General features: G+C 66.2%; 48 protein-coding genes, 2 tRNA genes and 1 pseudogene (1 of these 51 only partly in view). 27 read left to right on the plus strand and 24 right to left on the minus strand.

Features of this window, described 5'->3' with window-relative positions; all coding sequences use genetic code 11:
* A protein-coding gene (locus ACIA49_RS01070) for an AAA family ATPase (protein ID WP_396375030.1) crosses the window boundary here: on the plus strand, window positions 1-48 show its final stretch. The gene continues 528 nt to the left of window position 1, outside the view; 48 of the gene's 576 nt are visible here — the last part of the coding sequence; its start codon lies off the left edge, out of view; its stop codon occupies window positions 46-48.
* Here ACIA49_RS01070 and ACIA49_RS01075 read toward each other — a convergent pair.
* Entirely contained in the window at window positions 35-676 is a 642-nt protein-coding gene (locus ACIA49_RS01075) for a TetR/AcrR family transcriptional regulator C-terminal domain-containing protein (RefSeq protein ID WP_396375031.1), read from the minus strand. The genes ACIA49_RS01070 and ACIA49_RS01075 overlap by 14 nt on opposite strands.
* 61 nt (window positions 677-737) lie before the next feature.
* Between ACIA49_RS01075 and ACIA49_RS01080 the strand changes: the two genes are divergently transcribed.
* The gene (locus tag ACIA49_RS01080) at window positions 738-1,709 is read left to right on the plus strand and encodes an NAD(P)-dependent alcohol dehydrogenase (protein ID WP_396375033.1); all 972 of its coding nucleotides are present in this window, start codon (window positions 738-740) and stop codon (window positions 1,707-1,709) included.
* Between the two features lie 88 nt (window positions 1,710-1,797).
* Window positions 1,798-2,931 (plus strand): DNA polymerase III subunit beta, encoded by a 1,134-nt coding sequence (dnaN, locus tag ACIA49_RS01085; protein ID WP_396375034.1) that lies wholly within the window; start codon window positions 1,798-1,800, stop codon window positions 2,929-2,931.
* 27 nt (window positions 2,932-2,958) lie between these two features.
* Here the strand turns inward: dnaN and ACIA49_RS01090 are convergent, their stop codons facing one another.
* Window positions 2,959-3,720: an alpha/beta fold hydrolase gene (locus tag ACIA49_RS01090; protein ID WP_396375035.1), complete on the minus strand. Its 762-nt coding sequence runs from the start codon at window positions 3,718-3,720 to the stop codon at window positions 2,959-2,961.
* Window positions 3,721-3,906: 186 nt separating this feature from the next.
* Here ACIA49_RS01090 and ACIA49_RS01095 point away from each other — a divergent pair, with 186 nt between their 5' ends.
* From ACIA49_RS01095 to ACIA49_RS01110, 4 genes are all read left to right on the plus strand, one after another.
* Entirely contained in the window at window positions 3,907-4,878 is a 972-nt protein-coding gene (locus ACIA49_RS01095; protein ID WP_396375036.1) for a LysR family transcriptional regulator, read from the plus strand.
* Between the two features lie 45 nt (window positions 4,879-4,923).
* Window positions 4,924-6,084: an NAD-dependent formate dehydrogenase gene (locus ACIA49_RS01100; protein ID WP_396375037.1), complete on the plus strand. Its 1,161-nt coding sequence runs from the start codon at window positions 4,924-4,926 to the stop codon at window positions 6,082-6,084.
* Between the two features lie 105 nt (window positions 6,085-6,189).
* A complete protein-coding gene (locus ACIA49_RS01105; RefSeq protein ID WP_396375038.1) occupies window positions 6,190-6,351 on the plus strand; it encodes a hypothetical protein in 162 nt (53 codons plus the stop codon).
* A 103-nt stretch (window positions 6,352-6,454) separates the two neighbouring features.
* On the plus strand, window positions 6,455-7,195 hold the full coding sequence (locus ACIA49_RS01110; protein WP_396375039.1) for a GntR family transcriptional regulator: 741 nt from the start codon (window positions 6,455-6,457) through the stop codon (window positions 7,193-7,195).
* Here the strand turns inward: ACIA49_RS01110 and ACIA49_RS01115 are convergent.
* The 7 genes from ACIA49_RS01115 to ACIA49_RS01145 form a co-directional block, all read right to left on the minus strand.
* Window positions 7,192-7,776 carry an acyltransferase gene (locus tag ACIA49_RS01115; RefSeq protein ID WP_396375040.1) on the minus strand — a complete coding sequence of 195 codons (585 nt, stop codon included), beginning with the start codon at window positions 7,774-7,776 and terminating at the stop codon, window positions 7,192-7,194. The genes ACIA49_RS01110 and ACIA49_RS01115 overlap by 4 nt on opposite strands.
* A gap of 69 nt (window positions 7,777-7,845) precedes the next feature.
* Window positions 7,846-8,103, minus strand: coding sequence for a hypothetical protein (locus tag ACIA49_RS01120; protein WP_396375041.1), 258 nt, complete (start codon window positions 8,101-8,103; stop codon window positions 7,846-7,848).
* A gap of 72 nt (window positions 8,104-8,175) precedes the next feature.
* A complete protein-coding gene (locus ACIA49_RS01125) occupies window positions 8,176-8,715 on the minus strand; it encodes a hypothetical protein (RefSeq protein WP_396375042.1) in 540 nt (179 codons plus the stop codon).
* Window position 8,716: 1 nt separating this feature from the next.
* Window positions 8,717-10,216, minus strand: a complete 1,500-nt coding sequence (locus ACIA49_RS01130) for an Nramp family divalent metal transporter (protein ID WP_396375043.1) — start codon at window positions 10,214-10,216, stop codon at window positions 8,717-8,719.
* Between the two features lie 69 nt (window positions 10,217-10,285).
* Entirely contained in the window at window positions 10,286-12,430 is a 2,145-nt protein-coding gene (locus ACIA49_RS01135; RefSeq protein ID WP_396375044.1) for an acetate--CoA ligase family protein, read from the minus strand.
* Between the two features lie 74 nt (window positions 12,431-12,504).
* The gene (gene frc / locus ACIA49_RS01140) at window positions 12,505-13,731 is read right to left on the minus strand and encodes a formyl-CoA transferase (RefSeq protein ID WP_396375045.1); all 1,227 of its coding nucleotides are present in this window, start codon (window positions 13,729-13,731) and stop codon (window positions 12,505-12,507) included.
* Between the two features lie 12 nt (window positions 13,732-13,743).
* Window positions 13,744-15,453, minus strand: coding sequence for a thiamine pyrophosphate-binding protein (locus ACIA49_RS01145; protein WP_396375046.1), 1,710 nt, complete (start codon window positions 15,451-15,453; stop codon window positions 13,744-13,746).
* A 111-nt stretch (window positions 15,454-15,564) separates the two neighbouring features.
* Between ACIA49_RS01145 and ACIA49_RS01150 the strand changes: the two genes are divergently transcribed.
* Window positions 15,565-15,849 carry a hypothetical protein gene (locus ACIA49_RS01150; protein WP_396375047.1) on the plus strand — a complete coding sequence of 95 codons (285 nt, stop codon included), beginning with the start codon at window positions 15,565-15,567 and terminating at the stop codon, window positions 15,847-15,849.
* Window positions 15,850-16,333: 484 nt separating this feature from the next.
* Here the strand turns inward: ACIA49_RS01150 and ACIA49_RS01155 are convergent, their stop codons facing one another.
* Window positions 16,334-17,686: an OFA family MFS transporter gene (locus ACIA49_RS01155; protein ID WP_396375048.1), complete on the minus strand. Its 1,353-nt coding sequence runs from the start codon at window positions 17,684-17,686 to the stop codon at window positions 16,334-16,336.
* A 151-nt stretch (window positions 17,687-17,837) separates the two neighbouring features.
* Here ACIA49_RS01155 and sucC point away from each other — a divergent pair, with 151 nt between their 5' ends.
* Both sucC and sucD read left to right on the plus strand, forming a co-directional pair.
* Window positions 17,838-18,992, plus strand: a complete 1,155-nt coding sequence (sucC, locus tag ACIA49_RS01160; protein ID WP_396375049.1) for an ADP-forming succinate--CoA ligase subunit beta — start codon at window positions 17,838-17,840, stop codon at window positions 18,990-18,992.
* Between the two features lie 2 nt (window positions 18,993-18,994).
* Window positions 18,995-19,876, plus strand: a complete 882-nt coding sequence (gene sucD / locus ACIA49_RS01165) for a succinate--CoA ligase subunit alpha (protein ID WP_396375050.1) — start codon at window positions 18,995-18,997, stop codon at window positions 19,874-19,876.
* Here sucD and ACIA49_RS01170 read toward each other — a convergent pair.
* Both ACIA49_RS01170 and ACIA49_RS01175 read right to left on the minus strand, forming a co-directional pair.
* Window positions 19,862-20,866 carry a LacI family DNA-binding transcriptional regulator gene (locus ACIA49_RS01170; RefSeq protein ID WP_396375051.1) on the minus strand — a complete coding sequence of 335 codons (1,005 nt, stop codon included), beginning with the start codon at window positions 20,864-20,866 and terminating at the stop codon, window positions 19,862-19,864. The two genes, sucD and ACIA49_RS01170, sit on opposite strands and share 15 nt — an antisense overlap.
* Window positions 20,867-21,065: 199 nt before the next feature.
* Entirely contained in the window at window positions 21,066-22,061 is a 996-nt protein-coding gene (locus tag ACIA49_RS01175) for a 2-dehydropantoate 2-reductase (RefSeq protein ID WP_396375052.1), read from the minus strand.
* A 176-nt stretch (window positions 22,062-22,237) separates the two neighbouring features.
* Between ACIA49_RS01175 and ACIA49_RS01180 the strand changes: the two genes are divergently transcribed.
* Window positions 22,238-22,807 carry a dihydrofolate reductase family protein gene (locus ACIA49_RS01180; protein ID WP_396375053.1) on the plus strand — a complete coding sequence of 190 codons (570 nt, stop codon included), beginning with the start codon at window positions 22,238-22,240 and terminating at the stop codon, window positions 22,805-22,807.
* Here the strand turns inward: ACIA49_RS01180 and ACIA49_RS01185 are convergent.
* Complete coding sequence (locus tag ACIA49_RS01185; protein WP_396375054.1) at window positions 22,790-23,716, minus strand: sigma-70 family RNA polymerase sigma factor; 927 nt, start codon at window positions 23,714-23,716, stop codon at window positions 22,790-22,792. The genes ACIA49_RS01180 and ACIA49_RS01185 overlap by 18 nt on opposite strands.
* 200 nt (window positions 23,717-23,916) lie before the next feature.
* Here ACIA49_RS01185 and ACIA49_RS01190 point away from each other — a divergent pair, with 200 nt between their 5' ends.
* On the plus strand, window positions 23,917-24,120 hold the full coding sequence (locus tag ACIA49_RS01190; protein WP_132164162.1) for a cold-shock protein: 204 nt from the start codon (window positions 23,917-23,919) through the stop codon (window positions 24,118-24,120).
* Window positions 24,121-24,168: 48 nt separating this feature from the next.
* Here the strand turns inward: ACIA49_RS01190 and ACIA49_RS01195 are convergent, their stop codons facing one another.
* Genes ACIA49_RS01195 through ACIA49_RS01205 form a run of 3 tightly spaced genes read right to left on the minus strand, consistent with a single transcriptional unit; the run spans window position 24,169 to window position 28,289 of the window.
* On the minus strand, window positions 24,169-24,642 hold the full coding sequence (locus ACIA49_RS01195; RefSeq protein WP_396375055.1) for a GNAT family N-acetyltransferase: 474 nt from the start codon (window positions 24,640-24,642) through the stop codon (window positions 24,169-24,171).
* Entirely contained in the window at window positions 24,639-25,052 is a 414-nt protein-coding gene (locus tag ACIA49_RS01200; protein ID WP_396375056.1) for a peptidoglycan DD-metalloendopeptidase family protein, read from the minus strand. Before ACIA49_RS01200 ends, ACIA49_RS01195 begins: the two co-directional genes overlap by 4 nt.
* Before the next feature lie 33 nt (window positions 25,053-25,085).
* Window positions 25,086-28,289, minus strand: coding sequence for a tetratricopeptide repeat protein (locus ACIA49_RS01205; RefSeq protein WP_396375057.1), 3,204 nt, complete (start codon window positions 28,287-28,289; stop codon window positions 25,086-25,088).
* Between the two features lie 220 nt (window positions 28,290-28,509).
* On the opposite strand from ACIA49_RS01205, the gene orn reads away from it, so the two are divergent.
* From orn to ACIA49_RS01220, 3 genes are all read left to right on the plus strand, one after another.
* Window positions 28,510-29,106 carry an oligoribonuclease gene (gene orn / locus ACIA49_RS01210; RefSeq protein WP_396375058.1) on the plus strand — a complete coding sequence of 199 codons (597 nt, stop codon included), beginning with the start codon at window positions 28,510-28,512 and terminating at the stop codon, window positions 29,104-29,106.
* 68 nt (window positions 29,107-29,174) lie between these two features.
* Window positions 29,175-29,247: transfer RNA gene (locus ACIA49_RS01215), tRNA-His, on the plus strand.
* A 346-nt stretch (window positions 29,248-29,593) separates the two neighbouring features.
* Complete coding sequence (locus ACIA49_RS01220; RefSeq protein WP_396375059.1) at window positions 29,594-35,407, plus strand: RHS repeat-associated core domain-containing protein; 5,814 nt, start codon at window positions 29,594-29,596, stop codon at window positions 35,405-35,407.
* A gap of 53 nt (window positions 35,408-35,460) precedes the next feature.
* Here the strand turns inward: ACIA49_RS01220 and ACIA49_RS01225 are convergent, their stop codons facing one another.
* A complete protein-coding gene (locus tag ACIA49_RS01225) occupies window positions 35,461-36,567 on the minus strand; it encodes a DUF4185 domain-containing protein (RefSeq protein ID WP_396375060.1) in 1,107 nt (368 codons plus the stop codon).
* Window positions 36,568-36,874: 307 nt separating this feature from the next.
* On the opposite strand from ACIA49_RS01225, the gene ACIA49_RS01230 reads away from it, so the two are divergent.
* Both ACIA49_RS01230 and ACIA49_RS01235 read left to right on the plus strand, forming a co-directional pair.
* Entirely contained in the window at window positions 36,875-37,363 is a 489-nt protein-coding gene (locus tag ACIA49_RS01230; protein ID WP_396375061.1) for a SigE family RNA polymerase sigma factor, read from the plus strand.
* An 8-nt stretch (window positions 37,364-37,371) separates the two neighbouring features.
* Window positions 37,372-38,127, plus strand: coding sequence for a hypothetical protein (locus ACIA49_RS01235; RefSeq protein ID WP_396375062.1), 756 nt, complete (start codon window positions 37,372-37,374; stop codon window positions 38,125-38,127).
* Window positions 38,128-38,130: 3 nt separating this feature from the next.
* Here ACIA49_RS01235 and ACIA49_RS01240 read toward each other — a convergent pair whose 3' ends face one another.
* Window positions 38,131-39,846 (minus strand): aminotransferase class V-fold PLP-dependent enzyme, encoded by a 1,716-nt coding sequence (locus ACIA49_RS01240; protein WP_396375064.1) that lies wholly within the window; start codon window positions 39,844-39,846, stop codon window positions 38,131-38,133.
* Between the two features lie 91 nt (window positions 39,847-39,937).
* On the opposite strand from ACIA49_RS01240, the gene ACIA49_RS01245 reads away from it, so the two are divergent.
* The 9 genes and pseudogenes from ACIA49_RS01245 to ACIA49_RS01285 all read left to right on the plus strand — a co-directional run bounded on the left by ACIA49_RS01245 (window position 39,938) and on the right by ACIA49_RS01285 (window position 45,061).
* Window positions 39,938-40,264 carry a PadR family transcriptional regulator gene (locus ACIA49_RS01245; RefSeq protein ID WP_396375065.1) on the plus strand — a complete coding sequence of 109 codons (327 nt, stop codon included), beginning with the start codon at window positions 39,938-39,940 and terminating at the stop codon, window positions 40,262-40,264.
* Entirely contained in the window at window positions 40,261-40,617 is a 357-nt protein-coding gene (locus tag ACIA49_RS01250) for a DUF1048 domain-containing protein (protein ID WP_396375066.1), read from the plus strand. The genes ACIA49_RS01245 and ACIA49_RS01250 overlap by 4 nt, the downstream gene beginning before the upstream one ends.
* Window position 40,618: 1 nt before the next feature.
* On the plus strand, window positions 40,619-40,939 hold the full coding sequence (locus ACIA49_RS01255) for a DUF1048 domain-containing protein (protein ID WP_396375067.1): 321 nt from the start codon (window positions 40,619-40,621) through the stop codon (window positions 40,937-40,939).
* Between the two features lie 10 nt (window positions 40,940-40,949).
* Window positions 40,950-41,609 carry a thiaminase II gene (tenA, locus tag ACIA49_RS01260; RefSeq protein WP_396375068.1) on the plus strand — a complete coding sequence of 220 codons (660 nt, stop codon included), beginning with the start codon at window positions 40,950-40,952 and terminating at the stop codon, window positions 41,607-41,609.
* Between the two features lie 3 nt (window positions 41,610-41,612).
* A complete protein-coding gene (locus ACIA49_RS01265; protein ID WP_396375069.1) occupies window positions 41,613-43,157 on the plus strand; it encodes a phytoene desaturase family protein in 1,545 nt (514 codons plus the stop codon).
* A 70-nt stretch (window positions 43,158-43,227) separates the two neighbouring features.
* Window positions 43,228-43,300, plus strand: a tRNA-Lys gene (locus ACIA49_RS01270).
* Between the two features lie 220 nt (window positions 43,301-43,520).
* On the plus strand, window positions 43,521-43,907 hold the full coding sequence (locus ACIA49_RS01275; protein WP_396375070.1) for a hypothetical protein: 387 nt from the start codon (window positions 43,521-43,523) through the stop codon (window positions 43,905-43,907).
* A pseudogene (locus ACIA49_RS01280) lies at window positions 43,885-43,998 on the plus strand (hypothetical protein); the annotation flags it as partial. The gene ACIA49_RS01275 and the pseudogene ACIA49_RS01280, both read left to right, overlap by 23 nt.
* 190 nt (window positions 43,999-44,188) lie before the next feature.
* On the plus strand, window positions 44,189-45,061 hold the full coding sequence (locus tag ACIA49_RS01285) for a helix-turn-helix domain-containing protein (protein WP_396375071.1): 873 nt from the start codon (window positions 44,189-44,191) through the stop codon (window positions 45,059-45,061).
* 94 nt (window positions 45,062-45,155) lie between these two features.
* Here ACIA49_RS01285 and ACIA49_RS01290 read toward each other — a convergent pair whose 3' ends face one another.
* The 3 genes from ACIA49_RS01290 to ACIA49_RS01300 all read right to left on the minus strand — a co-directional run bounded on the left by ACIA49_RS01290 (window position 45,156) and on the right by ACIA49_RS01300 (window position 47,862).
* On the minus strand, window positions 45,156-45,788 hold the full coding sequence (locus ACIA49_RS01290) for a hypothetical protein (RefSeq protein WP_396375072.1): 633 nt from the start codon (window positions 45,786-45,788) through the stop codon (window positions 45,156-45,158).
* A gap of 181 nt (window positions 45,789-45,969) precedes the next feature.
* A complete protein-coding gene (locus tag ACIA49_RS01295; protein WP_396375073.1) occupies window positions 45,970-46,497 on the minus strand; it encodes a hypothetical protein in 528 nt (175 codons plus the stop codon).
* 9 nt (window positions 46,498-46,506) lie between these two features.
* Entirely contained in the window at window positions 46,507-47,862 is a 1,356-nt protein-coding gene (locus ACIA49_RS01300; protein ID WP_396375074.1) for a NucA/NucB deoxyribonuclease domain-containing protein, read from the minus strand.
* A 938-nt stretch (window positions 47,863-48,800) separates the two neighbouring features.
* Here ACIA49_RS01300 and ACIA49_RS01305 point away from each other — a divergent pair.
* A complete protein-coding gene (locus ACIA49_RS01305; protein ID WP_396375075.1) occupies window positions 48,801-51,830 on the plus strand; it encodes a DEAD/DEAH box helicase in 3,030 nt (1,009 codons plus the stop codon).
* Between the two features lie 540 nt (window positions 51,831-52,370).
* Here the strand turns inward: ACIA49_RS01305 and ACIA49_RS01310 are convergent.
* The 3 genes from ACIA49_RS01310 to ACIA49_RS01320 all read right to left on the minus strand — a co-directional run bounded on the left by ACIA49_RS01310 (window position 52,371) and on the right by ACIA49_RS01320 (window position 57,652).
* The gene (locus ACIA49_RS01310) at window positions 52,371-53,843 is read right to left on the minus strand and encodes a hypothetical protein (protein WP_396375076.1); all 1,473 of its coding nucleotides are present in this window, start codon (window positions 53,841-53,843) and stop codon (window positions 52,371-52,373) included.
* Between the two features lie 243 nt (window positions 53,844-54,086).
* Window positions 54,087-55,994: a hypothetical protein gene (locus ACIA49_RS01315; RefSeq protein ID WP_396375077.1), complete on the minus strand. Its 1,908-nt coding sequence runs from the start codon at window positions 55,992-55,994 to the stop codon at window positions 54,087-54,089.
* 902 nt (window positions 55,995-56,896) lie between these two features.
* Window positions 56,897-57,652: a class I SAM-dependent methyltransferase gene (locus tag ACIA49_RS01320; RefSeq protein ID WP_396375078.1), complete on the minus strand. Its 756-nt coding sequence runs from the start codon at window positions 57,650-57,652 to the stop codon at window positions 56,897-56,899.
* Window positions 57,653-57,671 lie beyond the last annotated feature (19 nt).

Genomic DNA, 57,671 nt, shown 5'->3' on the forward strand with positions numbered 1-57,671 from the left:
CTGAGCCGGCGGCAAGCGGGCCGGCTGCAGGCGATCACCTTCCGTTGAGCTTGGCCTCCAGGCCGTCCAGCACGAGGTCGAGGCCGAACTCGAAGTCCTCGACCCGGCCGGACTGCATCACGTGCGTGATGATCCGCACGACGTGCGGGAACTGCTCGGGGTCCAGGCCGCCGACGACCTGAGCCGACACGTCGGGCGCGGCCTCGATCGAGAACGGCAGATTCAGCTCCTGCAAGGTGAAGCCGTACAGATGACTGTCCAGCGTGTGCCACGCATCCAGCGCACCCTCGACCGCGAAGCCGCCCTCGAGCAGCCGCCCGAGCGTCGAGTCCAGGTACTTCGTCATGCCCGGACCGATCGAGAACCGGGACATGATCTGCAGCGCCGCCCACGGATGCGCCACCAGCACCGAATGGGCGGAGATCGACCGGCGCCGCATCGCGTCCTTCCACGGCGTCCCGCTCGGCGGCACGTCGATGTCGGTCAGCACCAGGTCGACGATCGCGTCGAGCAGATCGTTCTTGTTCTTCACGTGGTTGTAGAGCGACATCGCCTCGATGCCGAGCTCGTTCCCGAGCTTGCGCATGCTCAGCGCGTCCAGCCCGTCCCGGTCGGCCAGCGCGATCGCGGCCCGGAGCACGCGCTCCCGGTTCAGTGGATCGCCCCGCGGTGTCATGGACATACTCTAACTTACGTCGTAAGCTTACGCCGTAAGTTAGAGCTTGGGGGGACACGAAATGCTCGCCATCACACAGGATCGGTACGGCGACAGCGGGGTGCTCGCGCTGCGCGACATCGACGTACCGATCCCGGCCGGGGACGAGGTCCTCGTCGAGGTCCGCGCGGCCGGGGTCGACCGGGGGGTCTGGCACCTCATGACCGGACTGCCCTATCCCGTCCGGTTCGCCGGGTACGGCGTTCGCGCGCCGAAGAACCCGGTGCTCGGGATGGACCTGGCCGGCGTGGTCAGCTCGGTCGGAGCCGGGGTCAGCCGGTTCCGACCGGGCGACGAGGTGTACGGCATCGGGATCGGCGCCTTCGCCGAATACGCGCGGGTGCTGGAGAAGAAGCTCGCACCGAAGCCGAAGAACCTCACCTTCGAACAGGCCGCCGCCGTACCGATCTCGTCGTTGACCGCTCTGCAGGCGGTTCGCGACCAGGCCGAGGTGAAGGTGGCAGACCGGGTCTTGATCCTCGGTGCGTCGGGAGGTGTGGGTAGTTATGCGGTGCAGGTGGCGGAGACGTACGGCGCCGAGGTGACCGGGGCCTGCAGCGCGGACAAGGCCGAGCTCGTCCAATGGCTCGGTGCCCATCACGTGCTCGACTACCGCACCGACGACTTCACGCAGTACGGGCCCTTCGACGTGATCATCGACGTCAACGGGAACGCGTCGCTGAGCCGACTACGCAAGGCACTCACCCCGAAGGGGACGCTTGTCATCGTCGGAGGTGAGAACGGTGGTCGCTGGCTGGGGGGCAACGACCGCCAACTGCGGGCAATGTTGCTGTCGAGATTCGTCGGGCAGCGGTTGCGTTCCTTCATCAACTCCGAGAACCACGTCGACCTGCAGACGATGACGGAACTGATCGAGACCGGCCAGGTGGTGCCGGCCCTCGACCGGGTGTTCCCGCTCGCCGAAACGGTGGCGGCGATCCAGTACCTGATGGACGGTCACGCGCGCGGGAAAGTGGTGATCAGCGTGGCCTGACAAGGGTTTCCGTGCCGCCGGGGGCGAGCGCACGGAAACTGTCGGTGGCGCCTGATTGAGTTGAACCTCGCGATCGGGAGGGGTGACCGTGAAGGTTCGAGTGGGGCGTGAGGTGCTGGCCGAGGCGGTCGGTTGGGTGGCCAGAGGGCTGCCGAGCCGGCCGAGTGTGCCGATTCTTGCCGGGATGGCCGTCGAGGTGGCCGACGGGATGCTGACGGTGTCGGGGTTCGATTACGAGAGCTCGGCACAGGTCGGCATCCCGGCCGAGGTGGGGGAAGACGGCCGGGTCCTGGTGTCGGGGCGACTACTGGCCGGCATCTGCCGGAGCATGCCGCGGGACACGGTCGATCTGAGCTCGGAGGGGGCTCGGGTCATCGTGTCCAGCGGTCATGCCCGGTTCGCGCTCCAGACGCTGCCGCTGGAGGAATACCCGCCGTTGCCGGAGCTTCCGGCGGCCGGCGGGGTGGTGAGCGGTGAGGTGTTCGCGCGAGCGGTCACTCAGGTGGTGAGCGCCACGGGGCGGGACGACACCTTGCCGGTCTTCACGGGGGTGCGGGTGGAGATTCGTGGGCCGGTGATCACGTTGCTGGCCACGGATCGCTACCGGCTGGCGGTCCGCAGCTTCGCCTGGGAGCCGGAGGATCCGGAGATCGAGGCGGACGCACTCGTCCCGGCCAAGGTGCTGGCCGACCTGGCCAAGACGCTGGCCGGCCACGAGGTCACCCTCGCACTCGGTTCAACTCGCACAGGGGACGGGTTGATCGGGTTCGAGGGGGCCGGCCGGCGAGCCACCAGCCGGTTGATCGACGCTGAGTTCCCCAAGGTGCGCAAGCTGATCCCGTCGCCGGACGCAGTCACCCGGACCGTCACAGTGCAGACCGCGAGCCTGATCGAAGCGGTCAAACGCGTCTCACTGGTGTCGGAGCGGACCTCACCGGTGCGGATCACGTTCGCCGACGGCACGGCGGCGCTCAGCGCCGGCAGTGGCGAAGAGGCCGAGGCCTCAGAACCGGTCGAGTGCACCCTCACGGGCGAGCCCCTGGTGATCGGGTTCAACACCGCCTACCTGCTGGACGCACTCGGCTCACTGGGCACCCCAGTGGCGCACTTCTCCTTCACCCAACCAACCAAACCGGTCAACGTGGTCGGCCTCCAATCCGCCGACGAAACCCCAAGCGGCGACTCGGCCTACATCGTCGTCCCCATGCGCGTGGCAGGGTGAGGCGTGCCTGAAACCAGCATCGCCCACTTAGACCAGGTAGCCGACCAGGACCTGGGTGAGGGTTTCTGGGGAGAGGGTGTGGAAGGTGCCGTCGTGGCCTTCCACCGTGCCGTGCGGGAGCGCTGCCGCGGCCTCACGGGCTGACATCTTGAACCAGTCCGGACTGGCGTTGCTGAACAGCGCCAGCGTCGGAGTCTCGATCGACTTCAGCAGCTCGGTCGGTACGGCGTTGTCGCCCAACTGCAGGGCGTCGTAGACCAGCGTCGGCGCCATCGCCTCCAGACTCGCCCACATCGGGGTGTCGCGGATCTGGTCAACCGCCTCCTTCGGCTGGCCGACGGCCTCGCAGATGAACAGCTCGACCGCTCCCCCGGGGTTCCCGCTGCCGATGAACTCCTGCAACCGCTCGAGGTATCGCTCCGGCACCGGCGGTGCGCCCTCGGTCCGGAACGGCGGCTCCATCAGTGCCTGGCGCTCGAACGACAGCCCGGCCTGCAGCAACACCATCACCCCGGACGAGAACGCACAGGCGAACCGCGCACCCGTCGCTGCCCGCACCGCGGCGAGGTCTTCCCATTCCCGTTCGACCGAGTACGGCGCGGTGTCACCCGAGTCGCCGCGCCCGCGCCGGTCGTAGTTCACCACGGTGAAGGCGGTCGACAGCGCCTCGACGTACGGGGTGATGGACGCCCGCTCGGTGAACGCACCCGCAACCAGGATCAGACCTGGTCCGCTGCCGACCACGTCGTACGCGATCTCGGTGCCGTCGTTCGACACGACCTTCTGCATCTCGTTGCTCCTTCTCGACGAACTCGATGAGTTCGATGAAATCCTGCCCTTGCCTCACCGTCGATCGGCAGGCCCCGAACCAGACATCCCATATCCTGTGACCTGGGTCACAGATAGGCCAGACCTATCGGGAAGATGCTCCGAGAACTACAGTTGGATTATGTATACAGACAGCTGGTATGCGCGATGCTGCTGAGGCAGTTGGAGTACCTGGTGGCCCTCGCCCGGGAGAAGCATTTCGCCCGGGCCGCGAATGCTTGCTACGTGTCGCAGCCCTCGCTGTCGGCGGCGATCCGCAAGCTGGAGCAGGAGCTCGACGTACCGATCGTACGGCGCGGACGCCGCTTCGAAGGGTTGACTCCAGAGGGCGAGCGCGTGCTGCTGTGGGCGCAGCGCATCCTGGCCGAGCAGGACGCCCTCAAGCATGAACTGTCGGTACTGCGCGGCGGCCTGACCGGCACCCTCCGGCTCGGCGCGATCCCGACCGCGATGCCGGTGGTTTCGTTGCTCACGACACCTTTCTGCGAACGGCACGGGAACGCGCGCGTGACGATCGAGTCGCTGTCGTCGCGTGACATCACGCAGAAGCTGGCCGAGTTCGACCTGGACGTCGCGATGACCTATCTCGACGACGACACCCTCGGCCAGGTCCGCAAGACCCCGCTCTACGAAGAGCGTTACCTGCTCCTCACCCCGCAGCACTCGCGGCTGGCGGAGTTGCCGATGGCAACCTGGGCGGAGGTCGCCGAGCTACCGCTCTGCCTCCTCTCGCCGGACATGCGCAACCGCCGCATCATGAACGGCTACTTCACCGACGACGGCGCCGTCGCCACTCCGGCCATCGAGAGCGATACCGTCTCCGGCCTCTACAGCCATCTGCACGGCAACCACTGGTCGACCGTCATCTCCCATGCCTGGCTGCACATGTTCGGCGTACCGGACGGGATGCGCGTCGTACCACTGAAGGGTCCCGCGCACGGACCGCGGGTCGGCTTGGTGATCGCGGCGCGCAGTCCCGAACCAGTGCTCGCACGCGCTCTGCTCGATGTCGCGCGTCAGGCCGGCGTCCACAAAGCCCTCGACGATCTACTCGACGTGCATCTGATGGGCACGGCCTATCACGACATAACGAGCAAGTCTTTGACCGTCGGCACCTGACCGCGGGACGGTGGAATCCCCTTCAGAACAAGGAGATTCCACATCATGGCGAAGATCCTCTGTGTCCTGTACGACGACCCTGCGGCCGGGTACCCGAAGTCCTACGCACGCGACGACATCCCCGCGATCACGAGCTACCCCGGCGGTCAGACCGCACCGACTCCGCAGGCGATCGACTTCACACCGGGCGAGCTGCTCGGCAGCGTGTCGGGCGAGCTCGGCCTGCGTAGCTTCCTGGAGAGCCAGGGGCACACGCTGGTCGTGACGTCCGACAAAGAGGGTGACGGGTCAGTCCTCGATCGAGAACTGCCGGACACCGATGTGGTGATCTCGCAACCGTTCTGGCCGGCTTACCTGACCGCCGAGCGGATCGCGAAGGCGCCGAACCTCAAGCTCGCGATCACCGCCGGCATCGGCTCCGACCATGTCGATCTGGACGCGGCCGTCCAGCACGGCGTCACGGTTGCCGAGGTCACGTTCAGCAACAGCATCAGCGTCGCCGAACACGTGGTGATGATGATCCTCGGGCTGGTGCGGAACTACATCCCGTCGTACCAGGTGGTCGTCGACGGCGGCTGGAACATCGCGGACTGCGTCCAACGCTCCTACGACCTCGAGGGGATGAACGTCGGCACGGTCGCGGCCGGGCGCATCGGTACGGCGGTACTGCGGCGGCTCGCGCCGTTCGACGTGAACCTGCACTACACCGATCGGCATCGCCTCCCCGAGTCGGTCGAGCGCGAACTCAACCTGACCTTCCACGCGAGTGCCGCCGACCTGGTTCCGCACTGCGACGTGGTGACGATCAACGCACCGCTGCACCCGGAGACGGAGGGGCTCTTCGGGGAGAAGCTGCTGTCGACGATGAAGCGCGGCACCTACCTGATCAACACCGCGCGGGCGAAGATCGTCGACCGCGACGCGATCGTCAAAGCCTTGGAGAGCGGCCAGCTCGCCGGGTACGCCGGTGATGTCTGGTATCCGCAGCCGGCGCCGGCCGACCACCCGTGGCGGACGATGCCGAACCACGGCATGACCCCGCACATCTCCGGCTCCTCACTGTCCGCGCAGGCCCGGTACGCCGCGGGGACCCGCGAGATCCTGGAGTCGTGGCTGGCCGGAACGCCGATTCGCGACGAATACCTGATTGTCGACGGTGGGCGACTGGCCGGCGCCGGAGCGCATTCGTATTCGACCCGTATGTAAGGCGGATCACGTGAGATGCGGGCATGCCGGGTGAGCACACCTGGTTGAATGTATACAGAAGCCAGAATTCACAATCAGCTCCCCCGGGGAGCAGAAGGGAAAGCAATGATCTTCACCCGTAGGTTCGGTGCTCTGGCGGCGCGCCCGCAGTTTCCGGATGCCCCGGAGCTGCAGCAGGAACTCATCAACCCCGTAGACCTGGACACCGAACTCGCCGAGCTGACCCGCAAGGCTGAGCAGGAGCGCGCCGAGGAATCGGCCGCCTGACGATCCGCCCAAGACTGCGAAATCACTATGTACGGTCATGGCACTTGGTAGACTGTCTACCAAGTGCCATGCTGTTGCTTCAGGCAAAACGGGAGGACCCTCGATGACGACGATCAGCACAGGAGCGGAACCGGCCGGCGTTCGGCATGTGAAGCGGCCGCAGCCGTTGCGGGAGTCCGTCTACGAGGCGCTGACCGAGATGATCATCGACGGCACCCTGGAGCGCGGCCGACACCTGGTCGAGGTCGAGCTCGCCGGTCTGCTCGGCGTCTCCCGCCAGCCGGTGCGCGAGGCGCTGCAGCGACTCAACAACGAGGGCTGGGTGGACCTGCGGCCCGGCTTCGGAGCCATGGTCCACGTGCCGGCCGAGGACGAGGTCGACCAGCTCCTGGCCGCCCGCGCCGCGCTGGAGTCCGAGTCCGCCCGACTGGCCGCCCGGCACGCGACCAAGGAAGACCTGGCCAAGCTCAAGGAGCTCTGCAAGGTCGGTTCGGCGTACCACGAGTCCGGTGACACCGACGGCGCCGTCCGCACCAACGGCGAACTGCACGCCTTCATCACGCAGATGTCCGGCAACCGGTTCCTGATCGACTTCGCCGCGCAGGTCGACCGACGCGTCCGCTGGTACTACACGCCGCTCGCCCCGGTCCGCGGCGCCGCCTCCTGGCGCGAACACAGCCGGCTCGTCAAGGCCATCAGCGATGGTGACGAGGACAAGGCCGCCCAGACCATGCGGGAGCACACCGAGCACACCCGCAAGGCCTACCACGACCTCCGCGCCGCCGAAGGCCCCACCGAGCCAGCTCCCGAGCCCGAGCCCCGCCGCCGGCGCCGCACCCTCTAGTAGGTCACCGCACGCAGCACCTTGGCCGGGGCTCCGGCGGCGATCGAGTACGGCGGGATGTCGTGCGTGACGACGCTGTTGGCGCCGATCACGGATCGCTCGCCGATCGTGACGCCGCTGGTGACGACGACGTTCGCGCCGAGCCAGACGTTGTCGCCGATCCGCGTCGGTCCCTTGGAGTCGAACCCCTGCCACGGCACCGGTTTGTCCGGGTCGTCGTACCGGTGGTTGGAGTCGGTCACGAAACACCCGTTGGCGAGCATGCAGTGCGAACCGATCTCGACCAGCTCCAGCGCGGCCACCATCACGCCCAGGTTGAGAAACGTCCCCGAGCCGATCCGCACCCGAGCCTCATCCCCAACGGTGATCCATACGTTGGGCTCGAACAAGGTGTGCTCCCCCACCTCGAGCCGTCCATCCTGCAGCGCCTCCAGCACATTGCCCTGCAACGGCCACCGCGCGAACGCCCCGCGCCGCATCAGCTCCCAGTGGATCCGCGCCCGGTTCCAGGGCAACGTGTTGCGCTCGTACCAACGCCACTTCTGCACCCAAAGCTTCGCCTGCGCAGCAAGATCGTCCACGCCCTCAGACTAAGGCGCCTTCCGCCGCTCCCGGTTCAGGTTGGCGACACCGGCGCCGAGCGGGTCTGATCAGGCCCGCTCACGCCGGTGGTCGCGGATGCGGATGACGATGCCGACAATCACCAGCCCGATGAACAGGACGATCCCGGTGAGAGTCAGCGGCGCCGTGTGCACACCTGAGGCGACCACCATGAACACGATCCAGGCAGCGAAGGACAGCAGGTGCCAAGGACGGGTGTTGTGCACGTCGAACATGATCAGGCTGACGACGGCTGCGACCACGAAGGTCCCGATCAACCACCATGACTCCAGCCACGCTTGCGCCATCGGCCTCACCCTCCCGGGCCGAGTGTACGACGATCGCCCGCAACTCCTGGTGGGAGTTGCGGGCGACGTGTGTCAGGCGGCGCGTTTTGAGGGACGGCGGCCGCGGCCGGTGGCGGCTTTGCGGGCCTCCAGGGCGGAGGCCAGGTGGGAGTACTGCTCGACGGTACGGCGGGCGTACCGGTTGTGCGGGAGGATCCGTGGCCACCAGTGGCGGCCGAGCTGTTCGTGCATCCACAGGAAGCCGATCGCGAACCCCATGCTGACCAGGGCCCGGAACGCGAGGAACTTCCAGGGGTCGGGCGGGAGACCGGGGCTGCCGGTCACCGCCCAGGACGTGGCGATCGCGTGCACCATCAGCGCCAGCGGAAAGGCGATCACCCAGTAGACCGCGGCCGGAGCGAACACTCCGGCCGGGACTTTGCCCAGGGCAACGAGTACGGCGTACCCGGCGCCGAACACGATCAGCGGCAACCCGAGACCGAGGCCGGTGGCGATCGCCCAGCCCAGCGGCTGGCCGGCCACGCCGCCGAGGATGCCGGCGACCAGCCCGGCCGCGGCACCTACGATCGCGGCCGGGACGGTGAACTCCAGGAGTTCTTTCGACGAGGTCATGTCAGCCCACTGCCACACCGAAGCGGAAGAGGCAGTAGAAGAGCATGCCCAGGTAGAACACCGCGCCGAAGCCGATGATCAGGTTCCGCACCGGGCCGGGCCTGATCTTCTTCGGGAGCAGCTTGTTGTTCACCAGCAGCAACACGATGCAGTACGCGCCCATCGCGAAGGTGGACAGGAACGCCAGCGTGTCCAGGATCCCGGCCGGCCCGTCGGCCGGACCGAACAGCAGGATCAGGATGCCGAAGACGATCACGCCCCACAGGAACCCGGCGTACAGGCGGGACATCGAGAACCGCTTGGCCCCTGGCACGAAGTAGTAGGTCATGTCCGCCTGGCCGCGGGAGAACGAGTCGAACAGACCCAGGGTCGCGTTCAGCCCGATCAGTGCGATGAAGGCGAAGAACAACGTGCCCAGGATCGGCGAACCGGCCGAGGCGAACGCGTCCGACATCGCCCGCAGCGCCGCGTCCCGGTCACCACCTTCGATCAGTGACTTCACGTCCGGGTTGGTCCGGGCCGCCGACATCGCCAGCACGGTGAACGAGATCGTCACCAGCATCGTGATCCCCCAGAAGAGCAGGATCGCGTCGAAGGTGACCCACTTGCGCCAGCCCTTCCACTTCGCCATCTCCGCGGGGTCCTCGGTGTCGAACATGAACCCGCGCGACGGCATCGCCTCGGCCTCGCCGGCCGACCGCAGCCCGCGCACCTTCGGGATGTGCGCACCCATGCCGGCGCCGCTGTCGCGCAGCTGCAGCGTGTACCACATCTGCTGCATCCCGGACGGTCCGGCGAACGCGATCGACCCGACCACGACCGGGAACCACGCCGACGTCATCGCCTCGTGCGGGAAGTAGCCGACCGCGAACATCCCGGTCAGGGTCCTGCCGAGGTCGTCCCAGTTGCCGACGATCGCCGCGATCACCGACGTACCGACGACCAGGAAGCCGATCAGCAACCCGAGCAGTTTCTCGAGGAAGTTGTAGATCACCGAGAGCATGCTGAACAGGACGCCGACGAACACCAGAGCCACGCACGCCGTCACCTGCCAGGGGATGCCCGAGACTTCCTCGAACGCGGCGGCGCCGGCCGACAGGTGACCGGGCCACATGTAGATCAGGATCGCCGCGACGTAGAAGAACCACATCAACGGTTTGAAGATCCGGGCGGCGCCGAAGAAGATGCTCTCCCCGGTCGCCATCGCGTACCGCGCCATCTCCAGCAGCACGAACGCCTGCAGGGTGACACCGACCATGAACAGCCAGCGGATGTCCGGCCCGAAGACCAGGACGAGGCGGGGCCACATGTACGACTCCCCCATGCCCACACCCAGCGCGACCAGGAAGACGGTCGGGCCGAGGATGTGCATGGACGGAGGTGCGTCCGGAAGTTTCCGGATCGGCATCGGTTCGAGCCGGCCCGCTTTCCAGACCCGCTCGGTGACGGCCGCCGCAGCGGGCTCGTCGGGCACTTCTGAGGTCTTGCTGGTGACGTCCAAGGCGGACTCCTTACATCGACGCCAGGCAAACTATTGATCGAACCCCCGCTACTGACCCCACCCCTCCTTCTACGAACCGAGTGGCCCCGCGTTGCGGGCCCAGCGGTACTTGGCGCCGAGCACCTCGACCGGTGTCTCGGTGGTGTACGGATATGCGACGACGCCGTGCTCGAACAGGTACTGGGCGGCCTCCTCGACCTCGACGTCACCCGACAGCGAGGCCACGACGGGCTTGTCGATGCCCTTGGCCCGGTACTCCTCGACCACCTCGGCGACCAGCTTGGCGAACACCATCGGCGGTGTGACGATGGTGTGCCAGTAGCCGAGGATCAGCGCGTGGATCCGCTCGTCCTCGAGCCCGAGCGCGACCGTGTTCCGGTACGTCGACGGTGGCTCCCCGCCGGTGATGTCGACCGGGTTGCCGGCGGCCCCGAACGGCGGGATGAACTTCCGGAAGGCCGCGTCCAGATCGGCCGGGATGTCCATCAGCGTCAGGCCCGCGTCGACACAGGCGTCCGACAGCAGGACGCCGGATCCACCCGCCCCGGTGATGATGACCACGTTCTCACCCTTGGGCGTCGGCAGCAGCGGGATGCCGCGGGCGTACTGGAGCATCTGGTTCAGCCCCGGCGCCCGGACGACGCCGCTCTGGCGCAGGATGTCGTCGTACACCTTGTCGTTGCCGGCCAGCGCACCCGTGTGCGAGCTGGCCGCCCGCGCGCCCAGGTCGGTCCGGCCGGCCTTCAGCACGATGACCGGCTTCTTCTTCGACACCCGTGCGGCCGTCTCGGCGAAGGCCCGGCCGTCTTTCAGATCCTCTAGATGCATGGCGATCAGGTTGGTGTTGTCGTCGTTCTCGAAGAACGTGAGGAGGTCATCCTCGTCGATGTCGGCCTTGTTGCCTACCCCAACGATCGCGGAGACGCCCATCCGGCTGGACCGGCTGAACCCGAGGATCGCCATCCCGATCCCGCCCGACTGCGAGGAGAGCGCGACACTGCCGCGGACGTCGTACGGCGTACAGAACGTCGCGCAGAGGCTCTCCGGCAGGTAGTAGTAGCCGTAGATGTTCGGCCCGAGAATCCGCACGTTGTGCTTCCGGGCGATCGCGACGACTTCGTCCTGGAGCTCCTGCTCCCCGGTCTCGGCGAACCCGGACGGGATCAGGATCGCGCCGGCGACGCCCTTCTGACCGCACTGCTCGAGCGCTCCACCGACGAACTTGGCCGGTACGGCGAACACCGCGACATCCACGTCACCCGGGACATCGAGGATCGACGGGAAGGCCTTCAGCCCGAGGACCTCGCCACCCTTGGGGTTGATCGGGTAGATGTCCCCGGCGTACCCGCCGTTGACCAGGTTCTTCATCACCGAGTTGCCGATCTTGCCGTCCTCGTTGGACGCCCCGATCACGGCCACCGCGCGCGGCTTCATGATCCGCGTCATCGCGGTCAGGATCTCGTCGGAGCTGTACCGCTCGGCCGGCCGGCCGGCCTCGGCGTCGACGATGATCCGGAAGTCGACCGCGGTGGCGCCGTCGGGCCCGGCGAGCACCGGGTTCAGGTCCACCTCGGCGAACTGCGGGAAGTCGGTGACCAGGTCGGACAGCCGCTTCACCAGCCCGGCCAGCGCCTCCTTGTCCACCGGCTTGGCGCCGCGGACGCCGTTCAGCATCTCGTGGGCGCCGATCCCGTCGATCATCGCGCGGGCCTCGGGGAGCTCGAGCGGCGCCAGCCGGAAGGTGACGTCCTTCAGCACCTCGACCAGCACCCCGCCGAGACCGAACGCGACGATCTTCCCGAAGGTCGGATCCGTCACCGCGCCGACGATGACCTCCTGCACGTCACCGCCGGTGACCAGCATCTTCTGCACCTGGACGCCGCTGATCTGCGCGTCCGCCTTGTAGGCCTTGGCGTTGGCGACGATCTGTTCGTACGCCGCCTCGGCCGCCTCCGGACTGTCGACCCCGACCACCACGCCACCGGCGTCGGTCTTGTGCAGGATGTCCGGTGAACTGATCTTCAGCACCACCGGGAACCCGATCTCGGCTCCCAGGTCGGCGGCGCCGGCGGCAGTCGTGGCCAGCCCCTCGCCCGGCGTCGGGATCCCGTACGCATCCGCGACCAGCTTGGCCTCGGGCGCGCTCAGCGAGGTGCGGCCGTCCGCCAGAGCCTGGTCGAGGATGGTCTGAACTGCTGCCTTGTCATAGCTCATCTGCGTGAAACTCCTCTGTCCATTGCTTGCGTCCGAAGATCTGCAGTACGGCGGTCGCGTGTCATTCGGACGCGTTAGACCACGCCGGCGGCTTTGAGGGACTCGAGCTCGGCCGTGTCGATGCCTAGGGACCCGTAGACGATCGAGTTGTGCTCACCGAGACCGGGAGACGTCTCGACCACGACCGGGGAGTCGGACAGCTTGATCGGGCAGCCGACGGTCTTGAACGACCCGCGCTGCGGATGCTCCACCTCGACCACCGCGCCCAGGTCGGCCAGCGTCTGGTCCTCGATCAGCTCGCGGGTGGACATGATCGGCCCGCACGGCACGTTGAGTGCGTTGAGCTTGTCCATCACCTCGAACTTGGTGTGCTGCTCGGTCCACTGCTCGATCAGCGCGAACATCTTGTCCAGCTTGTCGAGGCGGGACGCGGGTGTGGCCCAGTCCGGGTCCTCGGCCAGCTCCGGCTTGCCGATCAGGTTCGCGATCGGGGCCCAGCCAGGCGGTTGGACGATCACGTAGATGTAGTCGTTCGGCCCACCAGGCGCCGTACGGACTGCCCAGCCGGGCTGGCCGCCGCCGGACGCGTTGCCCGAGCGCGGCACCTCGGTGCCGAAGTTGTCGTTCGGGTACTCCTTCAGCGGGCCGTGCGCCAGCCGCTGCTGGTCGCGCAGCTTGACGCGGGTCAGGTTCAGCACGGCCTCCTGCATGGCGACCGAGACCCGCTGGCCCTTGCCGGTGTTCGTGCGCTGGTAGAGCGCGGCGAGGATGCCGGCGACCAGGTGGATCCCGGTTCCGGAGTCGCCGATCTGCGCACCGGTGGCGGTCGGCGGACCTTCCTCGAAGCCCGTCGTACTCATCGCGCCGCCCATCGCCTGGGCGACCACCTCGTAGGCCTTGAAGTTCTCGTACCGGCCCGGGCCGAAGCCCTTGATCGAGGCGAAGACCAGCTGCGGGTTGATCTCCTGCAGGCGTTCCCAGGTGAAGCCCATCCGGTCGATCGCGCCGGGGGCGAAGTTCTCCACCAGGACGTCGGAGTTCTTCACCAGGTCGATGAAGATCTCCTTGCCCCGCTCGGACTTCATGTTCAGCGTGATGCTGCGCTTGTTGCAGTTGAGCATCGTGAAGTAGAGGCTGTCGACATCCGGTACGTCGCGCAGCTGCTGCCGGGTGATGTCACCGGTCGGCGCTTCGAGCTTGACGACGTCAGCGCCGAGCCAGGCAAGGATCTGCGTGCAGGACGGTCCGGACTGCACGTGCGTCATGTCGAGAACGCGAACACCATCGAGGGCCTGAGACATAGGAGGGTCCTCTCACTTGTACATGGTCTGGTTCATGGTTCCGGGGGCGTACGCGTCCGGGTCGACCCAGACGTTGATCAGCGACGGCAGTCCGGACTCGCGGGCGCGCTGCATGGCCGGCCCGATGTCCTTGGGGTCGCGGACCTCCTCGCCGTACCCGCCGAGGTTGCGCGCGAACTCGTCGTACTTGACGTCGCCGAGGGTGTTGCCGACCCGGCCGCGGTCGTGGCCGTACTTGGCCTCCTGGCCGTAGCGGATCTGGTTCATCGACGAGTTGTTGCCGATGACACCGACGAACGGGAGGTTGAAGCGGATCAGCGTCTCGAAGTCCCAGCCGGTCATCGAGAAGGCGCCGTCACCGAACAGCGCGACGACCTCCTTGTCCGGCCGCGCGTACTTCGCCGCGAGCACGAACGGGACGCCGACGCCGAGGGTGCCGAGCGGGCCCGGGTCCATCCAGTGGCCGGGCGACTTCGGCTGGACGACACCACCGGAGAAGGTGACGATGTCGCCGCCGTCGCCGATGTAGATCGAGTCCTCGGTGAGGAACTCGTTGATCTCGTGCGCGAGCCGCAGCGGGTGGATCGGGTTCGCGTCGGACAGCTGGCGGGGCAACCGCTTCTGGTACGCCGCCTCCTCCTCCGCGCGCAGTTCCTTGAACCAGGCCTGGCGATCCGCCTTCCGCACCCGACCCGTTGAGGCCTGCGTGACGGCGGCCAGGATCGCGCCCGGGTCGCCGACCAGACCGAGGTCCACGTCGCGATTCTTGCCGACCGTGCGGTAGTCCATGTCGATCTGGACGACCGTCGCCGACTTCGGCAGCCGCCGGCCGTAGCCCATCCGGAAGTCGAACGGCGTACCGACGATGATGATCAGGTCGGCGTTGTTGAACCCGTACCGCCGGGACAGGTGGAAGTGGTGCGGGTCGCCCGGGCCGAGCGTGCCGCGGGCCGCGCCGTTCATGAACGCCGGTACGTCGAGCGCCCGGACGAAGTCGGTCGCCGCCTCGCTCCCGCGTGAGGTCCACACCTGTCCACCGAGCAGTACGACGGGCTTCTCCGCGTGCGCGATGAGATCGGCCAGCGCCTCGATCGCGGCCGGGTCGCCGACGCTCTTGGTCGAGGCGCGGTAGTGACCGGCCTCGGGGATCGTCGCGGAGTCGACCGGGACCGAGTTGTCCAGGATGTCGCGCGGGATCTCCAGGAACGACGGGCCGAGCGCGCCGTTGTAGCACTCGCGGAACGCCATCGAGACCATGTCGGCGGCGCGCGCGGTGTGCGGCACGGTCGCGGCGAACTTGGTGATCGGCGTCATCATGTCGACGTGCGGCAGGTCCTGCAGGGACCCCATCTTGTGCTGGTTCAGCGCACCCTGGCCGCCGATCAGCAGCATCGGGCTCTCGGCGCGGAACGCGTTCGCTACACCGGTCACGGCGTTCGTCGTACCGGGGCCGGCGGTGACCACCGCGCAGCCGGGCTTGCCGGTGATGCGTGCGTAGCCGTCGGCCGCGTGCGCGGCGACCTGCTCGTGCCGGACGTCGACGACCGCGATGCCCTCGTCGACACAGCCGTCGTAGATGTCGATGATGTGCCCGCCGCAGAGGGTGAAGATCACCTCGACCCCCTCGGCCTTCAAGGCCTTCGCGACCAGGTGACCGCCTGAGATCGTCTCCGGCTCCTTCACCTGCGCGACGGGCTGGGTCTCCGACACTGTCTGCGCCATCTGCAGTCATCTCCTCGGAAAGGCCGGGGTCCGGCTTCTGTAGATTGCATACCGTATGTGGTAGTCGTAGTCTTATCCCAGGCTGCAGTGCTTGTCCAGAGGGAGAGTCGGATGACAATTCACGAGGAGCTTCACCGGACCCGAACAGCCCTGCTCGCACTCGAGAAGTCCCTTATGTCGTTGAGGAATCACCTGGGCGCGCACATCGACGTACTCCGCCTGCTGGACGATCTCGAGCGCTGCACGACGGACCTCCGCCGCCTGGAGGATCAGATCCAGGTGCCGGCGCGTGGCGAGCTGATCGTGATCCCCGACGACGACCGCGACCACGGGTTGTGGGGCGCCGGGGATGTCGATCACGAAGGAGTGGGCGCTCCGGGGCGCAGAGCTCCGTGAGCTGACAGGCACTGCTTCAAGAGGTTCCTGAGCTGACGATCGCGGTCACCGTTCGCATGCAGAGCGGTGACCGCGACGGCTTCCGCGACCTGCTCGGTCGCGACGAAGGTGCGATAGAGCGGTTCGCTCCAACTGAATCGCAGCCACCACGGAAGCCGACCCTCCCCAGTCAGCAACTGCAGTGCCGCCTCGTGCGCCCTTCGTAGCCTCGGACTCTCCTCGCCAGTCGTCAGCGCCGTCGACACACAAAGCGCGACCACGCGGGCCGACAGATCCAGGCCCGGCCGCGCGGTGTCGATGAACCTTGGCGCCAGCGGCAGCAGCGCCCGGCGCCCAGCTGAGCTGGAGTGATCATGCACTGCCCGGGCTGCCGCACTCAGGGTCGGATGCACGCAAGTCGGCCGATCCGTCCACGGCTCCCGGGCCAGCTTCGACACCAGCTCCATCACACAGGGTTCAGGTCGCGCGACGCGGCCGTACTCACTCACTCGTTCGACCCGGCGACCGGCGTACCCAATTGGGGCCGGACCGGTAGCGCAGGTCGCCCAGGCTGCTTCAGCAACCGAACGCTCAGAGCAGCCAGTACGCCGAGCAGTCCCGCGCCGAGGAAGAGCGGTCGATACCCAACCGCGGCGATCACCGAAGCGGCCACTCCGACACCGATGAGCCCACCGACGGCCTTCGCGGAGTACAGGATCGCTTGGTTCTGCACGAGGCTGTTCTCACCGAAGAACTCCAGCACGAGGTTGGCCATGATCGCGTAGAACGCACCGCCACCAAGACCGGCGAACATCGCGCAGACCACGAACACCCAACCGACGTCGGCCACCACCAGGCCGACATGCGCCAAGCTCTCCACCATCAGTACGGCGGCCAGTACGCGCCGCCGACCGAATCGATCGGACAGCGTCCCCGCCAGCGACCGCCCGAGACCGTTGATCGCGGCAAGCAATCCGGCAGCGAAGCCGGCCACTGCCACGCCCAGCCCAGTGGACACCGCGAAGCTCACCACGAACGCGATGCCGAACAAGGACAGGGATGCACTGATCGCCAGCATCAACCACATCAACGGCAGGGCACCGGTTCGCATCGCCTCGGCCGGCCGGTAGTGCCGAACGGCGGGCACGTTGTGCGGGATGCTCCGATTGAGTTTGCGGTCGATCGCCCACGACTGCGCATCGATCGCCGCCGGCCACCAATGCCGAGGCGGATCCTTCAACAACCCACCGCCGATGGCGGTCGCCAGTACGGCGATGATCGCGGTCAGATCGAAGACGAGCCGCCGACTCCCTGAGCTGTCGGCCAGCGTCAGCAACGCGATACTCGGTACGGCGCCGATCGCGAACCCGCCGGTGACGAACCCGATCGTGGCCGTCCGTCGATCCGGGAACCACCGGGCCGCGGTCGTGATGCAGGCGGCGTACACGATGCCGGCACCGATACCACCGACCAGCGCGTAGCCGACCACCACGATCGGATAGCTGTCCGCGTGGGCGAGCGTGGCGAGGCCGACCGCGGACAGGACCCCGCCGAGGACCACGAGCTGGGTCGGAGTTGCCCGCCGTACCCGCTGGAGCCAGCCGGCCGGGATCGCCACCAGTGCCTGGCAGGCGACGAAGATCGCCAGCAGCCACAGGGTTTGGACCGCACCCCAACCGCGGTCACCTTCGAGGCCGAGCGCCGCCGTACCGAACGAGTACTGCAACGGGCTGATGGCAACCATGCAAGCCCAAGCGGCCCACAGTTGCCAGCGGCGCGAGTGCCCGGTCAGGTCCTGAGCCTCCTCACCGACCCGGTAGCGCCGTCCGTAGACGTCACGCACATCGAAGTGATTCACGTCGCCTCCTGACTACTGCATACCGTATGAGATCTGTGGTACTCCTCCACGCCGCCGGTTGTCCAGAGCTGGCGTGTTGCAGCCGCCTCTTGTGACCAGATTGCATACCGCATACAGTCGGCACACGTTCGCTCGGATCGGAGGACCGCCCGTGGACCTGATGGAGTACCAAGCCAAAGAGCTGTTCGCACGGCACGGCGTCCCGGTGACGCTCGGCCGCGTGATCGAGGATCCGGCCGCCGCGGCCGAGGCCGCCACTGAACTCGGCGGCCGGGTGGTGGTGAAGGCGCAGGTGAAGACCGGCGGCCGCGGCAAGGCCGGCGGCGTCAAGCTCGCCGCCTCCCCCGATGAGGCGGTGGCGCGCGCCGGCGACATCCTCGGGATGGACATCAAGGGCCACACCGTGCACCGGGTCCTGCTCGCACCCGCGGCCGCCATTGATGCGGAGTACTACCTCTCGTTTCTGGTCGATCGGGCCAACCGCTCGTATCTCTGTATCGCCAGCACGGAAGGCGGTGTGGAGATCGAAGAGGTCGCCCACACCAATCCCTCCGCGATCGCCCAGGTGTCCATCGATCCGGCGGTTGGGGTCGATGAGGCGAAGGCCGCGGAGATCGTGGCCGCGGCCGGATTCCCCGCCGGCGCGGAGGACGTCGTACGGCGGCTGTGGGAGGTGTTCATCGCCGAGGACGCGACGCTGGTCGAGGTGAATCCATTGGTGAAGCTGGCCGATGGGTCGCTCGAAGCGCTCGACGGGAAGGTGACGCTGGACGACAGTGCGTCGTACCGGCATCCCGATCATGCGGCCTTCGAGGACCGCGCTTCGGCGGATCCACTCGAGGCGGCGGCACATGACAAGGGACTGAACTACGTCAAGCTCGACGGCTCGGTCGGCATCATCGGGAACGGTGCCGGGCTGGTCATGTCGACGCTCGACGTGGTCGCGTACGCAGGATCGTCGTACGGCGTGAAGCCGGCGAACTTCCTCGACATCGGCGGCGGCGCCTCGGCCGAGGTGATGGCGAACGGGCTCGGGATCATCCTGAGCGACCCGCAGGTCCGCAGCGTCTTCGTGAACGTCTTCGGCGGGATCACCGCCTGCGACGCGGTCTCGAACGGGATCGTCCAGGCCCTCGAGCTGCTCGGAGCCAAGGCCGACAAACCGCTGGTCGTGCGGCTGGACGGGAACAACGTGGCGGAGGGTCGCAAGATCCTTGCCCAGGCCAACCATCCGCTGGTGACCGTGGTCGACACGATGGACGGTGCCGCCTTGCGCGCGGCCGAACTCGCTGCTGAAGGGAACTGACGATGGCAATCTTTCTGACGGAGAAGAGCCGCGTCGTCATCCAGGGGATGACCGGGGCCGAGGGACAGAAGCACACCAGCCGGATGCTTGCCGCCGGCACCGATATCGTCGGCGGCGTGACACCGGGCAAGGGCGGGCAGTCGGTCGACTTCGCTCGCCGTTCGATCCCTGTCTACGGCTCGTGCGCGGACGCGGTCGCGGCGACGGGTGCGGATGTGTCGGTGGTGTTCGTGCCGCCGCGGTTCACCAAGGGCGCGGTGATCGAGGCCGTGGATGCCGGGATTCCGTTGGTGGTGGTGATTACCGAGGGCGTGCCGGTGCACGACACGGCCGCGTTCTTCGCCCACGCTCAGGCCGCCGGGGTCCGGGTGATCGGGCCGAACTGCCCGGGGATCATCAGCCCCGGTCAGGCGAACGCGGGGATCATCCCGGCCGATATCGCCGGGCCCGGGCGGATCGGGCTGGTGTCGAAGTCGGGGACGCTGACCTACCAGATGATGCACGAACTGCGGGACTTCGGCTTCTCCACCGCGATCGGGATCGGCGGCGACCCGATCATCGGGACCACCCACATCGACGCCCTGCAAGCGTTTCAGGACGACCCGGACACCGACGCGATCGTGATGATCGGCGAGATCGGCGGTGACGCCGAGGAGCGCGCAGCGGCGTACATCGCGGCCCACGTGACCAAGCCGGTGGTCGGGTATGTCGCCGGGTTCACCGCGCCCGAGGGCAAGACGATGGGCCACGCCGGCGCGATCGTCTCCGGCTCCTCCGGTACGGCGGCCGCGAAGGCGGAGGCATTGGAGGCAGCCGGTGTTCGGGTCGGCAAGACCCCCACCGAAACCGCCGAACTCCTCCGCTCAGTACTAGTCGCCGTCTGACCACCCTCGCCCAGATCGGGCTGCCGCCGTACTGGCTCGAAGGACCAGCTCCGTCGGTACGGCGATCGGTGGTGGGTCGCCGTTCTTCAGTGCGATCAGGAGTGATTCGACGGAGTGGCGGCCCAGGTCGGCGAAGGATTGGCGGACGGTGGTGAGGGGCGGCCAGAAGTGGGCCGACTCCTCCATGTCGTCGAAGCCGACCACGCTGACCTGCTTGGGCACTGCGCGGTTGTTCTCGTGCAGGGCACGGAGGACACCGAGCGCCATCTGGTCATTGGCAGCGAAGATCGCGGTGACGGCCGGGTCCTCGGCCAGCGCGCAGCCGGCCTCGTAGCCGGCTCGCGCGGTCCAATCGCCGTACAGGACTGGTGGGATCGGTCGTCCGTTGCCGGCCAGGGTTTGTTCCCAGCCGCGGCGACGGTGAGCGGCCGGGTACGACGTACGCGGGCCGCCGACGTGATGGACGGTGTGGTGGCCGAGGTCCAGGAGGTGCTGCACCGCTTGGCGCGCGCCGTCGAACTGGTCGGTGTCGACGACCGGGTAGTCGTAGTGAGCGCTGGAGTCGACGATCACCACCGGAAGGCCGTGCGGTAGCTGGACGCCGGCCTCGTCGAGCAGGTAGGCCTCGATGAGGATGATGACGCCGTCGACGGCTTGGGCACTGAGCCGGTTGAACGCGTCGTTGACCGCGCGCTGGTTGATGTCCAGCACCGGCATCAGGTTGACCGAGTACCCGCGCTCGGTCGCCGCTGTCGCGATCGCGTCGAGGGCGCGCGTCGTACCGAACGTCGACAGTTCGAAGACAATCACGCCGATGCCGCGGAACTCACCGTTCCGCAGCGCCCGCGCCGCGCCGTTCGGCCGGTAGCCGAGTTCGCGCATCGCGGCCCGCACCTTCGCCCGCGTGGTCGCGTCCACGTTGGTCCGGTTGTTGGCCACCCGGGACACCGTCTGCCCCGACACTCCAGCCAACGCAGCGACATCAGCCATCGAGGGCCCGCGCCTCGGTCGTCCCGTCACAGTGCCCCCTCACGCCGTGTTGACGTGAACACTACGACCGAAGCCGGACCGCCACCACCCACCAACCGGGCCGCCCACCACTCCGCCCCCGCTCAGCCACCCCCTCCCAACACCCACGTCAGCAAGTTAGTGGGTGCCGCAGGTCCACCCATCACAGGGGGAGCCGGGCTCAGCAGGGAGCGGTGGGAGCGGGGGCGGTGCCGATTTTGCTGGAGAGGAGGTCGGCGACGGCGTGGACGGCGCGCAGAGTGGGTGCCGGGGTGCCGGTCAGGTCGGCCAGTTCGACGACGGCGGCGAGGATGACGTCGAGTTCGAGGGGCTTGTCCTTCTCGAGGTCCTGCAGCATCGACGTCTTGTGCTCGCCGACCCGCTCGGCACCGTCGATCCGCTTGTCCACCGAGATCTCCGGCCGGCAGCCGACCGCGGCCGCGATCTCCAGCGACTCCTCCATCATCAGCCGGATCATCGCCCGCGTCCCCTGGTGCGTCGCGATCTCGACCATGGTCGCCCGCGCCAGCGCACTGATCGGATTGAACGCCGCGTTGCCGAGCAGCTTGATCCAGATGTCCTTGCGGATGTCGTCCTCGACCGGACACTTCAGTCCACCCGCGATCATCGCGTCGCTGAACGCCGTACACCGGTCGGAGACTCCTCCACCCGGCTCACCGATCGAGAACCGGGTTCCCTCCAGATGCCGTACGACGCCCGGGCCTTCGAGCTCGGTCGAGCAGTACACGACGCACCCGACCGCCCGATCCAGATCCAGCACGCGGGTCACCGAGCCGTCCGGATCGACCGACTCGACCCGACGGCCTTCGTACGGACCCTTCAATCCGTGGAAGTACCACCATGGGATCCCGTTCTGTGCCGCGATCACCACGGTGTCGTCGTGCAGGAGCGGCTCGATCAGCGGGCCGGCCGACGCATACGAGTTGGCCTTCAATCCCAGGAAGACATAGTCCACCGGTCCGACCTGTGCAGGGTCGTCGGTCGCCGGCGTCCGCGCGTCGAAGTCACCGCGCGGACTGAGCACCCGGACCCCGTCACGCCGGATCGCCTCCAGGTGGGCGCCGCGTGCGATCAGGTGCACCTCGGTTCCACCACGGTGCAAGGCGGCACCGACGTACGCGCCGATCGCCCCGGCGCCGAGAACCGCAACCTTCATCGACATCACTCCCTCGACCCCGACCCGGCTTTGTATACCGGATACAGTAGGCCGTGCCCTGAGTGCGGTCAAGATCACATCCGGCCGAGAAAGTTCGGTGCGGACCGATGAATCGGCGCGACCCCGGCGGTATGTACCGGCGAGACCTTCTCCACCACCACCACTGGGAGCACACCATGGGACGCGTCATCGTCAACCAGTTCGTCAGCCTCGACGGCATCGTCACCGACCCGGACGGATCAGCCGGTACGGCGACCGGTGGCTGGGCGTTCCGGCACGGGCCGGGCCCGGTCTCGGGCGACAAGTTCCGGCTCGGCCCGATCCTGGCCAGCGGCGTGATGCTCTACGGCCGGACCACCTGGGAGCTGCTCGGCGGGCTGCTGTCCGTCCGCGATGACGACTTCTCGATCGCGATGACCAAGATCGCCAAGATCGTCGTGTCGAACACACTCACCGACGTCTCCGGCTGGAACAACTCCCAGCTGGCCACGCAGCCGATCTCCGAGGTCGTCCGCTCCGAGACCGCCGACCGTGATGTCGTGGTGGTCGGCAGCCTGAGCATCGTCCGAGCGCTGCAGGCCGCCGACCTGGTCGACGAGTACCGACTGATGACGTTCCCGACCATCGTGGGTTCCGGAGAGCACCTGTTCGGCACCGCTCAGCAGGGCGACCTGGAACTCGTTTCGGTCGACCAGGTCGGGCCGGCGGTGCTCACGTCGTACCGGCGGTCAGAGCACCGGAGCTAGCCCGAACGCGGCGAAGACGCCGTCGTCCTGGAACACCCGGTTGTGGCTGATGCCGGCCGCGGTGATGGTGAACACGTGCAGGGTATGGAGCCGATGCACGGCACCTTCACCGCGGTAGACCGCTATGCCTGCTTGGCCGTTCGCCTCGATCGGCAGCACCCGCCAGTCCATGCCACGCCGCGCGAAGACCCCCTCCACGAACCGCAGGTGGTTGTCGCGTCCCTGGAACCAGTTGTAGAACGGCGGCATCTCCAGGACGACCTCAGCGGTCAGCAACTCGGCGAACGCGGCGACGTCCGCCCTCTCGAAAGCAGTGATGTACTTCGCGACCAGCTCGGTACTGCGCGGGTCATCCGGCTCAAGGACGTCGTCTTCCACCAGCCCCGTCTCGGACAGCTTGGCTCGCGCCCGCTGCAGCGCACTGTTCACGGCGGCGGGTGTGAGGTCCAGAGCCGCTGCAATCTCGGCCGCTGACCAGTCCAGCACCTCACGCAGGATCAGTACGGCGCGCTGCTTGGCGGGTAGGAACTGCAGTGCCGCTATCAGCGCCAGCCGCAGACTGCCCTTGGCACCCACCACCGCGGCCGGGTCCGCCGGAAACGGCTGCAGCCAGAGCACCTCATCGCCACGGACCAGCGGGCCTGCCGGGTCCTCCCCCTCCGCCACCAGCCCGGACGGCAGCGGTCGGCGGCTCCGCCCCTCCAGCTCGGTCAAACAGGTATTGGTGGCGATCCGGTAGAGCCAGGTCCGGAGCGAGGCGCGGCTCTCGTCGTACCGGTCGAAGGCCCGCCAGGCACGGATGAGCGTCTCCTGGAGCAGGTCCTCGGCGTCATGGATCGACCCGGCCATCCGGTAGCAGTGCTGCAGTAGCTCACGCCGGTACGGCGCAGTCAGGGCCTCGAACGTCATGTCCCAATCATGTGACAGCGACCCGGTCAGTACCCGGCGTAGTGACCGGTCCTGTGCTAGGGTCTTTCTCGGTTGCAGTTTTTGCAGTTCCTCGATCGTTCATTGACGCCCGCGGATTTGTGATCCGCTCGGGCGTTTTCTTGTTTATCGGCCGGGTCTACCGCAACCACCTCATTAATTTCTTTAGAAAGCGGTACATCATGGCCAGCGGTACAGTGAAGTGGTTCAACGGCGAAAAGGGCTTCGGCTTCATCTCCCCGGACGGCGGCGGCGCGGACGTGTTCGTGCACTACTCGGCGATCGCGACCGACGGCTTCCGTAGCCTCGACGAGAACCAGAAGGTCGAGTTCGACCTGACCCAGGGCCAGAAGGGCCCGCAGGCGGAGAACGTTCGCCCGGTCTGAATGACTTAGGAAGGGCCCGGTCGCTGCGGCGACCGGGCCTCTTTCTTTTTATGCCCAGAGGTGCTCGCCGTCGTCGATCTGCTCGGTGCGGCTGAGCCCGACCGCTGAGGCGACCGCGGCCGAGGCCACGTGATCCGGGTGGATGTGGGCGATGACCCTCAGGTCCTGAGCCTTGAGCCAGTCGACCAGCCCGACCGCCGCCTCTTTGGCATAGCCGTGGCCCTGCCAGGCGGAGCCGATGACCCAGGCGATCTCGGCCGTCGTACCGGTCACTGTGCTCTGCAAGTAGCCGATGAGCTCGCCACCAGCCCGGATCACCCAGTTGAGCCAGTACTCGTCAGCCCTGCCCGGTCCAGCGACCTGACGCTCGTACCGGGCCGCTAGCTCAGTCACGGTCGGTGGCTCACCACCCGTGAACGCGTAGAGGGCCGGATCGGCCAGTACGACGGCCATCTCCCCGGCGTACCGGGGTTCCAGCGGGAGCAGACTCAGGCGTGCGGTGCTGAAGGGCTCTGCGATCACGTGGTCACGGTAGCGCCGGGCGGCTCGGCAGCTCCCTCCACGGCCGACTCGCCCGGCGCCACCACCCGCATCCGGGCGTTGGTGTGCAGGTCGAACTGGGGCTTGCGATGATCGCCGGCCTGGTACGGCGCGACCCGCTCCTCGTAGTGCAGAGCGGAGCCGGCCGCCGACCCGAGCAGTTCCCCTGTTTCCACGGTCTCCCCCTGGCTGACCGTCGGTCCGGACAGCGGCCGGTAGAGGTGCCAGATCGCGTTCGACTCGACCACGACCTGGTCACCGTCCACGTGCACCACCACACCGGCCAAAGTCGCCCGGACCGTTCCTCCGGGCTCGGTGTGGTAGTCACGACCCGAGTGCCCCGCGGCCCCGAACTCGCGGACCACCACTGGTTTGTGCACCGGTGCTGCCATGAGCAGATAGTGCGGACCGACCTTCAGACAGTCTTAAAGCCGCGCCGGTACGGCGGGGTAGGCGGCGGGTTCGACCTCCAGCTCGCCCATCCGCTGCACGTAGGTCCGGTAGGCGCGGCGGGCCTCCCCGTGCGCACCGCTCGCCTGGAACGCCGAGACCAGGCCCAGGTGGGCGCGTTCGTCGTACTGGTCGCGCTGGAGGATGCGGAGCAGGTATCCGGCCGTCGCATCCGGGTCACGCCGTCCCCGCTCGGCCAGCACCCGCGCCACCCGGACGTAGAGCGCCCGGGCCTCCTCACGCATGCCGGCCGCCCAGTCGGCGTACACGTCCTCTTCAAGGAAGTCCCCGCTGTACGACGCCTCTGCTGTCCGAAGCAGCCGCAGATCGCTGGCGTTGAGCCCCTCACGGGCGTCACGCAGGAACAGCTCGACGTCGACGGCGGTCTGGTCACCGTCGAGCCAGATGGTCGCCCGGTCGGCGCCGACGAACTGGTCCGGCGGGTACTTCTTCTCTGGGTCCAGCACAGACCGCACGGTCGACAGAGCGACGGAGAGGCGCGGGGAGGCGACAGACTCGTCCTGGTCCGGCCAGAGCAGGTCCAGGAGCTGCACCCGAGCGACCGGACGGCAGCGACGCGCCACCAGGATCTTCAGCAGGTCGCGGGCCTTCTTGGACGGCCACTCCCCCAGCTGAATCGCCTTGCCGGCGCGGAGGACGCGGAAGCCGCCCAGGCACTCCACCTTCACCGCCGCAGGGCCGGTCTGGTCGCTGGTGGCCAGTGCTGCGGCCGCATAGCGGGTCGCTCCGGCCGCCAGGAAGCGCTGGTGCGCCCGCATCGCGAGCTCACGCCCCTCTGGGCCTTTGGTTCGCTCGGCGAGCATCAGCTCAGCCCGGGCCTCGCCCAACTGATCGCCCAGCTCGCTGCGGATGTTCAGCACCTCATGCAGTACCGATCCGCCACCGGCCTCGGCGTACAGCTCCAGAGCGTCGGCCAGACCAGCGCGGTCGCGACGCTTGCGACAAAGCGCCGCTGCCTCCTCCGCATTGGCAGCAGCCTCAGCTGCGTTGCCTGCATGCAGCGTGACCCACCCGAGCGCGACCAGAGCACCAGACAGACCCAGGACGGGGCCGTAGGCAACGGCCTGCTTCGCAAGCTCAGCCAGCTCGGCTGCACGCCGCGGCTCCTCGACAGCCAGGACCCGCGCCAGCCCTGCCAGCGATGGGACCAGGGACTGCATGTCCTTGGTCCCTTCTCCGATCGCGATGGCTTCCTCGAAACACGCCCGCGCCATCGCACGGTCACCACGCTGGCGGTAGACCTCGCCGAGCACGGACAGCGGTTGGGCGACTCGCTTGGAGTCCAGCTTCTGGTAGAGCGCGCGGGACGCCTCCAGCTCGCCGATCGCCTCGTCCAACCGGCCCAGACGCAGCAGGGCCTCGCCACGGTTGTTCAGAGCGAGCGCCCGGAAGACTGCGAAGCCGGCGCGATCCGCAAGCTCCAATGCGATGTCCAGCTGCTTCAGACCAAGCTCGTAGTCGCCTTCGGCGATGTGGTGCGACGAGCGGTTCACCCGGATCCGGATCGACTGCAGCAGGTCACCAGCTCGCTCCGCGTGCTCCAGAGCATGCAGGTAGTGCGAGGAGTTGCCACTCGGATCGCTGTCGACCGCAGCCAGCATGGCGAGCACAGTGTGCGAGATGGCCAGTGCCCTGTCGTCGCCAGACAGCTTGGCGGTCGCATACGCCGAGTTGACGAGCGCCCTGCATTCTTCGAACTCACCACGCAGCCAGTGCGCACCTGCCCACCACGCCTGCAGCAGCGCCTCGTCTGTCGGTTGCTGGCCGTCGATACGACCACGCTGGTACGTCGCGATCGCCACATCGGTCTGTCCACGCAGATGGTGAATCAGACCAAGCCGCCAGGCCACGCCCACTGGGATCTCGCCGTCGGTCTCGGTGATGCGGTCGAAACACTCGACTGCACCTTGCCAGTCCCCAAGCACCTGGCGGGCTTCGCCTTCTAGCTGGTCCATAGCCGCGTCGCGCAGTTCGCCAGGCAATGCGGCGACCGCTGCGACCACGACCTCAGCCAGTCCGCCTGCGACCATCGAGTGACCGGTCTTGGTGAGCATCCGGGCCACCTTGGCCGGGTCGACCGACTGGTAGCAGGCCAGCGCGTCACGGTGTTCGCCGACCGACTCGAACCACTTGCCGGCCCGCAGCGTCAGCTCGGAAAGCTCCTGCTCGTCGACTACCAGTCTGTCGTTGGCGAAGTTCTTGACGAGCGGGTTGAGCTCGTAGCCGTCCGCCTCCCCCGCCGACACCAGCAGTCCCCGGGTCCGCAGTTGCTGCAGTGTGTCTGGCTCTTCGGTGAGCCCGACCGCCTGACAGAGCTCAGATCCGAACCTCGGGAGTACAGCAACGCCAGCCAGCAAACGCCGTACCGACGGGGGCTCGGCAGCGAAGACCTCCTCAGCCAGATAGTCATAGAGCGGGCCGTCGGAGCGCAGCGCTCGCCGCAGCCGAGCAGCTCGGTCAGCCGGCGGCACAGTCCGCAGTGCCTCGACCGCAAGCCGCACTGCGGCCGGCCAGCCCTGCACCGCCGCCTGCAACGGCTCCGCGAGGTCAGCGACACCTTCACCAAGCACCTTCTCCAGTACGGCGAGGGTCTCGGGGACTGTGAAGGCCAGAGCGGTCGCGTCGATCTCCAGCACCTGTCCACGGCCGCGGAGCCGGTCGATGCCGAACGGCATCGAGGTCCGCGACGCCACCACCAGATGCACGTTGGCTGGAGCGATCCGCACCAGACCCTCGATCAGCCTGGTGGCTGGTGCGTCTGGGCCCAGCTCGTGCAGATCGTCGAGCACGAGGACCAGGTCCTCGTCGAGGTTGTCGTTGAGAGCGTCTGCCAGCAGAGCGGCGTACGCGAGGGCTCTTGTTTCCTGCTCGGCGTCGGCGTCCGGTCCACGCGGACTCTGCAGCTCAGCCGGGATCGAGGCGAGTGCCGGGACCTGACTGCGCAGAGCGGCCACCAGGCGCGCGACCATTCCGGCCAGCGACGCATCCTCGGCTCGCACGGTGTGCCAGGCGCAGGTGCGTCCGGCCGCCCAGGCGGTCAGCAAGGTCGACTTGCCGAAGCCCGCGTCGGCCACGACGGTCAGCAGCCGCCGCTGCACGCCTTCGTCCAGCAACGCTGTCAGCCGCGGACGCCCCACCATCCCCGCCCCAGGTTCCACCAGCCCCACACCTCCTCCCCGGATCCTTCAATAGGACAGCACCCGCCTCCGCCGTCCGCAACAGGGTTCCAGCGGGTAATCACCTACGCACCCCGGGTGAATGCTCGCGGATTGTCGCCGTACCGGCAACACAACGCGGCAGGTGCGCACCGAACTGAAACAGTCCCCCGCGGCCAGCCGGTCACGGCACTGTCCACGGTGCGCCGTAAGGTGGGTGCCCATGAATGACCGGCTGGTGTGGATCGACTGCGAGATGACCGGCCTCGACCTGGCGGCGGACGCCACGATCGAGGTCGCGGTGCTCGTCACCGACTACGAACTGAACGTGCTCGACGACGGCATCGACCTGGTGATCAAGCCGCCGGCCGCCGCACTCGAGCAGATGGGCGACTTCGTCCGCAACATGCACACCGAGTCCGGTCTGCTCGCCGAACTCGACGACGGCATCGACCTCGCCGACGCCGAGCAGCAGGTCCTCGACTACATCTCCGGCTTCGTCAAGGAGCCCCGCAAGGCGGCCCTGGCCGGGAACTCCGTCGGTACCGACCGCACCTTCCTGGTCCGGGACATGCCGCGCGTCGAGGCCCACCTGCACTACCGCAACGTCGACGTCAGCTCCATCAAGGAGCTCGTCCGCCGCTGGTACCCGCGCGTCTACTACGCCACCCCCGCCAAGACCGGCAACCACCGCGCGCTGGCCGACATCCGCGAAAGCATCGCCGAACTGCGCTACTACCGGCAGACCGTTTTCGTCCCCCAGCCCGGCCCCGATTCGGACACCGCCCGAGCCGCCGCAGCCGCCGTCTCGGAGTCCTGAACCCCCGATTTTTAGTACTCGCACTTCATCGCTATGATTACCCAGCCGTCGCAGTAAAGGCGGCAATGGTGGGTGTAGCTCAGCTGGTAGAGCACCTGGTTGTGGTCCAGGTGGCCGCGGGTTCGAGTCCCGTCACTCACCCGAAGTCGAAGGCGATCTGTGTCCGCGGAAAGCGCGGACCGGGTCGCCTTCGGCATTTTGTGCGCCTGCGCTTCGCTTGGCGCGAGCGGGGGCTTCGCCACCCGCACCCCCCTCGGCCTCGCTTCGCATCGGCCTGTGCGGGCTGGGGCGCGCCTGGACGGCGAGGCGGGGCGTTCCCCCAGTGTTCCGGAAAAGGTTCTACCTAACTGCTACCGGGTTGTGGCAGAAAGTCACTACAGTGGGAGCTCGTCCTGCGACGGCACCTACTTCCGCCCCTTGTCCGTCGTGAACGCACGCGGCCGGCTCAGCCGGGCGTGCGGTTCGCGACGGCTTGCTAGGAGTTGTCATGAACCTCAAGCGTCTTGCCGGTGCATTGCGCGTGGTCACTGTGGTGATCGCGCTCGCTGTCGGAACTGCGATCGCGCCAGGGGTGGTGAACGCCGCGGACGGGAAGGCCTCCGGCCAGGACGAGCGCACCCCGCTCGCCGAGGTCGCGGACTTCCCCGAGTCGAAGGCGATGGATCCGTCCTGGCGGGTCGACAGCTCGGGGGCGTTCACGGATTCGATCGCGATCCGGGTTCCCGAGTTCCATGGGATCACGCCGAAGATCGCGCTCGCGTACGACTCCGCGGCGGCCAACGGGCTCGCGGGTGTCGGCTGGACGCTGAGCGGTGCGAGCCAGATCGAGCGCGGCAGCCCCGGCGGCGGCGCTCCCCGGTACGACGCCTCTGATGCCTACTTCCTCGACCAGATGGAATTGGTGCCGTGCGCGCAGGGCAGCGTGAGTCCCAGCTGTACGTCGGGAGGTACGCACTCGGCCAAGAACGAGGCATTCACGAAGATCGCGCTCACCGGTACGGGAGCAGCGAGCCGCTGGACGGTGACCGCGAAGGACGGCACGAGGTGGGTCTACGCGCCTGTCCTGTCGGCCGCGGCAGACTCCGTGTACCGCTGGGGAGTCGTCCAGGTCGTCGACACCAAAGGCAATACGGTCACCTACAACTGGGCGACGAACCTGTCCGGCTGCTGCTGGGAGTACCTCGACTCGATCACGTACAACAACACGACGATCAAGTTCTACTACGACCAGCGCACCGACACCGACGTCAAGGCGATGGGCAACGGCGCCTTGCGCACTGTGCGCGGACGGATCAAGACCATCGACGTGCGGGTCGGCGACGACCGGGTCCGCGCCTACAAGCTGAGCTACACCGCGAGCTCGGCGACCGCGAGGTCATTGCTCGCCGAGGTGCAGCAGTTCGGCAGGGACGCCGTACTGGACAGCTCGGGCGCGGTAACCGGCGGGACGGCGATGCCGGCGGTCAGGACGACGTACCAGGCTGGAGCGCCGGCCTTCGTCTCCGGGCCGGACAAGATCTTCTCGGGCAACTGGTCCGGCACGAAGTACTTCTCGATGGACATCAACGGCGACGGCAAGACGGACATGCTGCAGCTGTGGCCGATTCTCGGGTCCTATCAGCGCAAGGTCTGGCTCTCCGACGGCACCGACTTCGCGTTGGTGTCGACGGAGGGATCGATGTCCGGCGACGAGAACACGCGGTACCTGCCGGGTGATTACACCGGTGACGGGAAGAGCGACCTCCTGGAGGTTCATGCCTGGGGGCTGGGGATGCGGCAGACCCTGTGGGTGTCGAACGGGACCGGCTTCACGCTGGGCTCCGAGGTGACGGCGGTCGGGCGCAACGACGTCAACAGCCGGTACTACCCGATGGACGTCAACGGGGACGGCCGGACCGACGTACTCGAGCTCTATCAATGCGGCATCTTCCCGTTGAACTACTGCCGCGCCACGTGGCTGTCCGACGGTACGACGCTCGCCAAGGCCTCGGACGCGCCCGGTATCGGATTCGGCGAGGACCATCAGTTCTATCCGGCCGACGTCAACGGCGACGGGAAGGACGACTTCGTCGAGGTGACGCCGCCGGTCTTCCTCACGCCGGCCCAGCGGCACATCTGGCTGTCCACCGGCACCGGCTTCGTCTCGGGCGCGACCGACGGCGGTCTGGCGTGGGTCACGCCCAAGGCCGACGGGACCGGCAGCCGGGTCCTGATGATGGATGTGAACGACGACGACAAGACCGACATGGTCGAGCTCTCCCCGTCGTTCACGATCTACAAGCGGCGGACCTGGATCTCCACCGGGTACTCCTACGTGCTCGGCGACAGCGACACCGCCCTGGCGAACAACGCCGCGTCGAAACAACTGGTCATGGACGTCAACGGCGACAAGCGGATGGACATGGTCGCGCTCACGCCGGGCTTCCTCGGCCTGCAGACCAAGCGGGACATCTGGCTGTCGACCGGGACCGGATTCACTGCTGGTGCCAGCGATCCGACGATGGGGAGCTACTCCTGCGACGACGGAGAATGCACCGCCGACTTCATGGCGATGGACGTCGACGGCGATATGCGCACCGAGATGATGCAGGTGTACTCGACCAACTTCGGCCTCAGCAAAGGTCAGCACGTCTGGTACATGGGCGGTGCCGCGACCGACGTACTGACCTCGCGGACCAACGAGTGGGGCGCGGTCACGAACGTCACGTACGCCCCGTCGTCGACGTGGACGAACACGAACAATCCGCCGCTTTCCCAGACCGTGTCGAAGGTGACCGACGACGCCGGCCCCTCGGCCGCGGCCACGACTTCGTTCAGCTACTCCGGCGGGCAGTACTACCACCCCGAACGCAAGTTCCTCGGCTTCCGGACCCAACGCGTGACCAAGTCCTGCGCCACCGGTGAGACCAAATGTTCCTACGCGGACACCACCTTCCGCCAAGACCTGGCGGCGATCGGTCAGCCGGAGAAGGTCGAGGTCCACGCGGGCGACGGCTCGCTGCTGAACTCGACGGTGACCGAGTACACGACGAACGGTACGACGATTCCGCGGGTCGTACAGCCGACCGGCAAATGGGAGACCACGTACGCCGGTGCCGGCACCCCCTGCCCTGGCTCGGGTTGCAAGCGCACCTACACCACGCGGGAATACAACCAGTACGGCGAAGTGGTGAGCCTGGTCGAGCACGGTGACAACGAGGTGAGTGGTGACGAGCGCACGACGCTGACAACCTTCGTGCCCAACACCTCGGCGTACATCGTGAACAAGCCCGCGGTCGAAAAGGTGATGGTGGGCGGTACCCGGCTCAACGAAACGCGCACCCGGTACGACGGGGCCACGACGTGGAACCAGGCGCCCTCGGCCGGCTACGCGACGGCGACCGCGCGCTGGCTTTCCACCGCGGACGACTTCGTGGAGAAACGTCAGGAGTTCGACGAGTTCGGGAACCTCGTGGCGGAGGTCAACGAGGTCGGTGAGCGGACCGCACTCGCCTACGACCCGACCTACCATCTGTTCCAGGTTTCCGAGACCAACGCGCTGTCCCAGCAGGTCACCGCCGCATGGGATCCGGTGTGTGCGCTGCCGACGAAGGTGATCGACATCAACGGGCAGCAGACAACGGTGACGCACGACGCCCTGTGCCGACAGGTTCAGTCGACCCTGCCCGGTGGCCGGTTCGAGCGCCATACCTGGGTCAACGTCGGGGATCCGGCGACGCAGTACGAGTTGGTCGAGACACCGGGCGCAGACGGCTCCGCGCAGTGGAGTCGCCGCTACCTCGACGGCATGCAGCGTTCCTACCGGACCGTCACCCAGGGGCCGGACGCCGCGACCGGCGACATCTACGTCGACACGACGTACAACCAGCGCGGCCTGGTGGCGTCGACGACCGCGCCGTACTACTGGGTGGCCGGGCAGGCGCAACCGACGACGTTCGCCACGACCACGACGTACGACGCACTGGATCGGGCGACCGAGGTGACCGCGCCGGACGGGTCGACCCGGACCAAGAGCTACGGTCTGTGGTCCACCACCACCGTGGACGAGAGCGGCCGCGTCACGACCGACAGGACCGATGCCTACGGCAACCGAGTCGCCCGGGAGCAGCAGGTCGACGGCAAGACGCTGACCGCGAGCTACGTGTTCGATCTGCGGAACAATCTCGCGAAGTCGACTGATCCATCCGGCAACGTGATCACCTACACCACCGACTCACTGGGCCGTAAGCTCAAGATCGACGATCCGGATGCGGGCGTCTCGACGTACGAATGGAATGCCGCCAGCCAGCTGATGGCGCAGACCGACGCGAAGAATCAGCGCACCGTTTTCGAGTACGACCAGTTGGGGCGCAAGACCAAGAAGACGTCCAACGCGGGCACCGCAGCAGCAGCGACCGTGACCTGGGGCTACGACCAAGCTCGGGCCGGCTACCAGAACATCGGCCGGATGACGTCGGCCACCGACGCGGCGGGCACGAGCGCCACCGACTACGACGCCCTGGGCAATGTCGTGAAGGCGCTGCGCGTCGTACGGGGAACGCCGTACGAGTTCCGGTACGGCTTCGACGTAGGCGGCCGGCGGTTGTGGACGACGTACCCGGACGGCGGCGTCGAAGGGACAGCGGCGGATCCGCTGCGGTACGACGCCACCGGCCGTCTCAAGGCGATCCCCGGCTTCGTCGACTCGATCACCTACAACGCCGCCGGCAAGATCACCCGGATGGCCAACGCCAACGGCAGCGTGTCATCGCGTTTTTACGACGAGGGCCGCGGCTGGGTCACGGGGATCAAGACGACGTCCGGCGCGACAGCCGTCCAAAACACCACGCTGACCCGGGACGACTCCGGCAAGATCATGCAGGCCGAAAGCCCTAACCCGGGCGAGAGCTGGACCTACTCCTACGACGGAGCCGGCCAGTTGACGAGCGCCGTGAGCGGCACCAGCGTTGCGGACAACCGGACCTTCAACTTCGATGCCGCCGGCAACATCACCAAGAACTCCGGTATCGGCGACTACACCTACGGTGCGACGAAGCCCCATGCCGTCACCGCGGCCGGCGGCAAGCCCTACACCTACGACGCGGCCGGCAACATGACGTCGGGCGACGGGCGAACGCTGACCTGGAACGGCGACGGGCAGCTCGCCTCGGTCGTCAAGGGCGGCGTGACCTCGACGTACACGTACGACGCGGACGGCGCGCGGGTCGAGCAGGTCGAAGGCGGCACCGTGCGTCGCTACCTCGGTGCCGACTACGAGGTCGACGTCACCCACAACGTCAGCACGAGATACGTCTCGATCAGCGGTACGCCGGTCGCCCGGGTCGACGGTGACACGAAGTACTGGCTGCACACCGACCACCAAGGCACGGTCCAGGCCGAGACGAATGCGGCCGGCCAGGAGGTCCACCGCAAGACGTACCGGCCGTTCGGTGAGATCGCCGGCTCCAGCGGTTCGCTCGACCGTGAGTCCCGCGGCTTCACAGCGCAGCGTCAGGACTCCTCGACCGGGCTGCTCTACCTCAACGCCCGGTACTACGACCCCGCGCTCGGCCGGTTCATCTCACCCGACCCCGTCATCGACGGAGAGGCCAACATCGGCCTGAACCGCTACGCCTATGCCGCGAACGACCCGGTGAACAGGCTCGACTACACCGGCCTGTCGTGCAAAGAGTCGGACGGTTCGCAGTGCGACAAGACCGACCGGCCGATCTCCCGGGACGAAATCATCAAGCGCGCCCAGGAATGGTTCGACAACCAGCCCGGCGGATACGACCAGCAGGGCTACAGCTGGGGGCCCGGCGAAGGACCGCGGTACCGCCGCGACTGCTCCGGTTACGTCTCGATGGCCTGGCACCTGGGCGAGAATCACTGGACCGGTTCCTTGCCCGAGGTCTCGTCGGAGATCTCTCGTGACGACCTCCAGGCCGGGGACATCCTCGACTCGAAGCCGACTGTGCCGCACGAGCTGCAGCACACGTTCCTGTTCGAGAAGTGGATCGACAAGGCCGCCGGGACGTTCTCGTACTACAGCTTCGGAGGCCCGAAGGTGAGCTACGAGACGGCCAACATCAACCAACCCGAGCTGGACGGTCATCCGAACAAGGACTACCGGGCCCTGCGCTACAACAACGTCGTCGATGGCACCCCCGCACCGGCGCCCGCCCCGGCACCGGTCCCCGCCCCGGCACCGGCTCCCGCACCGGTTCCCAACGGGGTCCCGCACGGCCTGGGTCCGGTCCTGCCCGGGCCGGCCGTCCATGGCTTGGGACCGGCCCTCCCCGGTCCTTCGCCCTTCTCCTGACGCCGGGCATGAGCGAGCCCCCGACCGGATCGTCCCGGCCGGGGGCCGGCTGCCTAGACAGTCCCGACGTACTGGCTCATGTGGTAGGCGGTGCTGTTGTTGGCCGGGTCTCGGGTCCACTTGGAGACCATCAGGTGGAGTTCATTGGCCGCGGAACCCGACCAGGGGTGGATGAACCCGCCGTACAGGCCGGGCTCCTGGGCGTAGGTGACCTGGATCTTCTCGTTGCTCCAGCCGGTGTCGGGGCCGTAGGCCCAGCGGCTGACGATGTTGCCGGTGGCGGCGTTGAGGTAGACCATCACCCAGATGCCGTTGCTGAGGCGGCGTACCGAGGGCTCGCCGAAGCGGCCGGTGAGCACCGGCGAGCAGGGCCGGCCCCAACCCCAGTTGGTGCCGTTCCAGCCGAAGCCTTCGTAGGCCTCCGGGGAGAAGAGCTTGTCCCAGCGCACCCGGCGCAACATCATCGGCCCGTCCTGACGGCCGGACCGGACCGAGTGGATGTAGACGTAGTCGCCCATCCGCTGCATCGTCCACATCTGGAACGGGTCCGCGTTGTCGGCGTCGTTGAACCACTTCAGGTTGGTGCGCACGAAGTCGTTGCCGTTGTCGGTGAACGCGATCCCGGCGTACCGGGACTTCCAGAGCGAGTACCGCGGACCAGCGTTCCAGTGCTCGATGCTCATGTACGACACCAGCTGCCGACCGGTCTCCGGGAAGCTGATGCCGTCGTTCGGGATGACGGTCACCTCCCACAGGTTGTCGATGCCGATCCCGTTGTGACCGTTGTGCATGATCTCGGGCGCCCGCCCGTTGCCGGCCACCCGGGCGGCGCTGTCGAAGACGATCCCGCCGGCGGCGTTCGGGTGGACCGCCGAGCGGAGCATCACCGGCGAGCGCCAGTCGTTGTTCTGTTGCTCGGGCCAGGGCGAGTTGAAGGTGTCGCCGAACAGGTACCCGATCGAGCCGTTCTCGAGCACGTACGGAATGCCGAGGTCGGTGCCGGCCACCTGCCAGCGGCTGTTGGTGTCCAGGTCGGCACCGGTCAGTCGTTTCTTCCAAGTGGCGGCCTGGGCGATCTGTGGTGCGAGTACGCCGCCGGTCGCGGATGCGGCGAGGCCGGTCGCGGTGGCGGCGAGGAACGTCCGTCGCTTGATGGGCATGCGAACCTCCGTCTACGGGGCGGTCACGAAGTGTTACGGTGCGATCACGAATGTAGACGGGTTCGGCGCGGGCGCCTACACCCTTTCGACGAGGGTGAAATGCGATCCCGGGCAGTCCAGGAACGGCTCAGAAGACCAGCGTCATGATCCAGGTGACGAAGGCGATCAGGCCGACCACGAAAGTGACGGCCACGACGACGGCGTACGCGAACCAGGAGCTTCCATTCACGGGTTCATCCTGCCAGGGGTGTGACCCGATCCGGCGGTGGGTGCGTCTATGGGGGTGTAGGCGACGGCTGGAGGGTGGATGAAGGGGATTGCTGAGTTCGAGGAGTTCGCTCGGGCTCGAGTGGGGCCGTTGTACCGGACCGCCTGGTTGTTGTGCGGCGATCCGCACCATGCCGAGGATCTGGTGCAGGACACGCTCGCGAACATGCTGAAGACGTGGAGCCGGATCGACGCGCCGGAGGCTTATGCGCGGACGGCTCTGGTGCGGACGTTCGTGTCGCAGCGCCGGCGGCGGAGCTGGACCGAGCGGCCGACCGGGGAGGTTCCGGACCGGGCTCAGGCGGTGGGAGACGTGGAGTTGCGGCTGGCGTTGCAGGGGGCGTTGGCGGAGCTGGTCCCGTTGGATCGGGCGGTGCTGGTGCTGCGGTACTTCGAAGATCGCAGCGTTGAGCAGGTGGCGCTGGATCTTGGGAAGAAGCCGAGTGCGATCACTACGCGGACGGCACGGGCGCTGGAGCGGCTGCGTGCGGTGCTGGGTGATGACGCCATCCACCTGATCGCCCTTTAAGGAGAATTGTGAGCAATCTGGACAGCAAGTTGCCGGAGCTGATGCGCCGGGCGACCGAGGACCTCGAGCCGGAGTCGGTGGACCTGGTCGAGCGCAGTGTCGCGCAGGGAACGCGACTACGGCAGCGCCGCGGCGCCCTCACCGGGGTCGCGGCCGGCGTCGCCGTACTGGCCACCATGGGTGTCGTGGTCGGCGCGGTTCAGCACTTCGACCGGCGTGCGGACGGTGGAGCGCTGGTGGCTGGGCCACCCATCGCCGCAACGCCCTCGTTCAACCCCACGCCGCCGCCTGCCGTGACGCCTCCGGCCACCGTAGCCAAGGGGCCGACGCTGGACACGTTGCGGTCGTTGCTGAAGACGCCCGGGCGGACGCTCAGCGCGCCTGAGTCGTGGGGCGGTGCGGACGACGGGTTCTTCGGAGCCGCGTACGTCGCCGACGAAGGCAAGGGGAAGTCCCAGGTGACCGTGTTGCTGCAGCGGTTCAAGGGGCCGGCGAGCTGCAAGGACGTTCAGGGGTGCACCAAGCGGCCGGACGGGTCGACGATCCGGACCCAGTCGATGGGCGGCGAGGGCGGCGGGGTCATCTCGAACTTCGTCGAGGTCAGGCGGAAGGACGGCCGGTTCGTCTCGCTGACCAGCTACAACGCACCGTCGGAGAAGGACACCAAGCCGACGCGCACCCGCCCGATCCTGTCCGTGCAGCAGCTGACCCAGCTGGCGGACAGCCCGAAATGGAAGTTTCCCGTCAAGGTGACCGAGAAGTAGGGCTCAGCTCAGGCAGCGGGACGGCAGGTCGAACCAGCGCAGATGGTCGAAGTCGGTGTTCACGGTGCCTTCGGCCTCTGCGTTCCGCTCCTGACTGCTCGAGAGCAGTTCGCGAGCCTCGGCCAGGTAGTCCTGGAGCGCTGACTCCGGGGCCGTGTGGTCGTGCCGTGGGTAGCGGAGTTTGCCGTCGGCGTCGTACCCGACCGCGGACAGGCGCATCGGCGGCTCCACCGGTCCGCGGTGGTGTCGCCACAGGCCGGTCGCCGGGGCGAACCGGTAGTCACCGAGCAGTCGCCAGCCACCCTCGGCGACCAGCTTGACGGCCTCGACGACGTACTCGAAGACGGCCTCGGAGATGAAGTAGTTGAAGTTGACCCGGACCCAGCCGGGCTTGATCCCCTCGCAGCCGTGCAGGATCTCCTCGGCGAACTCGGCCGAGCGCGCCAGGTCGATGTTCAGCAGCGAGTGCCCGTAGGGCCCCGCACACGAACAACCCCCACGGGACTGGATCCCGAACAGGTCGTTCAGCAGCGCGACCACGTAGTTGTGGTGCAGGTAGCGCCCGGACGGCGCCTTGATCACGAACGACACGATCGACAACCGCTCGGCGTCCAGGTTGCCGAGGATCTCGATATTCGGCTCGGTGCGCCAGGCGTCGACCGCGCGCCGCAGGTAGGCGTCCTCGTGCGCCCGGATCGCGTCGATCCCGACCGCCTGCTTGAGCTGGAACGCCAGGCCGGCCCGGATCGAGCCGATGATGTCCGGCGTCCCACCCTCCTCACGATGCACCGGGTCCTCCAGATACCGGTGCCCGGTCGGGTTCACGAACGCGACCGTCCCACCACCCGGTACGTCGGGCACGCGGTTCCGCAGCAGCTCCCGACGAGCGACCAGTACGCCGGGAGTCCCCGGCCCGCCGATCAACTTGTGCGGGCTGAGGAAGATCGCGTCCTTGTACGACAACGGGTCCGCGTCGCGACCGCCGTACATGTCGATCTCGACGTACGGCGCGGCCGCGGCGAAGTCCCAGAACGACAAGGCACCGTGCTTGTGCAGCAGCGCGGAGACCCGGTGCGTGTTGCTGACGATGCCCGTGACGTTGCTGGCGGCCGAGAACGAGCCGATCTTCAGCGGGCGATCGGCGTACTCGATCAGGCGCGCTTCGAGCTGTGGGATGTCGATGTGCCCGTCGGCGTCCTGGCTGATCATCACCACGTCGGCGATCGACTCGCGCCAGGGCAGCTCGTTCGAATGGTGTTCATACGGACCGATGAAGACGACCGGCCGCTGCTCGGCCGGAATCTTGTCGGTCAACTGGTGCTCGTCGTCCAGCTGGGCGGGGATCCGCAGGCCGAGGACGCCGACCAGTTTGTCGATCGCGCCGGTCGCGCCGGATCCGCAGAAGATCAGCGCGGTCTCGTCATCCCCACCGACGCTCTCGTGGATGATCCGGCGCGCGTCCTCGCGCAGCCGGGTCGTCTGCAGGCCGGTCCCGCTCGACTCGGTGTGCGTGTTCGCGTACCGCGGCAGGACCTCCTCGCGGATGAAGTCCTCGAGGAAGCCGAGCGCGCGCCCGGACGCGGTGTAGTCCGCGTACGTCACCCGGCGCGGCCCATACGGCCCCGGCATCACCTGGTCGTCACCGATCACCGAAGCGCGGATGCGGCGCAGCAACGGCGACTCCGGCGGTGCCTGCACACGTTCCCCCTGGATCGTCATGGGGCCAGGGTAAGGGGCCCTTGGCAACCTCGGTACCTAGTGATACGTTGTACTGGTACTGAGTAACACCGAGTACCGGAGAGGAGTTCGGATGGACGGTCTGACCGAGATGCTGAAGGGCACGCTCGAGGGCTGTGTGCTGGAGATCATCGGCGCCGAGGAGACCTACGGGTACGCCGTGACCCGGCGACTGAACGAGCTCGGCTTCTCCGACGTCGTCGAGGGGACCGTCTACACGATCCTGCTGCGGCTGGAGAAGAACGCGCTCGTCCAGGTGACGAAGCGGCCCTCGGAGCAGGGCCCGCCGCGCAAGTTCTACACCCTCAACGACGCCGGACGTGCGGAGCTCGCGACGTTCTGGGCGAAGTGGGACTACATGACGACACGGATCGACAAGCTGAAGGAGGGCGGGAAATGAACTTCTGGGAGACCATCACCGGCAGCGATCTCACCCGCGAGTGGAAGGCGCTCGACGCCCGGGCCGAGGCCCTGCCGAACGACTTCCGCGCCGCGTGGGACGAGATCAAGGCACACCTGACGCCGTACGGCGACTTCACCGGCCGCAACCTGATGCCGCTGCTGGACAGCGCGCTCGGGCTGCTCGAGGAGTCGGCGGCCGACGGACTGACCATCTATCAGGTCGTGGGTGACGACATCGTCGGCTTCAGCGCGGCGCTGGCCGGCGGCGAGGGCGCCCGGAACTACCGCGACAAGTGGCGCGCGCAGCTGAACGCCAACGTCGCCAAGAAACTGAACCGGCTGGGAGGCTGAGATGGGCATCCAGGACATCATCCAGGGCAAGAAGAAGTGGCGGGCGCACACAGCGCGAGTGAAGGCGCTCCCGGCGGACTATCAGATCGTCTACCAGGAGATCCAGCGCTACGTCTTCAAGGTCGGCCCGGTCGACCTGATCGACGGCGACCTGCTCAATGGACTCGTCGACTTCTTCGAGGAAGGCGTCGCGGCCGGCAAGGGAGTGCTCGAGGTCACCGGTCCCGATGTGGCCGCCTTCGTCGACGGCCTCCTGCAGGACACCCCGACGTACTCGGATGCCTACCAGGAGTCCATCACCAAGGAGAAGCCCGGCCTATAGGGTCGTCGGCATGACGTTCTCCGGTGAGTTGTGGGCTCGTGGCGGCGCTGGCGTGTACGACGAGATCGTGCAGCATCCCTTCATCACCGGACTCACCGACGGGACACTGGACCACGATGCGTTCCGCTACTTCATCATCCAGGACAGTCACTACCTGCGTGCGTACTCACGGGCGCTCAGTCTGGTCGCGGCCCGCGCGACCGACGAGGATGCGGTCAGCATGTTCGCGCTGCACGCCGCCAACGCCATCGCGGTCGAGCGGGAACTCCACAGCACCCTGCTGACCTCTCTGGGCCTGACCACGGCTCATGTCGAGGCAGCCGGGTCCAAGCCGACCACAACGGCGTACATGTCCTATCTGACCGCGGTCTGCGCCACTGGGACGTACGCCGAGGCCGTGGCCGCCGTACTGCCGTGTTACTGGATCTATCGGGACGTCGGGCGTGAGCTGCTGAAGCGGTCCTCGCCCGACCCCGTCTACCGGCAGTGGATCGAGACGTACGGCTCGGAGGAGTTCGATGCGGTGGTCGAATCCGTGCTGGCGGTGACCGACGTACTGGACGTGGGAGCGGCGGAGCGGGAACGTTGTCACCAGCACTTCGCGACCACCTGTCGCTACGAGTGGATGTTCTGGGACGCCGCATACACCAAGCTCGATTGGCCGGTCTGAACAATGGACTTCTACGACGTCGTGATCGTCGGTGGCGGGCACAACGGCCTCGTCGCCGCCACCTACCTCGCCCAGGCCGGCATGTCCACGCTCGTGCTCGAGCAGCAGCCCCACACCGGTGGCGCAGCGGTCAGCCAGCAGGTGTTCCCCGGTGTGGACGCACGCCTGTCGCGCTACTCCTACCTGGTCAGCCTGCTACCCGACAAGATCATTGCGGACCTAGGCCTGGCGCTACAGCTCCGCTCACGCTCAGTGGCGTCCTACACCCCGGTACGACGTTCTGGCCGCGACCTGGGCCTGATGGTCGAGCGCCCGGAGGGTGTAGCGACACGGGAGTCGTTTGCCCGACTCACTGGGAGTGACGCCGAGTACGACGCGTGGACCGCCTTCTACAGCGCAGTGGGCTCGTTGGCCGAGGTCATCGCCCCCACTCTGCTCGAACCACTGCAGTCCGCCGCCACCCTGCGTTCCCGGGTCGACCCTGCCCTGTGGGACGAGTTGGTCGAGCGCCCCTTCGGTGAGTCCGTCGAACGCCGCTTCGCCGACGACACCGTCCGCGGCGTCGTCGCCACCGACTCAGTCATCGGCACCTTCGCCGGACTGCACGACCCCTCACTGATCCAGAACCGCTGCTTCCTCTACCACCTGATCGGCAACGGCACCGGCGAGTGGCGAGTACCCGTCGGCGGCATGGGCGCCGTCACGGACGCCCTGGCCTACGCAGCCCGCCGAGCCGGCGCCTCACTCATCACTGACGCCTCCGTGACCTCCATCGAGGTCGACGGCGTGCGTGGGTCCGTCACCTGGCTCGGCGGCGACGGCGAGCGCTCCGTGGACTGCTCCTACGTGCTCGCCAACGTAGCCCCGACCACCCTGGACACGCTGCGTGGTCGTGAGGTCTCAGCGAAGCCCGAAGGCTCACAGCTGAAGATCAACCTCCTCCTCTCCCGCCTCCCCGCCCTGCGCTCCGGCGACGACCCCACCCGCGCCTTCGCCGGCACCTTCCACATCGACGAGGACTACACCCAGCTCGAGACCGCCTACCGCTCCGCGGCCGCCGGCACCCTCCCCGCCGTACCGCCCTCCGAGGTCTACTGCCACTCCCTCACCGACCCGTCGATCCTCTCCCCCGAGCTGATTGCCTCCGGCCACCACACCCTGACCGTCTTCGGCGTCCACTTCCCCGCCCGTTTATTTGCCTCCGACAACGATTCGGCCCGCGCCGAGGCCACCCGCCGTACCCTGGCCGGCCTCGAGTCCTACCTGGCCGAACCGTTGGAGGACTGCATCGCCCGCGACGCCAACGGCGACCTCTGCATCGAAGCCAAAACCCCGCTCGACATCGAAGAATCCGTCGGCATGCCCGGCGGCCACATCTTCCACGGCGACCTTCAATGGCCCTGGTCCCCCGACCCCACCACCGTCGGCCGCTGGGGCACCGAGACCGACACCGCCAACCTCCTCATCTGCGGCTCCGGCGCCCGCCGCGGCGGCGCCGTCTCCGGCCTCGGCGGCCACAACGCCGCCATGACAATCCTCGCCCCCTAACCGATTTCACATCTCCCCAAAACCCCTGCTAAGCTCCTCTTCGTTCGAAGGCAAGACCACAACAAAACATGCGCCGCTAGCTCAATTGGCAGAGCAGCTGACTCTTAATCAGCGGGTTCGGGGTTCGAGTCCCTGGCGGCGCACAAACACCGAGGCCCGGGCACACATCGCAATGTGCACCGGGCCTTCGTGTTGCCCGCACGCACTCAAAACGCACTCATTTGATCCGGCGGCCCCCAGACCGCCTTGATCTGATCGTGACTGTGCGTCATGTCACATCAGTGCTCGGCGTTGTCGGCCTTCCAGATTCTCGATCGGTGCGGCCGTTGAGCTTCCAACCATCACCCCGGTTGGAGGCATGACATGGCACGACCGACCATCCCCCTCGGCTCCTGGGGAACCATCTCGACCTGGCCGACCAAAACCGATGCCAAGGGCAAGGCCGTCCAGCACAAAGTGCAGGCGAAGTTCCGTGACATGGACGGCCACGTCCGACCCGTCAGCGCCTACGGTCCCACCAAGACCGCCGCCGAGCGTTCGCTCCTGAAGAAGCTCCAGGACCGCACCAGAACCGGCCACTCGAACGACCTGACCGCGATGCACAAGATCGGCGACCTGCTCGATCTGTGGCAGAAGCGGTTCAAGAACCTCGTCGAGCTCGGCAAGCGCTCCCCCCACCTCCTACGACACCTACGAACGTGTCCTCCGCAACCACATCCGCCCCGCCATCGCCGAACTCCGCATCGGTGAGGCCACCACCCAACGCCTAGACAAAGTGATCTCCAAGATCACCGAAAAGGCCGGCGCCTCCACCGCCAAGACCTCCCGCGCCATCATCTCCGGCGCCATGAGCCTCGCCGTCCGCTCCAACGCCATCTCCGTCAACCCCATGCGCGAGATCGAAGCCATCGAAAGCCCCACCCAAAGACCCACCCCGAGCCCTCACCGCCGAAGAAGTCACCCTCCTCCGCACCAGCCTCGCCAACGACCCGAAAGCCGTCGACGCCGACCTCCCCGACCTCGTCGCCTTCATGCTCGGCACCGGCGTCCGCATCGGCGAATCCCTAGCCGTCCTCTGGTCCCAAGTAGACCTAGAAGCCGGCGCCGTAGAAATCACCCACACCATCGCCCGAGTCCGCGGCCAAGGCCTCATCCGCAAGACCACCAAATCCAGAGCCGGCCAACGCAAACTCAACCTCCCCACCTGGCTCATCGCGGTCCTCCGCAAACGCCAAGCCGCCGGCATCCGCCTCGACGACCCCATCTTCCCCGACACCAACGGCACCTTCCGTGACCCCTCCAACACCCGCCGCCACCTCCGCACCGCCCTCTCCCCCGTAGGCAGCACCGCCCGCCGCGACCTAGGCCTCGCCCTCCGAGCCCTCCGCCGCGCCACCAAACTCACCCGCAAGGAGGCCGCCGCCAAACTCTCCTGGCCCCAACACCGAGTCGAACTCATCGAAACCGGCCGCATCAAACCCACCACGGAACTAGTCGCCGCCTTCACGACCGCCTGCGGCGCCACCCTCGACAACCTCACCACCGAACTAGAAGCCGCCACCCGACCCGCCGAATCCGACCAACTCACCTGGATCCGCTCCCACGCCCTCCGCAAAACCACCGCCACCGCGCTCGACGACGCCGGCCACACCGCCCGCCAAGTAGCCGACCAACTAGGCCAAGCCAAAGTCTCCATCACCCAAGACGTCTACATGGGCCGAAAAGTAGCCAACCCAGCCGCCGCCCAAGCCCTCGACGACGCCTTCGGCGACCTCGACATGGCTCGCGTGGCACTCCTGTGGATCTTCCAAGGCTGGCTTGTGACGTGCAGGCTGCTACCTACGTCGATGGATCCTGCGCTCTACGAGCCCTGGCTCGAGATTATGTCTCTGTCCGGCCCATGAAGGTGGTTGCTGGTAAGGACCATCTGCCCGTTCGGTCAGACGCCTGCCGGAGCGTTGTCAGTGGGCGCGGGATGCGCCCACCGACAATTTCATGTCAGCAGCCGGCGGTTGGGTCGTACGTCAGCATCTGGCTGATACTTCCCCATGCAGTCGTTGTGTCGTAGAGGACGAATCGATAGTGCGTCGTGATCTTCGGCCACGGGATGTTGATCTGCAGCTGTCCAGAGGCCGGGAGAGTCGCTCCGCTGATACTGACCCAGGTCGTCGAACCGCGCTCAAGCTTTTGGAACGAGCCGCGGCCGCCCTCGTACTTGGCCATGCCGTCACTCTTAGTCGGATCAGAAGCCGGGTTGTATCGCGTCCCGTAGGCCTTCAGTGGCAAGACGCACGGTTGTGTTTGGGAGACCGAGAGGAAGGTGGCCGCTGACATCACCCTCACGGTCGTTGTCGGCGTGTTCTGTGGAACCTCGGCGGCGATCTGCGCTGCACCGTCGCCGGACGCCGCCGATGGCGTCTGCCCGGTCTTGGCAAGAGCCGGATCCACAGCGCCTCGGGCACCGGTGGGCTGCCAACTCCAGACGCCAAGAGTAACGCCGCCGAAGAGCGGCCATCTTGTAGGTTCGTTGCGGTTGAAGAACGCCTTGTTCATCACGTTGCCGGCCGCGTCCTTGGCTTCCCACTTGGCTTCGACAACGCCAGCCGCAGCGCAGTCCGGGCCCAGAGACATGGGAGGGTTCCAGGACGGGCTATTGATGCTGACCGTAGCCGGCACGTTGAGCGTGCATGCCGCAGCGATACGCTGGTCCGATGCTGAGCTGCTTGGCGCTTGACTTGCCACGAGCATACCGCCCGTCGCCACTGCTACGAGCGGCAAGAACAAGTTTCGGGGACGCAATAAAGCGATACGACTAAGCACTGTCGCCTGCCTCATATTTTCGGTTGAACCAGATCAGATGATTGTTGGATAGCTCGGGGCGGTACTCTGAATCTTGACCTTGTAAGCCGGTCACAGTTCTACGCATGAGCGTCTCAAGACTTGGGAAGCATTCACCGCCTGGGCCATCGGTATAGATGATGTCCACCGCCTGCGTCGCCTCGGATGCAACAGCAAGCAGCGAGCCGTCAACTCCGACCGCAAACGGGATCAGAGCCGTCTGACCATAGAGGTCGGTCAGCCCCTTGGCTCGCTGATACTGCTGGATCGCGTCGTCAACTGGTAGCGGGTACCACGATCCGATGAAGCAGAAACCCTTGCTGCCACCAGCGTGGTAGGTGCCTTCGTGCTGGGAGTAGAGCGCAACAAGAGGTTCCGGCAATGCGCCGGCGACATCGACCCAAGCGTGCAGGCTGTCGATGCTCGCTGGCGGGCGTAGAGCTGCGGCGATTGCCGGAGTCAGCAAGGGCTCGATTTCCTGCCACAAGTCGTTGATGCTCATGGGTGGATCCTAGTTCGCGACGACTCTGAAGAGGTCGCCATCGATGATCCGATCCGCTTTCAGCCATGCGGACCGCTGGCCACCTTCTGTTTCGTTGTGGCTCTTGTCGATGAGCGCGACCGAGTAGTGTGCGTCGCCATCTCTTGCTGCAGCACCTTCCTCTGATGCTGCGAAGGGGTACTCGTCGCACTGCTTGCCTTCGGGTCGTTCCTCTCCGTAAACACGGTTGCATGCATCAGTGGCCTTGTCGCGGTTTGCCCTTTGCCTGGCTGAATCGGTCTCCCTGTGGATCTCCCACGGGATCATCTTCGGGCCACTGGTCTGGGGCGATGTTGAGTCCGGATCCGTCAAGGCCTGGTGGATGTGCTCTGCAACCTGCCCCACCGCTGGGTCGCCGATCTTGAGGCTGTAGTACGGAATGACGCCGTTGAAGATGCAGCCTGGCTTGTTCTGGAACTCGCCGGACTTGGATTGGTCGCAGCGGATGCTCGCGGTGTATGAGCCACTTGTTGGTGCCCAGCCCGGCGTGGCTGAGCTCGTCACCGCAAACCTCACGTTCAAGTTCATGCCGGTCACGCGATCCGGGTTCTCAGGTGTCTCTGGCGGAAGGGTTACCATCGCCTTGAACTCGATGATGTTTCCGGCCTGAAGATCGATGAAAGGCATGCTGTACTGAGGTTGCGAGAAGCTGCAGGATCCATTGCCGAAGACGTCGGTGCACGACGGGATTGCTGTCAGTGTTGAGTTCGCCGCAGTGATGTCGCTACCCGCCGGCGAGTTGATCTGGTCGACATAGACACGGACGGTGACCTCGGTCGTGCTTTGAGAGCCCCAGCCCATCACGGTCTGTCGGTTCAAGAGGGCGCCAACCTCTGTAAACGGCCCAAAGTAGGTCGTCTTGATCTCATGTTTCGTGTATCGCGACTGCCACCCACACCACTGCCAGTGGTTGTAGATGCGGCCGGTACCGCCTTGCTCGACCGGGATCATGGTGTCGCCTCGGTCACGGCATTCTGGGACCGTCAGGTAACTGAAGCTGCCTGGCACGTCGGGCTCGCCGGCGGCTGCCCGCGCGTAGCGTTTGTTCGTCGCAAAGCTTGAGCTATCCACCGCGTAGCTCTGACCACTTTGTTCGGCGTACTTAGCGACGGCCCTTTGATAGTCCTTGACTGTCGCACTGCGGGGCAGTGCCTTCATTGGCGCGAGCGGCCGGGGCTTGGCCACCGGAATCGCGACGCCCGCCGGCGGGAGCGGCGGCCTGTCCGGAGTGTTCGGGGTAGGTGACTTGGCGGCCGACTGAGCCGCAGGGATGATGATCGCACTGGCGACGAGTAGGCCGACGATAGCTAGAGGGCGGTATCTCACCGTAGCAACTCTCCTGATGAGGGACGGTCATCTGTCGCTGCCATATCGCACCGCTACCGCCAGGGTTTCCTCGCGGGGATCCGACTGTGCAGCGGCGGTCACTGACAAGCAGCCATGCCACTCTGCGCTGCACTTGATGTGCAGGTCTACAAGTTCGCACTGCACATTGGTGCAATCTGCGTGCACAGTGCGGCTGCCGCGGTCGCTGTGAAGAATCAGCCCAGCTGCAGGCGTGTGCAGCACGACTGCGGCGCGCAGGGCCGCCACGGCTAACTAGGCTTTCATGCGCGAGTCGATGGAGTAGCCGGCGATCCGGTTGGAGGGTTCGAGTCCCCTCGTCGGGTCCACATGAGGTAGGGAGGGAATGATTCTCCCCGCGTTCTACGCGTTGGCTCATCCGTCGCGCCAGCTGCGCGCCCTCGCCCACCCTCCGGGCCATCGCCGGCCCTGCGGGCTTACCGGGCCCGCGGCCAGCGCCACGCTCCGCGGATCGCAGGGTCCTTCAGAGGAGATACTCGTTGTGATCCAGCCGACCGGGCTGTCCAGGGCGTCGAGCGCGCGAACCGCAAGGGCTCGATCGGGGAATCCGAAGCAGTCGCCCGATGCCTAGTTCGAGCTGCAGGTCCGCGTGATCGCCGATGTCGTAGTGGGCGCTCAGATAGCCCAAGACCTTGAGAGTTGTGTACGCGGCCGCCACCTGCCCACGCACCGTTCGGTAGATGGTGCTCAGATGAAGACGGTGGAGCGGTCGCTGGTCCGGGACGGCGGGATCCACCTGGCAGTTTCGTGCGGCCTGCTGTCGCCCCACTTGTAGTAGCGGATCCCGATGTTGGATCCGAACCCTCGATCCAAACCAATGTAACGCTGCGTATTCGAATCTCGATAGGTCAAGCATCGCAGCGACGCAACACAGCTACAGGCTGCGATGGGGGAAGCACATGGACTATTACATTCGCGAAGATCGCTTCAGCCTTCTGACTAAGACCTCGCGCCCGCGCTGGCGGCAGGCACAGCTGGGGGCGCTCGGGATGTTGCTCGGCCACTGGTCGGTGCCACGGCAGCCACCGGCGCTCATATCGCTACCGACAGGTACGGGCAAGACAGCGGTCGCCTTGGCTGCTCCGCATCTGCTGCGGGCCAGTCGCGTCTTGGTCGTCGTGCCAAGTCGCGACTTGCGGCGCCAGGCTGTTGAGGCCTTCGAGACCCAGCACGTCTTGCGTCGGGTCGGTGCTCTGAGCGGCGCCAAGAACCCAGCCGTTCTAGAGTTGTCCGGCACTAAAGCCGATTGGAACCGTCTGCACAGACACGATGTCGTCGTCGCGCTTCCCAACGCGATCAGTCCGAGCTTCTACCAGAACGGCACTCCACCTCCGAAGGACCTGTTCGATCTCGTGATAGTGGACGAGGCTCATCACTCCCCGGCACCGACCTGGCGGGCGATCCTCGATCATTTCAGCGACGCCGCGGCTCTTCTGCTGACGGCTACGCCTCGGCGACGGGATCGTCAGCAGCTGCCAGGAACGGAGCTCTACCACTACCCGATCAGCCTTGCACTAGATGACGGCTCCTACAAGCCAGTCGAACCGCAAATTCTCGACCTACCCGATAGCCCGACCCAGGAGAGCATCGACAGCTTGATTGCGGCTGAGGTGATCCAGCTAGCTGCGATGCCGGAACATGCGACAAGTTCGATCATGATCAGAGCACGGACGCGTCAACGCGCTGCGGCGCTGGCTGAACTGTACGAGCGTTCAGGGCTCGTGGTTGAGACGCTTCACAGCAACTTGGCGGAGAGCAAGAGAGAAGACATAGTCGCCCGAGTCCGCTCCGGGTCCTGCCGCACAGTCGCCGTTGTCGACATGCTCGGAGAAGGGTTTGACCTTCCCAGGCTGCGGATTGCCGCGTATCACGACAAGCATCGGTCGCTAGCCGCTACCACCCAGTTCCTCGGGCGCCTAGCTCGCGTCGACGAGGACTACCCGCAGCCCTCGATACTCGTCACCGCTCGAGACGTTGATGTCTACCCTCACCTGCAGGGCGCAGTGCGCGAGCTGTACGCCGAGGATGCTGACTGGGCCAAGGTCCTACCGGGCCTGATCGACGACGAAATCATCGAGGCCAGGGCAGATCGCATCTACATTGAAGCGTTCGCGCCGGCGCCACCCAGTATCGCCCTGAACGCCATCACCCCCTCGTGCAGTGTGGTCTTGTACGAGATCAGCACCCAGTCCGGTTACGAGCCACCAATTGCTGGCGGCCTGGTACCGGACGAACTCACCGAGGGACGACGGCTGGGTGGGCAGACCATCATCTACAGCGGGGTCAATCCAACCAACTCGACACTGCTGCTGGTGACAACCGCAATCAACCGGCCTCGATGGCACGCTACGAGCCCAGGCCTCGATGCACCGGCCTATGACATCCACCTGATCACCTGGATCCGGTCACCACGGATCGATGAGCCGCACCTCTTGCTCGTGAACAGCGGAGACGGAACCATCCGGAACCAAATACGGGTCGCTCTGGGGGCGGAGCCGCACGCGAAGACGACCGACCCACAACGCCTGCAGGACGCTTTCGACGCCCTGAACCGCATTTCTGTCTCGTCCGTCGGGGTCCGCAATACCTACCGCGGTAGCCCCGGCGTTCCCTCGTACACGATGTTCTCAGGCAGCAGCGTCGATCGCGGTCTCCGTGCGAGCGACACCGATCAGCGCGCGTTGGGCCATGCGATCGCGCAGGTCGGCACGGGACCAGGTGCGTTCTCCGCCGGAGTCGCGACAGGCAAGAGCAAGTACTGGGAGGGACGCTACCTGTCCTTACGCAACTACGAGGTTTTCGCTGCCGATCTCGCGTCTAGATACTGGCTACCGACCGCCTCAGCGGCAGGCCGTCTGCTGCCAAATGTGACACGCGGACGCCGGCTCGTCACCTTTCCTGACGCTGACGTCGCCCTTGTCGAACACAGCCCAAGCGTCCGAGCCATGGATTGGCGGCTTCCGGACGATCTCCCGGTCGCGTCGCTGGAGCTCCATTTCGATCCTGTCGGGACCCGTACGACCGATCGCCTGCCCTTGGCCGCCTTCGATCCTGCAGATCCTGATCTGCCAATCTGGCAGGGATACCAAGACGCTGAGGGGAGGTTCCAGTGTTCGGGCCGCACTCTCGAGGTTCACCTAGGCTTCTCCACCGGGCTTCAGCTCGAAGACCTCCTGTCGATCAAGCCACCGACAATCTTCTTCCTCGACGGACAGACGTGCATCGGATCAGTCATCTACGATTCACGCGGACCACGCACATCTCTGCCCCACCTGACCTACACGTCACTCTCCTGGCAGGGTGTGGATCTGGAGGCCGAGACCAAGAAGAAGGCTGAAGAGAAGAAGCTCGGTCGGTCGATCCACGAGGAGCTCGAGAAATACCTCATCGCCCAGCCCAAGCGCGAGAGACACCGCTGGATCCTCTGCAACGACGGAAGCGGCGAGATCGCTGACTACCTCGTGCTCGAGGTGAGTCCCGAACGACAGGTCACGCTCTCGCTCTGGCACGCCAAAGCAGCCAGCAACTCCACCCCTGGCGTGCGGGTCAACGACATGCAGACGGTGGCGCAGCAAGCGATCAAAAGCCGCAGATATATCACTGACCCCGGCCTCTGGCGAACCATCGGAGCCCGCCTGACCGGCCAAGACTCGCCGAAGATCACCATCATCGAAGGTAGCGAGTCCCTACTCCGAATCCTCTGCGGCCAAAATCCCGACCACCCAGGCTGGGGCTTCGCCCACCGACCACCCCCGATCGCGGTCGGCCGTATAGCCATCGCCCAGCCTGGGCTCTCGATGGACATGCTGCGTCAAGCGTTGGCGGCCAGTACACCAACGATCGCGGCGAAGCAGATCCGCGAGTTCCTGACCGTCTTCCATGATGCCGTCTCCACCATCGCCGAGATCGAAGTACTCACAAGCGCGTGAATCTCCTGTTCCAGCTCACGGTTTTACTCACCGGATTGGATGGCATTCGATGGCAGCAGCGTCGCCACTCGGTCGTGCGGTCTCGACCAAGCGGTCGGACGTACGACGACAGCCATCCCGACTTGGCGATCAGTCTGCACAATCTCGCGTGGGCGCGGTTCGAGCTCGGCCTTGTCGGGCAACCCCTCCCTAGCCTTGAGGAGGTTCATTGGCTCCTTGAGGTCACGAGAGCCTACTTGGCAAGGCGGATACTAGGCACAGGCGACCACTAGTGCCTCTCGAATCGGGGCGCTCAACGCAAGGGGTAGGAACCGCTTTCGGAGCTGGACCGGGTCTCTGTCGAGCCCTCCCCGCGCCATCACACGACTGTCCTGCTCCCGATCAGTGGCTGCGAAAGTGACAGGCGCGGTGAGCGACATCTTCACGTCGCAGCTTCGTGTGTTTGCGCCCAACGCAGAAACTTCCGCATGTCGCAGCCGAGATCAGTGACGACCCGGTCGCCCCTGCGGCTCTTGGACACAACGCTCAGCAATGTAGCGCTCACGGAACATGCCATGGCACGAGGACGGCGTCGCCTGCTCCACGGTACTGCGCGGTCTTCGGCACGTACCTGCCGTCGAATCCGAGCCACCACAGAATCGCGAGGTGAAGCATGCCTGTAGCCGCAAATCCGGTCTCGGCCCATTCGGTGACGCTCCAACGGAGGGCGTCCTTCTGCTTTGGGTGAGCGACCCCATTGCGAAGCCGAACCACGCAACCAAGCTGGTCGAACGTCTTTGTCGGCTCCTCCTTCTCGAGTGCAGTCTTCACGTTCACAAGATGCTTCATGTGGCTTGGGACTGCCAGGTTGATACCGATGAGGTCGAGGATCCTCCGAAGCTGCTCTGAGGTGTCGAGGTTTCGCCAATCCTTGTTCGATAGATGGTTTGGATCAGGTAATGGCAGCTCCTCGACGAGGTATGCGTATGAGATCAGTTGTAGGGCCGACACAGGGAGGAGAACCTTCATGTTGACGGTCGCGTCATGTTCCGCAGAGTAGTGATAGCCGAGCATGTTCTTGAACACCTCCCATCGGGCCTTGTTCTGGCTCGTCTGGTATCCGGTTTGAAGCAGTTCTGCCATCTGCTCGGCCGTGTGCTCGAGATCGAGGAACGGCGTCGCTCCCAACGGCCGGTCAACGACTCTGTTGCACGCCCACTGGCTCCAGACGGCTTTGCTGTCGCGGTATCCAACCGGAAGTAGGAAATCGGTAACCCTACCGAGCGCAAACCCAACCAGGTCTGTCACAACGGTCAGCACCTGTATAGCGTCCAGCCCGTCGAAGGTGGTGCCGTCATCGCGTCGGATTCGGCCCACGTGGGTAATGTTCGAGGCTCCTGTCGACCGTTGATGGTTTCTCACCTCCTTCGGCGTTCGATCACCGCGCGGCTCAAGCCGCAGCTGCCACTCGCCCAGCTTGACTTCGATGCGTCCTTGGCGATCGAGACCGTCGTAGCAGGTGTTCAGGCCGTCATGGCCGTACCAGCCGTTCATCAGGAAGAAGGTGAGGTAGTCAAGCTCTCGGGGCTCACCGACCACGATCTCTTGGAGGTGAGCTTCAGAAACGTGGAACGACCCGCCCTCGGCAGAATTCGGCTTGGGCTGGCGAGCTGTCTTCGCTGGAGAAGGTACGGACTTTGCAGGAATCTTCACCGTCTTGGCATCGACCCACTCCGCAGGCCTCTTCACCCCGCCCGCAGATAGTTCCTTGTGCAGTTCCTCGAACGACGCGTCCTTCACGCCTTCAGCATGTAGCCGGGGACGTGGATTGAGGTCGACCTTGATCAGTCCACGGTACGTATTGCCCTCGAGGTCGAACTTGCCGCGGTACACGGGTACTACGTCGGCGCCTAGCGGAGGCAACGGGTAGTGATGAACAAGAGCCTTCGGGAACTGATGCCTGATCACCCACTGAGTGCCATCGGCCCCAGTAATTGTCCTGCAGATTCCGCAGTCCGGATCTGTCGCAACCATGGCACGTATCGTACGTCTGCAAGTCCTGTTTGCGAGGCGTCCGCGGTCCCCGCTAGGTGCGCAGATGCCCTCGATCAGGCGAAGCCGCGGGCGCTTCAGGACCGGCGCGTCGGATACATGACGCCAGGTCTCCTTAGCCGAACCACCCCGAGCGCCCCGGACGGCCCGCCCCACAGGCGTTCCCACGCAGCGCGGGAGGACTCCTGGCAGCAATCAAGCTAGCGAACGGCCTCGCGCTGCCAGTCAGACCTCAGGCTCATCGTTCGGAAACAAGGCCGGCACGAGGCCAATGCCGCTTCTGAATCTGCGCAACCAAGCAGTCTGGTCCTGACGAAACTCTAGATGCCGCGTCAGGATGTCCGGACCATGTAGAGCCGAGTCGAACGCCAGGTACAGCGCGTTGTTGACGAGGTCCGTTACGAAGTTTGCTGCCAGTGAGATCGAGGTTCTCGTGGTCGGCCCGCCATGCGCGAGCGCATCGCGGACGCGAGCGACTCGGCTGGTTTGCAGTTCCCAGTCACTCTTGATCGCACCAACCCATTCGGTCGAGCGACCCGGCTCCAGCAGTCTCCGTCGAAGGATGCGGACCCGCCTGGCGTCGAGGATGCTGCCGGCGCAGCTTTGCTCGATCTCGCGAAGTGCAGAGATCGCGGCCATGCAGTCGAACACCGTGTGCTTCGTCTCGTACGTGAAGAGCGATGTCTGCAAGCGTTCCAGGGCTACGTAGTCGATCTCCGCTGCGAGCTCGGCAGGTCGACTCGGATACAAGCCCGCCTGCGCTTCAGCGACAACCGAGTCGATCAGCTCGCGCCGTACAGCGGCCCACTGCATGTAGCTCTTGGCATAGCTGTCCCAGGCAGAAAGATTGACGCGAGAGGCCACCAGCTCGAGCACTCTGACGCCCACCAGCACAGTTCCGGCGTCGTCCCCGGTGCTCGCTTCCCGCCACCACTGCAGAGTCTCAGACCATTCATGGAGCGAGCTTTCAGCGAATCGAGACACATCGATGCCCACCAGAACTTCCTGGAGTTCGTCGATCACCGCGTCCAAATGCGGCGCCACATCGACCCGTGGGAGACTCTCGCCTCGTCCGATCGACATTCCGCTGCGATGATCGTCAACTACATGCCAGTGCCCGGCTAGTCGCGTCCAGTTGTTCCTCCGACCCACACGGTGTTTGGCAAGCGTCACGACCGCATCCACGAGCTGGCCGGCGAGCTCGGGCGCATTGCCAAGCTGCCGCCTCCCAAGGTCGAGGCGAGTGAAGACGTAATCGTCGTCCGCCGGAAGCAAGGCCTTCCTCCATGGCAGATTCCACTCCTGGAGCTCCGGCGGAAGATCGACCCATGGCGGGATCTCATCCAGCTCAGCAAAGCTCATCAACCAGGGACCAGAGTAAATCGTCAGATCGCCGATCGTGGTCTGGAATCCATCGATGCTCGCCCTGGTGTAGACGTGCCAAACAACATGATGGTGGACCTCACCGCTGTCCAACAGGACTCTGCCGGCAAGATCCAAGCGCTCCTGGACACTCAGCCCGGCATCTCGTGGTACACCCCGGATGTCTTCTTCTGCGAGCTCTCTCAGGGCAAACCGACTAGACGCGATGGACCGACCATCATTGTCCAGGATCCCGCGCAGATGGTACGAGAGCTCGCCCCGGTCTAGCCCACCGATATGGGCTACATTCCAGAATAGCGAGCGTGCTGCTACACAGTCCTCGAAGGGAGTGCCGGCCCCGCGCACTGCCGACAGGAAGTCGTTCCAGGCCGCCACGAGGGCGGATCGCTCTGCGAGCCGGGCACGTAGATGCACCAACGCCTGACGAAGCTGATTCCGATTGCGGACAATCGCTTCGAGCCCGCGGTCGCACTCTTGGCGAACCCGCGCCAGCTCCTCATTCAACAGATCAAGGAGCTCAGAGCCCGTCCGGTCCACTGCGGACAACAGTTCCCGGATGATTGAGGCCCAACCCGACCGGTGGTTTCCGAGATCAAGCCTGCGCGTGTCTCCCAGCCACTCGAGCATCTCGTCGATGGCTGCAGTTAGGTCCAGCCGAACCGGCGGTTGGTGAGGGTTCTTCGACACGTTCCACCCGAGTAACAACGCCGCCGCGGCCAGCTGAGTCGATGCTTCCTTCTCAGATGTCACCCGAACATGGTGGCTCACCGAAGCGACCGACGCATGGACCGACACATCGCAGCGTGGTGTGCCCGCCGAGCAGAACCTGCCCAGACTTGACTCCACGAAAGTCACTGATCGCGACCCGCATGACCTGCATTCCGGCCTCCCGATTACTCACGCCTCACGAGCCGACCGGCGGCAGGCACGTCCTCGGCCACGAATCGTTCTTGTGGGACCTATCGATCGCACCCAGTGATTCGCTACTGACTGGCGTCGCGGAGAGACTGGACGTCGGTCAGAAAGTCGACGGGTGCTCAGATCCAGTTGCCTGGAATGGTGGCGAGGGACGCCGCAAGGCGGGTGAGATTTCAACCTGCGGCAGTACCGAGGTGGAAAGCGCATAGGCGGGGGCCGTTCGGCCAAGGGCCGATACCCGCACCCGCTGCATCGCTGGCTACCTTTGTGGCCATCAAGATTGGCGCGCTCAGCTCCACCTGGTATCAGGCCCACGATGTCTCGCGCACCTCTTTACGCACCTCAATCGGCGAGAGATGATGGCCAGCGATGAGAACCAACGAGCCACCGAAGTCCACGAGATCCATTACTAGTAAGCGATTCCGAGCAGCTGCGCGAATCAACGAGCGGTCTCGGGTGCAAATCAGCGGGTTCGGGGTTCGAGTCCCTGGCGGCGCACCAACACCGAGGCCCGGGCACACATCGCAATGTGCACCGGGCCTTCGTGTGTCTCCGTGCACCTCACACCCCTAGACCTCACCTGGTCGGTCTTTTACGTGATCGTGACTGTGCGTCAGATCGCATCACTTCGCATCCTTGCCCCGATCTCGTCGTACAGGAACGTGACCGACGTGGGGTCAGCGTCAAGACCGGCTGCGGGCAGCCGTTCCAGGCAGCTGTCAGCACTGCCTGGGTCACGCCGGTGTGCTGAGTCGCGTCCACTGCACGCGTGTCTGCCAGGGCAGCACATACTCCGCAGCGGTGAGGTGAGACCTCATGGCGTCAACAAGGGGCTGCCGCTCCTCATCGGGAAGGTTCGCGACCCAGCCCATGGAGCCGAAGTAGGCGACCAGCCCCACGGGGTCAACGGTCTGAGGATTCGCCAGCCGCGCCTCGCGGATCTGGTTGAAGGTCTTCTTGGCGAAGGGCAGGTTCCAGGCATTGGGTGCCCAGTCGCCACTCATCATGTCGAGCGGGAACCCGGAGTCTTGAGGCCAGATGGGGGCGAGGAGCTCCTCGACAGCCGTGATGGACGGGACGGCTGATCCGTTCGCCACGTTCCACATCACCACGAGGGCCCCGCCCGGTCGAAGAACTCGTGCGATCTCCATCAACGCGGGTTCGTTGTCGAACCAGTGGAAGGCCTGGGCCACGAAGACCGCGTCGACGGCGTTGTCTGCGAGCGGAATCTGTTCCGCAGCGCCGTCGATCGCTTCGACGCCTGGACAACTCGCAGCGAGCAGGCGGCGCATGCCAGGGTCTGGCTCGACGGCCACCACGTGCGCGATCCTCGAGACCAGCTGACGGGTGAACTTGCCCGTCCCGGCAGCAAGTTCCAGCGCCGTCGCCGACGGCGCGAGCTCAGCGAGATCGACGACCTGCTCTGGGTAGCCAGGCCGGCCACGCTCGTAATCCTCGTACCAGTGCCTGGGCATATCGTCTGTCGCCATGGATTCATGCTGGCTGGTC

Source organism: Kribbella sp. NPDC051587, from assembly GCF_044453945.1.
GTDB lineage: Bacteria > Actinomycetota > Actinomycetes > Propionibacteriales > Kribbellaceae > Kribbella.

What these genes read in the sequence shown, in the direction of transcription:
- ACIA49_RS01075 (WP_396375031.1), bottom strand. Translation starts at nt 676, where the DNA reads ATGACACCGCGGGGCGATCCACTGAACCGGGAGCGCGTGCTCCGGGCC.
- ACIA49_RS01080 (WP_396375033.1), top strand. Translation starts at nt 738, where the DNA reads ATGCTCGCCATCACACAGGATCGGTACGGCGACAGCGGGGTGCTCGCG.
- ACIA49_RS01090 (WP_396375035.1), bottom strand. Translation starts at nt 3,720, where the DNA reads ATGCAGAAGGTCGTGTCGAACGACGGCACCGAGATCGCGTACGACGTG.
- ACIA49_RS01095 (WP_396375036.1), top strand. Translation starts at nt 3,907, where the DNA reads ATGCTGCTGAGGCAGTTGGAGTACCTGGTGGCCCTCGCCCGGGAGAAG.
- ACIA49_RS01100 (WP_396375037.1), top strand. Translation starts at nt 4,924, where the DNA reads ATGGCGAAGATCCTCTGTGTCCTGTACGACGACCCTGCGGCCGGGTAC.
- ACIA49_RS01105 (WP_396375038.1), top strand. Translation starts at nt 6,190, where the DNA reads ATGATCTTCACCCGTAGGTTCGGTGCTCTGGCGGCGCGCCCGCAGTTT.
- ACIA49_RS01110 (WP_396375039.1), top strand. Translation starts at nt 6,455, where the DNA reads ATGACGACGATCAGCACAGGAGCGGAACCGGCCGGCGTTCGGCATGTG.
- ACIA49_RS01120 (WP_396375041.1), bottom strand. Translation starts at nt 8,103, where the DNA reads ATGGCGCAAGCGTGGCTGGAGTCATGGTGGTTGATCGGGACCTTCGTG.
- ACIA49_RS01125 (WP_396375042.1), bottom strand. Translation starts at nt 8,715, where the DNA reads ATGACCTCGTCGAAAGAACTCCTGGAGTTCACCGTCCCGGCCGCGATC.
- ACIA49_RS01135 (WP_396375044.1), bottom strand. Translation starts at nt 12,430, where the DNA reads ATGAGCTATGACAAGGCAGCAGTTCAGACCATCCTCGACCAGGCTCTG.
- frc (WP_396375045.1), bottom strand. Translation starts at nt 13,731, where the DNA reads ATGTCTCAGGCCCTCGATGGTGTTCGCGTTCTCGACATGACGCACGTG.
- ACIA49_RS01145 (WP_396375046.1), bottom strand. Translation starts at nt 15,453, where the DNA reads ATGGCGCAGACAGTGTCGGAGACCCAGCCCGTCGCGCAGGTGAAGGAG.
- ACIA49_RS01150 (WP_396375047.1), top strand. Translation starts at nt 15,565, where the DNA reads ATGACAATTCACGAGGAGCTTCACCGGACCCGAACAGCCCTGCTCGCA.
- sucD (WP_396375050.1), top strand. Translation starts at nt 18,995, where the DNA reads ATGGCAATCTTTCTGACGGAGAAGAGCCGCGTCGTCATCCAGGGGATG.
- ACIA49_RS01170 (WP_396375051.1), bottom strand. Translation starts at nt 20,866, where the DNA reads ATGGCTGATGTCGCTGCGTTGGCTGGAGTGTCGGGGCAGACGGTGTCC.
- ACIA49_RS01175 (WP_396375052.1), bottom strand. Translation starts at nt 22,061, where the DNA reads ATGAAGGTTGCGGTTCTCGGCGCCGGGGCGATCGGCGCGTACGTCGGT.
- ACIA49_RS01180 (WP_396375053.1), top strand. Translation starts at nt 22,238, where the DNA reads ATGGGACGCGTCATCGTCAACCAGTTCGTCAGCCTCGACGGCATCGTC.
- ACIA49_RS01185 (WP_396375054.1), bottom strand. Translation starts at nt 23,716, where the DNA reads ATGACGTTCGAGGCCCTGACTGCGCCGTACCGGCGTGAGCTACTGCAG.
- ACIA49_RS01190 (WP_132164162.1), top strand. Translation starts at nt 23,917, where the DNA reads ATGGCCAGCGGTACAGTGAAGTGGTTCAACGGCGAAAAGGGCTTCGGC.
- ACIA49_RS01200 (WP_396375056.1), bottom strand. Translation starts at nt 25,052, where the DNA reads ATGGCAGCACCGGTGCACAAACCAGTGGTGGTCCGCGAGTTCGGGGCC.
- orn (WP_396375058.1), top strand. Translation starts at nt 28,510, where the DNA reads ATGAATGACCGGCTGGTGTGGATCGACTGCGAGATGACCGGCCTCGAC.
- ACIA49_RS01220 (WP_396375059.1), top strand. Translation starts at nt 29,594, where the DNA reads ATGAACCTCAAGCGTCTTGCCGGTGCATTGCGCGTGGTCACTGTGGTG.
- ACIA49_RS01225 (WP_396375060.1), bottom strand. Translation starts at nt 36,567, where the DNA reads ATGCCCATCAAGCGACGGACGTTCCTCGCCGCCACCGCGACCGGCCTC.
- ACIA49_RS01230 (WP_396375061.1), top strand. Translation starts at nt 36,875, where the DNA reads ATGAAGGGGATTGCTGAGTTCGAGGAGTTCGCTCGGGCTCGAGTGGGG.
- ACIA49_RS01240 (WP_396375064.1), bottom strand. Translation starts at nt 39,846, where the DNA reads ATGACGATCCAGGGGGAACGTGTGCAGGCACCGCCGGAGTCGCCGTTG.
- ACIA49_RS01245 (WP_396375065.1), top strand. Translation starts at nt 39,938, where the DNA reads ATGGACGGTCTGACCGAGATGCTGAAGGGCACGCTCGAGGGCTGTGTG.
- ACIA49_RS01250 (WP_396375066.1), top strand. Translation starts at nt 40,261, where the DNA reads ATGAACTTCTGGGAGACCATCACCGGCAGCGATCTCACCCGCGAGTGG.
- ACIA49_RS01255 (WP_396375067.1), top strand. Translation starts at nt 40,619, where the DNA reads ATGGGCATCCAGGACATCATCCAGGGCAAGAAGAAGTGGCGGGCGCAC.
- tenA (WP_396375068.1), top strand. Translation starts at nt 40,950, where the DNA reads ATGACGTTCTCCGGTGAGTTGTGGGCTCGTGGCGGCGCTGGCGTGTAC.
- ACIA49_RS01265 (WP_396375069.1), top strand. Translation starts at nt 41,613, where the DNA reads ATGGACTTCTACGACGTCGTGATCGTCGGTGGCGGGCACAACGGCCTC.
- ACIA49_RS01275 (WP_396375070.1), top strand. Translation starts at nt 43,521, where the DNA reads ATGGCACGACCGACCATCCCCCTCGGCTCCTGGGGAACCATCTCGACC.
- ACIA49_RS01285 (WP_396375071.1), top strand. Translation starts at nt 44,189, where the DNA reads ATGCTCGGCACCGGCGTCCGCATCGGCGAATCCCTAGCCGTCCTCTGG.
- ACIA49_RS01290 (WP_396375072.1), bottom strand. Translation starts at nt 45,788, where the DNA reads ATGTCTCTGGGCCCGGACTGCGCTGCGGCTGGCGTTGTCGAAGCCAAG.
- ACIA49_RS01295 (WP_396375073.1), bottom strand. Translation starts at nt 46,497, where the DNA reads ATGAGCATCAACGACTTGTGGCAGGAAATCGAGCCCTTGCTGACTCCG.
- ACIA49_RS01305 (WP_396375075.1), top strand. Translation starts at nt 48,801, where the DNA reads ATGGACTATTACATTCGCGAAGATCGCTTCAGCCTTCTGACTAAGACC.
- ACIA49_RS01310 (WP_396375076.1), bottom strand. Translation starts at nt 53,843, where the DNA reads ATGGTTGCGACAGATCCGGACTGCGGAATCTGCAGGACAATTACTGGG.
- ACIA49_RS01320 (WP_396375078.1), bottom strand. Translation starts at nt 57,652, where the DNA reads ATGGCGACAGACGATATGCCCAGGCACTGGTACGAGGATTACGAGCGT.